Genomic DNA, 54,257 nt, shown 5'->3' with positions numbered 1-54,257 from the left:
CAGACGAAGGGCAGTCGGCCGGATTGCAACCGTCGCCCTGAAGATCGCAAGTGTCAGCTTGACCCTCGCGCACGGACATCTTGTCCGTGCGCCAAAGCTGGACGTACAGAACGACCGGCCAGGTTCACCATGTGGTGAACCTGGCCGACCTGCATCATCTCCACGACCGGGGGACCGACCGATGATCGTCACCTGCGAACTGTGCTCCGCCGAAGTCGCGGACCTGGCCAACGTCTGCTCACGCTGCGCCCACGGCCTGCGCCTCGACCTCGCCGCCATCCCAGAACTGGACCACGAACTCGACGTCACGGCGTACGGGCAGGCCCGCATGGTCTTCGGCAACGCGGGCGGCGGACGCAGCGCGGACGAGCCGCTGCCGCTCAACCTCGGAGCCGACGCCCGGGGCCGCGCACTCAAAGCCGTGCTCGCCTCCTGGTGCGCGCTCATCGCCGACCAGCGTGGCGTGCCCGCACCGCTCGACGGGTTGCCGACCATGAGCAGGTGGATGCTCGGGCACGTCGAATGGCTCCGCCACCACCAGGCCGGCGCAGACGCCGTAGTCGAGATCAGAGATGCCGTGAGAGATGTCCGCCGCGCGATCGACAGGCCAAGCGAGCGTGTGTTCGCCGGAACCTGCGGAACCTGCGGCGGCTCGCTGTACGCAAGCCAAAGCGCCAGAGACGCAGCGTGCCGCGTCTGCCTCGGACCCAAGGGCGAGCCCGTGTCCTACAACGTGTCAGCCCGCCGCAGCTCCATGCTCGCGTCCATGGCCGACATGCACATGGCCCCGCCCGAGGCGGCGTTCGCGTTGTCCACCCTCATCGGCCCGATCCGCGCCGACCTGATTCGGACATGGGCGGCCAGGGACAAGCTGTTCCCGGCCTCCGTGGATGAACAGGGCCGCAACCTGTACCGGCTCGGCGACATCGCCAAGCTCATGGTTCCGGCCAAGCAAGCCGTCTAGTTGCGGCTACAACAAACAGGTGACATGCTGTTACCGGATAGCGTCGCAAGAGTCGTCGAAAGGCCCCAGATCCCCCGAGCTGGGGCCTTTCGCATGTCCACCCCAACGACTCCGGGCGGATGGTCAGGACTGCACGCCGCCGTCCGCCCGGTCAGCTTGGGGGTGCTCGCTCATGGTGCGCAGCAGGCACAGAGTGGGCCGCCCCTACCGCACCGCACGCAAGCGGATGTTCGAGATCTACGGGGACATCTGCCACCTGTGCGGACACAACGGAGCAGGCGAGGCTGACCACCTGGTCCCCATCAGCCTCGACGCAGACCAGCCCATCGACCCGCACACGATGCGCCCAGCGCACGGAGCCAACGCACCCTGCCCCGTCTGCCTGCGCCTGTGCAACACAGAGCGCGGCAACCGGCCACTGGCCAAGCCCAAGACCAGCACATCACGTGATTGGTACGCAGGACCGCAGACATAACCGCAGGTCAGAGCGTCGGCGACGTTTCCGCAGGTCAGAGACTTTTAACCAGAGGGCTGGGTGACCCCTTGACATCGCTCCCTTTTTTTCTCCCCCCGGAGCGATCTCCAAGCGGATGATCTTGTGGAGGTGGGTGTGGGACCGGTCGAGAAGGCCGTCCGTGACGACGTCGAGGAGCTCGGCGACCTCGTGGGCGTGGAGCCGTCGCTGTCTGAGATGGCCTACAAGCTCGCTGAGCAGGTCGACGCCGGCGGAGGTGAGGACGGAAAGCTCCTGCCGCAACTGAGCCGGGAGCTTCGCGCGACGCTCGCGCAGTTGCTGGCGGCACGGGTGCCCGAGGAGGACGATGACGACCTCGGAGACCTGGACACCCCCGAGTGAGTTCGCTGAGCAGTGCCTGGAGTTGTACGGCCTGGCCTGTCCGCCGCTGTGGGGTACGCCGCGGCGGCCGGAGTACCCGAGCCTGGGCCCGAAGGCGTGGAAGGTCATGGAGCGGCTCGGCTATCCGCCGATGCCGTGGCAGAAGTACGTGCTCGACGTCGGTCTGGAGATCGACCCGGCGACGGGCCTGTTCGTGCACCGCGAGGTCGGGCTGTCGGTGCCGCGCCAGCAGGGCAAGACGCAGCAGATCCTCGGGCTGATGGTGCACCGGGTGGCCGCCTGGACACGGCAGAACGTCGTCTACGCGGCGCAGACGCGCGGCATGGCGCGGCAGCGCTGGGAGGACGAGTTCCTGGCCACGCTGGACGACTCCTCCCTCGCCGGGAAGTACAGAACCCGGAAGAGCAACGGCAACGAGGCCATCATCTGGTCCAAGACCCGATCCAAGCTCGGCATCACCGCGAACACGGAGAAAGCCGGTCACGGACCCCCCTTGGACCTGGGCGTGATCGATGAGGCGTTCGCGCACGAGGATGACCGGCTGGAGCAGGCGTTCTCCCCGGCGATGCTGACCCGCGACAAGGCGCAGCTCTGGTGGGCGAGCGCGGGCGGCACGGAAAAGAGCCTGTGGCTCAACAAGAAGCGCGAGAATGGCCGCGAGCTCATCATGGAGCTGTGGCGGCTCGGGATCCGGCGCCGCATCGCCTATTTTGAGTGGTTCGCGCCTGACGAGCTGCCACGTGACGCCCCGGCGACATGGCGCCTGTGCCTGCCGGCGCTGGGCTTCACCGTCAGCGAGGACACGGTCCGCGCGGAACTGGAGAAGCTCGACCCGGCGGAGTTCGACCGGGCCTACCTGAACCGCACCCGCAAGCAGGTGCCGCCGCCGGACCCGAACATCCCGGTGAAGGCGTGGCGGACCGTGGCCGACGCGAAGTCGAAGCCGGGCGCCAGCGTGGCGTTCGCGGTCGACGTCTCGCACGACAGGGAGTGGTCGTCCATATCGATCGCCTCTGTGCGGGGCGACGGGCGGGTGCACCTTGAGCTGGTGGATCGCCGATCGGGGACCGACTGGGTGGTGCCCGCCGTCGTGCAGCTTCGGAAGCTGTGGAAGCCGGTGGTGGTCGCCATCGCCTCGACGGGGTCGCCGGCCGGGTCCCTGATCGACGACTTGACTGCGGCCGGTGTGAAGGTGCCCGAGGACAAAGAGCGTCCCCAGCGCGGCGATCTGGCCATCCTGCGGACGAACGACATCGTCGAGGCGTGCGGCCAGATGGCGGACGCGATCAAGCAGGGTACGGCGGTGCACAGCGACCAGCCGGAGCTCACCGCGGCTGTCAACGGGGCACGTACGCGCCCCTCCGGGGATGCGTGGTCGCTGGACCGGCGCAAGTCGCTGACGGACGTGTCGCCGTTCTACGCGGCGACGCTGGCACGGTGGGCGCTGCTGGTCTGGGGCCCGCTGGTGGAAGGCGACTACGACGTGGCCGCGACATTCGGCTGATGAGGGTTCACGAGGGGAGGGTGATGGGCGTCTGGTCGAGACTGCGGGGCGTGTTCGCGCGCGAGGCGCAGATCACCTCCCCTGAAGAGCTGCTCGCCGCTCAACGCGGCCTGCGGACCGGCAACGGTGTCGCGGTCAACAACGAGTCGGCGTTGCGGCACAGCGCGGTGTGGGCGTGCCTGCGGCTCCGCGCCGACCTCGTCTCCACGATGCCGGTCGACTACTACCGCCGCATCGCCGGCGTCCAGGTCGAAGTTGCGAAGCCGCCGGTGCTGGTCAGCCCAGGCGGGCAGCGCGTGGGCATGCAGGAGTGGCTCTACAGCTCCCAGGTGGACCTGGACCGGGCCGGGAATGTGTTCGGCGTCATCTCCGAGCGCTCCGGCGTGCCTGGCCCTGACGGTCGCGGCCTGCCTGCCCGGATCGACCTGGTGGCGCTCTCGGATGTGACGGTCCGCGCGAAGGGCTCCGAGATCACCGAGGTCCGCATCGCCGGGAAGAAGTACGAGCCGTGGGAGATCTGGCATGAGCGTCAGTACACGGTCGCCGGCCTGCCGCTGGGGCTCTCCCCGGTGGCTTACGCGGCCTGGTCCATCCAGGAGTCGCTGAACGCGCAGCAGTTCGCCCGCGACTGGTTCGGCGGCGGCGCGATCCCGCTGGCTGAGCTGAGGAACACCGCCGTGGAGATCAACGGCGAAGAAGCGAAGATCGCCAAAGAGCGCTTCAAGGCGGCCATTGCCACGGGCGACCTGTTCGTCCACGGCAAGGACTGGGAGTACAAACCCATCCAGGCCGTGGCGCAGCAAACGTCGTTCATCGAGGCCCGCCAGTTCGGGCTGACCGACATCGCGAGGTTCTTCGGCTGCCCGTCCGACCTGATCGACGCCATCGTGTCGACCGGTCACATCACCTACGCCAGCATCACGCAGCGGAACCTGCAGTTCCTGACGCTGCATCTCGGGCCGGCCGTGTCCAGGCGCGAGGACGCGATCACCCGTGGCCTGGTGCCCGGCCCTCGGTACGTGAAGCTGAACAGGTCCGCGCTGCTCGCGATGGACCCCGAGGCTCGCGCTCGCACCATCCAGACGCGTATCGACGCGCGTACTCTCGCCCCGTCCGAGGCGCGAGAGCTGGAGGACCTGCCGCCGTTCACGCCGGGCCAGCTCGCCGAGTTCGACCGGCTGTTCGGCGTCCCTCGCACGCAACCCACCACCGCCACGGGAGCGACACCATGACCGCAACGTCTCGCGCCGCCGCAGCGGCGGCTCGTGGCCAGCATGTGCGGCAGCGCGCCGACCGGCCCTCGCAGCGGCGCTGCGCCGAGCATGCCGCCTCGCGCGCGGTCGCCCGGGTGTCGGCATCGATCGAACTGCGCGCGGCCGGTGACGGCTCCCTGATGGAGTTCGCCGGGTACGCCACGGTGTACGAGCGCGGTTATGAGATGTGGGACTACTACGGCCCGTACACGGAGATCGTGTCCGCCGGGGCCGGCGCGGACTCGCTCGCACGGACAGACCTGGATGTGCCTTTGGTGCTGGGGCACGACCAGCTTCGCAGGCTGGCCCGGACCACGACCGGGACTCTGGAGCTTGCGGAGGACGACAACGGCCTGTCCGTGCGAGCGCCCAGCCTCGACCCGGCTGACTATGACGTGGCCTACATCGCGCCCAAGCTGAGGGCGGGCCTCGTCGATGAGATGTCGTTCGCGTTCCGCATCACCGCTGGCCAATGGTCGCCGGACTACACCGAGTACCGGATCAGCCGCTACGACATCCACCGCGGCGACGTGGCGATCGTCGGCTACGGCGCCAACCCGGCGACCGAGGCGGCGCTTCGTGCGCCCGCCGCACCGTCGAACCGGGCACGCGCGCTGCTGGAAATCGCCCTCGCCCGCTGAGCCCGGGGACATCCTGTCCCTACCCCTTCGACTTCCCGCCCTCGCGGCGGGTCTTGCCCTGCGCTCTGCGCGCACGAGCCCGTCCGGCGCACCGCCTCGGATGGCCGTCCGACCTGGACCGGGGCGTCATGAATCCCATCACGAACAAGGAGATCGAGCACATGACGCTCGCTGATCTGATCGCGCAGGCGCGAGAGGCGCTGAACACCGCGATCACCGCCCGCCAGCAGGAGCAGGACGCGCTGGTCGCGCTGCGCTCCGACTCGGACCTGACCGAGGAGGCAGTAGCGGCCCGGGTCGCCACCCGCGACGCCGCCGACACCGAGGTCACCCGCCGCCAGACCGCCCTCGAAAGCCTCGAAGCCGAGCAGGCCCGCGAGGACGAGATCGCCGCCCTCTCCCAGCGGGTCACCCCGACCGGTGTCCGGGCGCCCGCCTACGACCGGGTCGGACGGGTCGGCGCCGAAGAGCGCACCTACCGGCCCGACCTGGACCAGCGCGGCGGGGCGTTCCAGCGCGACGTCGCCGCGGCGTTCCTGGGCGACTACGAGGCGCGTGACCGGCTGGCCCGGCACATGCAGGAGGAGCGCACCGAGCGCGGCGACCAGATGCGCGCGGTCGGCACCGGCGCGTTCGGCGGCTTGGTGATCCCGCAGTACTTGACCGACATGTACGCGCCGCTGGCTCGGGCCAACCGCCCGTTCGCCGACGCCTGCCGCCGGCACGTCCTGCCCGCGCAGGGCATGACGGTGGAAATCTCGCGGATCACGACCGGGTCGAGCGTCGACAACCAGTCGGCGGAGAACGCGGCTGTCGCCGAGCAGGACATGGACGACACCGCACTGTCGATCCCCGTGCGCACCGCCGCCGGTCAGCAGACCGCGTCCCGGCAGTCGATCGAGCGCGGGCAGGGCGTGGAGGACGTCATCCTCGACGACCTGTTCCGTGCCTACGGCTCTCGCCTGGACACCACCATGCTCAACGTCGCCACGGTCGGGCTGTCGGCGGTCGCCACCGCCGTCGCCTACACCGACGCCTCGCCGACCACCGCCGAGCTGTACCCGAAGGTGATCGAGGGCCTGGCCGGCGTCGAGGGGGCCCTGCTGGACCAGGCGTCCGGCGACAACCTGGCCGTCATGCATTCGCGCCGCTGGTACTGGATGCAGAACGCGATGGGCACCTCCTACCCGCTGATCACTCAGCCGGGTGTGGTGGCGCAGACGCTCGGCACGAACTACGCCGAAGCGTACGGCCGGGGGGTGCGAGGCATCCTGCCCAACGGCACGCCCGTCATCGTCGACAACAACATCGCGGTGAACGCCGGCGCAGGCACGAACGAGGACGAGATCTACCTGGTGGACCGGCAGGAATGCCACCTGTGGGAAGACCCGGACGCCCCCGTGTACATCCGCGCCGAGCAGCCCAAGGCCGCGAACTTGGGCGTCCTGCTGGTCGTGTACGGCTACTACGCCTTCACCTTCCAGCGGCAGCCGCACGTCCGCAAGATCGGCGGCACCGGCCTGATCACCCCGACCTTCACCGGCGCCTAACCCGCTCGTGCTGGGGGCCCGACTCGCGGCGGGCCCCCAGCGCCCTTTACGCAACGGAGGGGCACCCCCTATGTCCTGTGTGCAGTGCGCCCCTGTGGAGCCTTCCGGTTGCGACTGGTGCGACGACGGCGACAAGGCGGGGAGCGGCCTGTACCGGTGCGCCTGTCAGCGCCCCTGCTGGAACCCGGACTGCCGAGCGAACCGGCTGGCGAGAGAGGAACCCATGAACGAACCGCAGACCGAAGACCCGATGATCGCCGCCCTCCTGCGCGAGCGGGACGGCTATGTCCTGCGCGACATGGCCGACCGGGTCGCCCAGGTCGACGAGCAGCTCTCGCTGCGCGGCTACACGCCGCCCGACGACGCTCCCCGCCCGGGCGCAGCCCCGGAGCGTGCGACGCCACCTCGTGGCCGACGCTCGCCGCGCAAGGACACCACGTGAGAGAGCCATGCCCACGCTTCTCGGCTTCCAGCACATCCCCTCGGGCGGCGACAACACCAACACGCTGACCTCCAGCGCGTTCACGCCCTCGAACGGGGATGTGATCGTGACGGCGGCGACCACGTGGGACACCAGCTCGACGATGGCGGCCCCGACCGGCGGCGGCCAGACCTACACCCCGCAAAAGGTGATCAGCCCCGGGGGTTTTCGCCCCTGGTGCTCGCTCTACACGGCGGTCATCGCAGGCTCGCCCGGGTCGATGCAGATCAGCTCGGCGCACGTGGGCCCGGCCAGCCGCCACAACTTCGCGGTGTGGCGGTGGAGCGCGGCGCAACTGGCGGCCACGCCGGCGCTCAACAGCCCGGACAACAACTCGGGCCCATCGGCGCCGAGCTCGTCGCTGACGACGACCGCACCCGGCAGCGTCATCTGCGCGGTGTGCGTCGACTGGCAGGCCCGCAACCCGTCGACCCGGGTGTACCTGTCGGCGGCGGACGTGACCGAGGACGGGCTGTTCGACGGCTCCGGCAGCGCCTCGTCGGTGGCCTACTTCTGGCACCAGTCCGTAGCCTCCCCGGGCGCGACGGCGGTCGGGCTGAGCACGCCGAACAACATGAACTGGGCCTTGGGCGCCGTCGAGATCCAGGCGGCGGCAAGCGCCCCGGAGCGGGCGCCACTTCGCCTCAACCAGTACGGCGGATTCTTCTAGGAAGGATGATCAATGGCTCGATATGCCGCGCAGGTCGAATCGTCGGCCGCGCTCGCGGTGGACACCGGATTCGCCTGGCTGATGGCGTCTGCGTCTGCCGGCTACATGCTGCGCCGGGTGACGATCGGCTGTGTCGCGGGCGCGGGCGTGCCCACCTCGCAGCAGGTGGTCGTCGGCATCAACCGGGTGACCACGGCCGGCACGACGCCCACCGCGGGCATGACGCCGGGCAAGCTGAACCCGAACACCGCGGCGTCCAGTGCGGTCTGGAACACCGCCTACTCGGCGGCGCCGACGAACTCGGCAGCGGATCAGTGGCGGATCCCGTTCAACACGCAAAGCTCGGCGGACCTGCCGTGGGAGCTGCTGGAGGAGTGGTCGGTCACGCTCGGCACCGCGAACGGGCTGGCATTCATCAACCGGGACAACGCGCTCCCGGCCTCGCACAAGTACGTGCTGTCCGTCGAGTGGGAGGAGTAAGGCGTGGCGTTCGCTGATCAGGTCGCCCTGGCGGGAGACCCGGTGTTCCGGTCCAAGGTGCGGATGGCGACCGTCACGGCTGCCGTGCTGGTCGCCGGGGAAGCGCAGGAAGCGCTGTCCGTCGAGGCGTACCAAAAGCGGCAGGTCCTGGCCAACCGGGTGCTCACCGCCGCCGGATACGGCGAGCGCGGCGAAGTCCTGGACATGTTCGCGTGGGCGGTCGCCCAGAACGCCGCGATCACCGCCGCCAGCTCGGACTCCGACATCCAGTTCACCATCAACAGCGTGTGGTCGGACTGCGCTGGCGTGCACGTGCTCGACTGAGGGGGGCTGAATGGCGCGGCGCTGGCGCAACCCCCGGGCTCGTCGAGGCGGGTTCTTCGAGCCGCCCCGGCTCGCCCCCGTCCCTCAAGCTCCGCCGTTTCCGCCCCGCCTGGTCCGACTTCGGCCGCGCATGCGGTTGGCCGCGACCGGCCAGGGCCGGGTCTTCAGCCCTGCGTGGCGGGTGGACACCCCGGCGCCGTCGGCGTGGATCCCGTCGCCGGTAGCCGCCTCGCGCCCGACCCTGCTGCGACCGGTCAGGGGCAAGTTCACGCCCTGCCCGCCCACTCAGTCGAGTCCCGGATCGCCCTGGCGCCGCCGGCCGGCGCGCGGCCTGCCGAGACGGCGCGGCCGATTCGACTTCACCCCGGCCACCCAGCCGCCGCCGCCCCGTCCAGGCCGCCGCCGAGCGGCCCTGCCGGTCGTCCGACGCGGGACCCTGGTCGAGCCGACCTGGCCACCCGCTGCCCCGCCCCCACCTCCGGCGTACACGCCGCGCGTCGCCAAGGGCCGCCGCGGCGTTCCGGCGTTGCGGCTCCACGGGCGGATGATGCCCGGCTGGATGGACCTCACCGTGATGCCGGTCGTGGACGGCGCCGCCGTGCTGGCCTCCACGTCACATCCGATCGCCACCATGACCACAACCTCCAGCGCGCACGCCTGGCTGGCGAGCTCGGACACCCCTACAGCGAGCATCGGAGGTGACGAATGACCACGTACGCGTTCGGCGCGGCAGCGCGCCTTTCGACTCAGGTCCGGGTTTCCGGCGTACTGACGAGCCCGGCTTCGATCGCCCTGACGATCCTGCTGCCCGACGGGAGCACAGCGGGACCGATCACGCCCGACAACGACGGCACCGGCCTGTTCCACCACGACTTCACCTCGGCGCAGACAGGGCGGCACGTCGCCCGGTGGGTGACCGTCGCCCCAGACGGGGCCGACGAAGAGCCGTTCGACGTCGCCGCGCTGTGGGCAGAGGCCGGTGTCTTCTCGCTGACCGCAGCAAAGAAGCACCTCAACATCGACCTGGACGACCACGACGACGACGAGGAACTCCAGAGCTTCATCCGCGCTGTGACGGGGGTCTGCGAGCGGTACGTGGGCGCGCTGGTGCGAGCCGCGTACGTCGAGAAGCATGTCGGCGGGTACGCGCTGGTCCTGGCCCGCCCGCCCGTACTGTCCCTCACGTCCGTGACGGCGGTGGGCGCCGGAGGCGTTGACCAGAACGTCGCAGAACTGCACCTCGATGGGGAGTCGGGCATCGTCCGCCGATTGGACGGCGGACGGATGATCGGCCCCTTCCAGGTGGCCTACGTGGCCGGCCGGACGAGCATCCCGGCGAACGCCGACCTGGCAGGGAAGATCATCCTTCAACACATGTGGGAGACGCAGCGCGGCCAGATGAGCGGCGTGCGCGTCGGCGGCGCGGATGAGGTGTGGGACCCCCGGATGGGGTATTCGATTCCCCGCCGCGCGCTCGAACTGCTCGGACGCCAGTATCCGGGGTTCGCCTGATGACCGCGACGTCCCGCGTCCCTGCCGCCATCGACAACCTGATGGCCCTTCTCGCCGCGGCCCCGGCGCTGGCCGGCGTGAAGGTCATCGATGGTCCGCTCGTCACGAACGACCCGCTCAAGGAAGCGGTGTACGTCGGCTACGACGGAGCAGCCGACGGCGAGGGCCAGGCCGTCGAGTTCACCCAGACGTGGGCCGCGATCGGGCAGCGAGCCAAGGGCGAGACGTTCACCCTGACCTGCGCCGTAGCGGTATGGCGCGGTGGCACGAAGGTGCGGCCCGTTCGCGTGCGCGCGTTCGAGCTCCTGGCGGCGGTCGAGGACGCGGTCCGCGAGGACCCGTCGCTTGGGCTGCCGCCGCCGACCGTGGTGGCGTTCGCGTCCGGCTCCCTCATGCAATCGCAGCGCAACTCCGGCATGGAGTGCCGCATCCCGTTCCAAGTCGCAGTACAGACCCGCATCTAGAGAGGTGGCCGGTGGCCAGGTTCAAGAACATCAGTGGCGAGGACCGCCGAGTCGGCCGGGCCGACGGGCGCCTCGTGGAGGCCGGGAGCGTCACCGCCGCCGGCGACATGGCGGAAGAGACCGATGACGCCTACATCGTCGGCGAGGGCGACGAGGCGCGCTCGTGGCCCAAGTCCACGTGGGAGCTGGTCCCTGAAGCCAAGACCAGCGGAAAGGGTAACTGATCATGGCAACCGGAACGGGTCTCGACGCGCAACTCGGGTTCGCCGCCGAATCCACGGTGGGCACGCCGGTGACCGTCACGAAGTTCGTGGAGTTCAACAGCGAGAGCCTCGCGTGGAAGCCGTCGTTCGTCGAACCTGCGGGGCTGAAGACTGGCCGGAAGTTCAAGCGCGCCAGCCGCCTGGTCCAGTCCAGGAAGACCGTCGAGGGCGGCTTCGAGATGGAATGGCCGACGAAGGGCGCGGGCCTGCTGGTGGCGCACGCGCTCGGGTCGGCGGGCGTGCCGGTGCAGATCGCGGCGACGACGGCGTACAAGCAGATCCACACGCCGGGCGGCCTGGTCGGCAAGGGGCTGACCATCCAGGTGGGCAGGCCCGAACCGTCGGGCACCGTCCGCCCGCACACCTACACCGGGTGCAAGGTCAAGAGCTGGGAATTCAAGCTCTCCTCCGACGGCACGCTCGTGCTCTCCCTGGAGATGGACGGCTGGGACGAGGCCACCGCCACCGCCCTGGCCACCGCGAGCTTCCCGACCGGCGCGGAGGTGTTCTCCTTCCAGCAGGCGGTACTCAAGCTGGGCGGCACGGCGAGCACCGCGTCCGGTGAGATGAGCGTCTCGGGCGGCACTACGGTGACGACGGTCGTCACTGAGATGTCCGTCAAGGGCGAAAACCCATTAGCTACCGAGCGGTACGGCATCGGTCAGACGGGTGTGAAGCGCGAGCAGCTCGAAAACGACTTCCCGACGCTCACGGGCAGCCTGAGCGCGGAGTTCAACCGGACTGAGCTGTATGACCTGCTGAAGAACAACACCACGGTGGCGGTGGAGTTCACGTTGACCGGATCGCTGATCGCGTCCGGCAACAACTACCAGATCTCCTTCATCCTGCCCGCCTGCAAGATCAAGGAGGCGGCGCCGACAGTCGAGGGCCCGGACATCGTGAAGATGACCACCTCGTTCGAGGGCTACGACGACGACGTCAACGCCCCAATCCAGATCAAGATCGTGTCCACCGACACAACCCTGTGATGGACGTCCGGATCACCGGAGCCGAGCAGCTCGGCGGATTGGCCAAGCGGCTCAAAGACGCCGGCCCGGAGGGTAAGAAGCTGCGCAAGGAGCTGCTCAAGGCGATCAGGACCGGGGCGAAGCCCGCGCTGGCCGACACCCGCCGGGCGGTGCGGAGCATCCCGGTGACCGGGGCGCGCGGCGGTGGCCGCAAGCGACGCGAGCAAGAGGCGTTCAGCCGGGCGTTCGACCCGATCCACGACCGGGCCTCTGAAGACGAAATGGCCAGCGACGAGTTCGCCGACAAGGAAACGCGAGCGAAGAACAGGGCACGGAAGGGCGCTGGCCTGCGGGACACGGTCGCGCGGTCGCTGCGGCTGACGGTGAAGACCGGCAGCAAGAGCGCTCGCGTCCGCATCGAGGTCGACTCCAGCAAGATGCCGGAGGACCAGCGCACGCTGCCCAAGCACCTGGACAACCCGAAGGGCTGGCGGCATCCCACCTTCGGTAACGAGCCGTGGGTGACGCAGAAGGGTCAGCCCTGGTTCGAGGTCACCATCCGCAAGCATCTGCCCGCCGTACGGGCTCATGTCCTCAAGGCGATGGACGACATCGCGAAGAAAGTGGAGAGCTGAATGCTTCAGTTCACGCACGACGGTCAAACCATCGAGGTTGACCTGGAGAAACTGCCGCTGCACGAGGGCCTGGCCCTGCAGAAGGCGACCGGGATGCGCTTGCCGGAGTTCCTGGAGGCGGTCAAGAGCTTCGACATGGAGGCGCTGGCCGCGCTCGGCTGGATGCTGGTGAAGCACCGCTGCGGCAAGGCGGACGTGACGTTCGAGGACGTGTGCGAGGGCCGCGTCGCGGTGACGATCGCCGACTTCGTGGACACGGAGGCGGAAGCGCGGCAGGCCGCTGCGGATGCGGAGGGAAACGGCGAGTCCCCTCCGCGAAAGCGCGGAGGGGTGAAGACCCGCACGTAAGGCGCAACCGCTACCTCACCGCCCTCGCCTACCACTTCGGTATCCGCCCCTGGGAAGTCGACCTTCTGACGTGGGGCGAGTTCGAGCTGTTCTGCGCCGCCGCCGACGAACTGAATAAGCCACCACAGCAGTAAGCCCGCAGGGAGGTGCTCTTTTGGCCTCCTCGATGGCGTTCGACATCTTCGCCCGCGACCACGCCAGCAAGACCTTCGACAACGTCGGAGACGCAGCCAAGCGGCTGGAGCGGCGGCTGGACGGGGTCGGCAAGTCCGGCGGCAGCCTGCGCGGCGACCTCGACGGCGTCGGAAAGTCGATGTCCGGGTTCGGCGGCCACCTCGACGGGCTCGGCGATCGACTGTCGGGGCTGGGCGGCCACATCTCCGGGCTCGGCAGCAAGCTCTCGTCTCTGTCCGGGCCGCTGATGTCCGCCGGCAGCAGCTTGGCCGGCCTGGCGACGTCCGTGGTGTCTTCAGCCGTCAAGCTGGGCGCGTTCGCGGGCGCCGCGGCGTCTGCGGCGTCCTCGGTGAGCGGCCTGCTGGCTGCTCTGGCGCCTGCTGCGGGTGCAATGGCCGCGCTGCCCGGCATTGCCCTGCTCGGCGCGGGCGCGCTGGCCACGCTCAAGCTCGGCCTGTCCGGGGTGGCGGAGGGCTTCGCCGCCGCCATCTCCGGCGACTACGAGACCTTCATGGAAGGCATCAAGGACCTGCGGGGCGCCGCAGGCGAGGTCGCCTACGAGCTGTTCCAGATGGCGCCCGCCTTCCAAGGCATCAAAACCTCAGTCCAGAACGCGTTGTTCGAGCCGCTTGTCGGCCAGATGTGGTCGCTGCTGCCCGCCATCAACGCGCTCACCGACGGCATGACCCGCACAGCCGCCGCGTTCGGTGGCGCAGCGTTGGAGCTGGTCAAGTTCGCCCGCTCCGCCGACACCCTGTTCGCGATCCGTGAGACGTTCACGATCCTCCGTGACTCCGTCGACGGCCTTACCCCGGCGATCCGGCCGCTCTTGGCCGGGTTCACCGCGCTGGGCGTGCTCGGCGCGGGCTGGCTCAGCCAGTTCGTGCCCGCCATCGCGTCCGCCGCGAGCGAGTTCGGCCACTTCCTCACGCACGCCGTAGCGTCCGGCCAGGCCATCGGCTGGCTGGAGGGCGCCGCCACCGTCTTCCGGCAGCTCGGTGCGATCCTGGGCGACCTCGGCGGGGTCGTCAGCGCCGTCTTCCGTGCGATCGAGACCGCCGGCGGCGACGCGCTCGGCGTGCTCGGGCTGCTGCTCGACGGCCTGCACCGCTTCCTTGACAGCGCCCAGGGCCAGAGCGCGCTCGTCTCCGTCTTCACCGCGCTATCGCAGGTGGCGACCGCCTTCTTTCCCGTCCTGGAGGCCCTCGCCGGGGCGGTCGGTGACCTCGCGCCCGGGATCGCCGCGCTGGCCACCGCCGTCGGGCCGCTGCTCACCGCCGCGATCAACGCGGTTGCGCCCGCGCTGGCCGCACTCGTGCCCGGCATCGTCGCCGTCATCGGCGGCGTCCGGGCCGGAGTGGAGGCGCTCGGCCCGGCGCTGCTGCCCCTCGGGAAGGTGCTCGGTCAGGCGCTGGGGCTGCTCGCTCCGCTGTTCGCCTCCATCGGCAAGGCGATCGGCGCCGCGCTGCCCGGCATCCAGTCGTTCCTGGTCGTCTTGTCCGTCGGGCTCGCCTCGCTTGGGCCCGCCCTGGTGCCGCTGGCGAAGGCGGTAGGGGCCGCGATCGGTGCCGTCCGTCCTCTGCTGGCCGGGCTGCTGATCGGCATCGAGGCGCTGCTGCCGGGTGTGGCCGCGTTCGTCAAGGCGTTCGGCGCTGGTCTCGCGTCGGTCGCGCCCGCGCTGGTGTCGCTAGGTAAGGCGTTCGGCGCCATCCTGACCGCCGTCGCTCCGCTGCTGCCGGTGCTGGGCGAGCTCGTCGGCGTGGCCGGCCACCAACTCGGCGTGGCGCTGCGCTCGGTGGTGCCGGCGCTCATGTCGATCGTGCCGTCTGTGGGGCTGCTGGCCAACAGCATCGGTCAACTGCTGGTCGCTCTCGCTCCCGTTGTGCCGATGGTGTTCCAGCTCGCGGCGCAGATCGTCAACGCCTTGGTGCCTGCTTTGGCTCCGCTGCTGCCGCAGATCGGCGAGCTGGTCACGAAGCTGGTCGCCGGTCTGGTGCCTGCGCTGATGCCGCTGATCCCGATCATCGGCCAGATCGTCGGCGTGATCGGTCAGGCGCTCGTGGGCGTACTCGGCGCGCTCGTCGGCAAGGTCATCGAGATCCTGCCCGCGCTGTCGGAGATGGCGCAGATCCTCGGGATGGCGCTGCTGGACGCGCTACAGAAGATCGCGCCGCACATCCCGGCGCTGGTGTCCGCGATGCTGGCGTGGCTGCCCGCCATGGTGAACCTGCTGCCGTCGCTGACGTCCCTGGCCACCTCGCTCATGCCACGCTTCATCGACGCGCTGGTCGAGATCCTGCCGCTGGTGCCGGGCTTGGTCGAGTCCATGATCAGGCTGAACCAGGTGATGTATCCGCTGATCCCCGTGTTCGCGGACCTGCTGGAGCAGGTGGCGCCACACATTCCGCTGTTCATCGAGCTGGCGGCGGTGGTCGCGACGCAGTTGATCCCGCCGATTACCGAGTTCCTGATCGTGGTGACCCGGGTCGTCAGCGGTGTGATCACGAAGTTCACCGAGTTGTACAACCGGCTGGTCGGCCACAGCATCATCCCCGACTTGATCAATGGCATCGGGTCGTGGTTCGGCCGGCTTCCGGGCCTGCTCGGCGAGTGGGTCGGCAAGGCCAAGGACGCGGCGATCGCCAAGTTCGGTGACCTGGTGTCGGCGGTCGGTCAGATCCCGGGCCGGATCACGGGCGCCCTGGGCAACCTGGGCGGGCTGCTGTACGAGTCGGGACGGTCGATCATCCAGGGGTTGATCAACGGCCTGTACAGCATGCTCCAGTCCGCCTACAACGCAGCCAGCGACATCCTGGGCCAGATCAGGAACCTGTTCCCGTTCAGCCCGGCCAAGGAGGGCCCGTTCAGCGGTCGCGGGTGGACGTTGTTCTCCGGCAAGTCGATGGCCGAAGGGCTCGCGAAGGGCCTTGCCGGCGGCGAAGGCATGGTCGCCGCCGCGGCGGCCGGGCTGATGGGTGCCGCGTCGATGTCGCTCAACCCGTCGGTGTCACTCAGTGGCGGCTCGGTGCCGCTCACCCCTGCAGGCGGAGGAGGAGTCACCATCAACCTGTACTTCAACGGCCAGCCGCTGACCGGCCGGGATGAGATCACCCGCATGGTGGTGGCCGCGCTGAACGAGGCCAAGGGCAGAGGCTTCAACCTGGGGTTCGCATGACGATGCCGGACGTCTGGGCGGAGATCGCCTTCCGCAAGGACCCCCTCACCTCGGCGCCGCTGTGGCATGACGTGTCCGACGACGTCGAGTGGCAGGAAGGCGTGCGGGTGTCGCGGCGCCGCTCGCACGAGCTCGACGAGGTCCAGCCGGGCACGCTGTCGTTGACGCTGCTCAACGAGGACGGCCGGTACACGGCGGGCAAGACGTCGTCGCCGCACTACCCGTACGTGAAGATCAACCGCCCGGTCCGGATCCGTGCGCGCTGGCCGGTGTCGGCCAACATGCTGCTGGAAGAGCAGGCCAAGGGCAACAACGCCAGCCTGTTCTCCGCCACGTCCGGTGCCATCACGGTGGAGGCCAGCGTCGTCCCGGCGGGGCAGACGACGAGCATCCGGTGGGCGGCCGGCACCGTGGGCGTCGGGACGCTGTTCCGGCTGGGCTCGACGGCGACGACCACGGCCACCGACCGGGCGCTGCCGGTCACGCCGGGGGTGACGTACTCGGTGCGCTGCCAGGCCCGCAGGGACGCCTCCGTCACGGTGTCGTTCGCGATCCGGGCGCGCTACTACAGCAACGACGGCACCACCCTGCTGGACGTGACCGGGACCGGCGTCGCGCTGACGACGACGTTCCAGGCGCTCAGCCTGTCCACCACCGCCCCGGCGAACGCGGCGTTCGCCCGGGTGGGGATCGTGTGCACGGGCGCCTCAGCGTCTCCGGTGGTGGTGTACACCGGGGCCTGGCAGTTGGAGCGGGCGGCAGCGCCGACGGCGTGGGTGTCGCCCGGGGTGGAGTACATCCGCTACAGCGGCCTGATCGACCGGTGGCCGCACGCCTGGCAGAACGGCGTCGTCGGCCGCACCGACATCACCGCGACCGACCTGTTCAAGATCCTGTCCCGGCGGCAGACCCGCAACGAGGCACTCATCCAGGAAGTCCTCACAACCGGGCCGCGCTTCTACTACCCGTGCAACGAGGCGGCGGACGCCGACGCCGTGGGCAACCTGGCCGTCACGTCCCAGCCTGACCTGACGCCCAGGTCCATGGGCGACGGGGGCGGCAGCGTCACCCTGGGCGCCTCCGGCGGGCCGCTCGGCGGCACCATGGCCAACTTCGACCCTGTCGACGACAACGGCGGCACCGGCCTGGCCACGAGCGCCCTGCTGACCCCGATGGGCGGGACCACCAGCGCGACCTTGATGGCGTGGTTCGTCCCCGAGAATCCGCCGACGGATCCCGGCGCCCTGGTCTACGTCGGCAACGGAGACCTGGGCATCTTCCTCGGAACCATGGACAGCGTGCACTTCTACCTGAGCTACCGGGGTGGCGGCTCTGTGGAGGTGCGGGCGGCTCAGCGGATCGGCAGCGTCGTCGTGATCACTCAGGCGGTGACGCTCGACCTGGGCACGCTGCACATGGCGGTCGCGGTGACGGAGTGGAGCACCGGATCGCTCCGGGTGAAGATCTACCTCGACGGGGTCCTGATCAAAGACGAGACGAACCCTCTGGTCGAATCGACCTGGGATCCGGTGCTCGACCACCTATCCATCGGGGGCGTGGCTCACGCCTACCCGGCCCGCGTGGAGGCGTTCAACGGGCGCGTTTCGCACGCGGCCGGCTGGAACCGTGCGCTCAGCGCGGGCGAGATCACCGCGCTGTACGCGGCGGGCAGCGTCATCAACGAGGCGTCCGGCCAGCGCATCAGTACCCTGCTCACCTGGGCGGACCAGTCCACCGCGCTCATCGACCCGGGCCTGTCGGACCTGGACACCCGCCTGTACGGCGCCGACGATGGGCCGTTGCGGGCCGTCATGCAGGCCGCGGCAAGCGAGGCGGGGCTGTTCTTCATCGGGCGCGACGGCATCCCCGTCTTCCATGACCGGCAGTGGCGGCAGGACCCGGGCGGGGCGCCCCTGATCACGTTGGCCGCCCACGAATGCGGCCCCGATCTGGGGTTCCTCATCGACGATACGCTGCTGATCAACGATGTGACGGTCACGCGCGGGTCGCTGGAGAGCAGGGTCGTCGACGAGGTGAGCGTGGAGGAGTACGGGCAGTACGCGAAGTCCGTGCCGACGCAGCTTGCCTCCTCGTTTGACGCGATCAGCCGGGGCAGTCAGATGCTCGCCCGCTACGCCGAGCCTTCCCCTCGCGCTGGGCAGATCACGGTCGAGGGCAGGTCGCTGACCTCCCTGTGGCCGTCGCTGCTCGGCTCCGAGATCGACCAGCGGTTCCTGGTGACCGGCCTGCCGTCGAACGCGCCGGCCGCCAGCCTGAGTCTGTGGTGCGAAGGCGTCCAGGACGTGATCACGGATCAGACGTGGCGGTTCACCTTCGACACCTCGCCCATGGACGCGAGCGCCCTCGTCTTGGACGATCCGGCGTTCGGCCTGCTCGACTCCAACACCTTGGGATGGTGAGCGTGATCCGTTCTCCGCTGCGTACGGCAGGTAGTTTGTCGCCCAGCCGCCGGCCGATCCAGACCCTGGAGGATTACCTGGGGTGGCTGGACGGGGTCGCGGCGGCCAGGCAGTTGCCGCCTAAGCCGCGCCCGACCGGCCACAACCCCGACCTGGGCGCCGCGTACGCGCGGGTGGACGACGGCCGGTGGCTGGCCGACTGCCCGGCAGGGTGCGGCAGCGCCTGCGAGCTGGTCGCCGGTGAGGGCCGGTACTGGTGCACCGAGTGCGGCACCGGCGGCACCGGCCAGAGCGCGCCGCTGGTCTGGCCGGCCCGCATCGAGCAGCTCACCGCCAACCTCGAAAGCCTGCCAAGGACCCTGCAGTTCTGGCCGTGCCCGCCGTGCACGGCCAGTCAGCGCGCCGGGCGCGATCTGTGCGTCCCGTGCCGTCACATGCAAGGCCAGGAGGTGGTGTAGATGGCGACCGTGCCCGTCCCGCGCACGTGGACTGTCGCCGAGCTGCTCACGGCGGCGAAGATGAACACCGACGTCCGCGACGGCTTGAACTTCCTGCTCAGCCCGCCGCTGGCGATCCTGCGTAAGAACGCCAGCCAGGCCGCCACCAACTCGGCTCACACCATCGTCACGTGGGAGGTCGAGGACATCGACCGGGACGGGGGCCACTCCACCGTCACGAACACGAGCAGGTACACGAGTCAGACGGCCGGTTACTACCAACTGTCCGGGGAGATCACCTTCGCGGCGAACGGCTCCGGGTGGCGCGACATCATGTTCCAGAAGAACGGCACCACCTCGACGCGGCAGAGCCGTAACGGCACCCCCGCCATCCCGTCCGGGACGGCGGACAGCGCGTTGAACCTGACCGGCACCATGTTCTTGGGCGTGGGCGACTACGCCGAGATCCTCGCCTACCAGACGTCTGGCGGCGCGCTGAACATGAACGTCTCCAACCAGGACTGCCGCTTCGAGGCCCGCTGGGTGTCGAAGTGACGTCCAACCGGGCGGATCAGTAGCCGGGCGGTATCTGCGGCGGATACGGCTGCTGCACGTGCTGTACCGGCAGGTGCCGGGTCACCCGCCAGCCGATGAGCGTGACCGGGATGGCGACGAGCAGCCACAGCCCGAGCGTGAAGAGCGTGATCCACCAGTGGACGAATATCCACAGACAAATGTGGATGATCAGCGCGGCCGGGTTGAAGCCCCACTCCTTCACCGCCGTGTACTGCACCGGCCCGTACTGCGGCCCCGACATCGGCACCGGCATGTACGGCTGGCTGTAGGGCTGCGGCTGGTACGGCTGCGGGTGCTGCGGACCGGACTGGCCGTAAGGCTGCTGGCCGTACGGATCTTGCGGCTGGGGCGGGTAACCCATGCTGAGGCTCCTGAGGCGGGGGTTGGGCGACGTGGTGGGACGTTCCAAGCATGCGCTCGGTTGACAAAGATCACGTGTCCACATCCGGACATCCCCTGCCCGTGAGCCTGCGGGCGGCTCACTCACACGATGATCAAACCCTTGGAGGCAGTGAGTGGAGTGGGCGCAGATCCCCGTCGTACAACTTGGGGCGATAGGCGTCCTGCTCGCCGTCCTCTGGCTGGTGTTCCGAGGCAACCTCGCGCCCTCGACCCTCGTGCCGCGCACCACCTTGGACGACGTGAGGGCCGATCGGGACGCCCGCATCGCCCAGGTCATCGAAGACCGTGACGCCCGAGTCAAAGAGGCCAACAACGACGCCGCCGAGTGGCGGCAACTGTACGTACGCGAATGCGACGCCCACGAACTCACGCGCAAGGCCCATGCCGAGGAAGTCAGGGCAGCGCTGCTGGCCAGCACCGAAGGCGCGCAAGTAGCCGCCGCGCTGCTGGCGGAGATCCGCTCCCGGCAGATCGAGGCAGGGTCATGACCGAACGCGACGACGGAAGGCTGTCCGACATCGACGAGGCCCGACAGGCTGCCGAGGCATCCCAGCGGCAGGCCGAGGAGGACATGCGGCGGGCACGCGAGCAGGCACACAAATCGCTGACGCTGGCCGGGCGGCTGCGCCGGCTGCGGGAGGCGAACGGGTTCTCCTCGCTCCTGGATGACGCTTTCGGAGGTGGCCATGCTTGACGCAACCGCTTACCTGGCCGGGACCGTGCTCGTGGTGGTGTCGGCGGTGCTGGCCGTCGCGTGTGTGGCAGCTCAGATGCTGCTGGCCCGCTGGTGGCAGACGCCCGCCGGGCGGCACGTGATGGCGTTTCAGGCCGTCTTGGCTGTCTGTCTGGCGCTGTGGGCGCTTCGCCTCGCTGTCCCGGACGGCGGATGGTTCGTGGCGCTGCGGCTCGTGGCGTTCTCCGGCGTCCCCGTCGTCCTCGGCTGGCGGCTCCTCATCATCGTCAAGACCTGGCGCGGCAAGCGCCGCGAGCACAAGGAGGCGCAATGAAGGCCGTCAATGCCCGCTGGTTCGGCAAGGGTCGCATCTCGCCGATTCGCCTCGTGGTGATCCATTCCATGGAGTGGACGGAGACGGCGACCACCGCTGAGGACTGCGCCAAGATGTTCTCCACGATGAGCCGGCAGGCGTCGGCTCACGTGTGCGTGGACTCCAACTCCGCGGTCCGGTGCGTGGCCGACAAGGACACAGCGTGGGCGGCTCCGGGAGCAAACGCGGACGGACTCCAACTGGAGCTCGCCGGCTTCGCGAGGCAGAAGCGGGCGGAGTGGCTCGACGACTACGGCCAGGACCTGCTCGCGCAGGCCGCGGCCGTGGCGGCAGGCTGGTGCAAGCTGCACAAGATCCCCGTCAAGAAGCTGTCCCGCGAGGAGTTGAAGGCGGGCAAGAAGGGCTTCACCTCCCACGCCGACGTCAGCGTCGTCTACAAGCGGTCCGACCATAGCGACCCCGGCACCGGCTTCCCCTGGGACGTGTTCCTCGACCTCGTACGCGAGTACCTGGCCGGCGAGGACGACGGCGACGACGAGCTGGAGATCCCGAAGTGGACCAGGCCGTTGACGTGGCCGCCCACGACGAAGGGCGACGACGTCAAGGTGTGGCAGCGCCGCATGCGGTCCCGAGGCTGGAAGCTCGACGTGGACGGCTGGTACAGCCAGGCCGACGCGGACGTATGCAAGGCATTCCAGAAGGAGAAGGGCATCCCCGCCACGGGCGCCGTGGACGAGCGGACCTGGCGAGCCGCATGGACGGCACCCATCACGTGAGCGACGGCCTGTTCGCCCGCTGGTGGCCGATCCTCTACCCCCACACGCTTCCGCAGCATCCCGAGCCTGCGGAGGACACGCCTGAGCGCGTGCCCGGCCTCCTCGATGAGGCCAATTAAGAGCCCTGTTCCGGGCTCACCTGGAGCGTCTCGCCCGATGCGAGGCGCTTCTTCTGTATTCACCTCCTCAAGGAGTGCATCCTCATGCGCCTGAACAAGAGCGCTGTCCTGCTGTCCGCCTTCATCGTCGTCGCGAGCGTCGTCGGCTTCTCTGCGTCGGCCACCGCCTCTGCGGACGTGCCGGGCCTGACGATCACGCAGGTCGGCTACAACGCCTACGGTTCGGACACGGTCTGGAACAGGAACCAGGAGTTCGTGGACGTCAGGAACACGAGCAACCCGCCCGTGGCCATCGACGTCAAGAACCTGACGGTCGCGGACCAGTGGGCCAAGAGCCACGAGGACGACAACGACCGTGGCTGCAACACCAAGACCATCACCTCACTGCCAAACCTCGTTGAGAGCGGTGGCCAGATCCTGCTTCCCGCCGGCCACACCATCCGCGTCTACAGCGGTCGCGGTGCGGCGGTTCAGAAGGGCACCTTCTACGCCGTCTACATGGACTCCCGCTGCGGCTACCACGGCCACATCTGGGGCAACGGCGGCGACACCGCCTGGATCACCAAGGGAGCCGACTCGGAGTCGTTCGCGTTCGACTTCGACAACGGCTACACGGTCAAGCCGTAGGAGGCTGACATGAAGATCTTCGGCAGGGAACCTGCGGTCTGGCTGCACGCTCTACAGGCTGTCCTCGCGTTCCTGGTAACACTGCCCGCGCTGAACGCGCTCGGCTTCACCGCTGAGGTGTCCAACTGGGTGATGACCGTGGCTGCGGGAGTCGTGGCCGCGCTGGTGGCCATCGCGACGCGCCCGTTCGTTGTGTCGGCGCTCACGGGCGGCGTGCAGACGATCCTGACCGGGCTGGTGGCGTTCGGCCTGCCGTTGTCGGAGCAGTCCACGGGTGCGCTCGTGGCCGCGCTGAATGTGGCGCTGATGCTGCTGATGCCGCTCGGGCTCACCCCGACCGCCGACCCGGCGCCTGGGTTTGTCCGAGACAAGAACGTCAGCCCGGTTCGGCAGTAGGTGCGACAGGTGTCCTCATCGAGGACCGCCTGACGCCACGCTGCACCCTTGAACGACCTCTCAAGCCCTCGCCCCCGTCACGGGGCGAGGGCTTTTTGTCGTTGGTTCCTCGCCGGTTCCTTCACGGTTCCCGGCTGGTTCCCGGTCGGTTCCTCAGCGGTTCCTGCCGGTCGCGAAACCGGTCGCGAACTGGTCGCGAAACCGGTCGCGGTCGCGTCCACTTTGGCGTCCACTTTGGCGACCGGTCGCGGTCAACTCCGAGGTCACGAAGTCGGTCACGAACCTGGTCACATAGATTTCGCGTCCTCGCAGGTCAAGCCGGGGATTTCGGTTTCAAGTGGGGTTTCGAGTTGGACGCGTCCTGCGACCGGAACCGCGACCGGTTGTTGACCGGTTTCGTGACCTCGAATGTGACCCCGAGCGTGACACTTTCCAGACACTTCGCCGACGCGTCCACCGACCGCGACCGGTCGCGTCCACCCGCGAAAACCGCGTCCAAGTTGGCGGTGGTTTTGACGCTTCATCGAACCGTCACGGCACCATGCCGGACGGTGCCTCCGACGAGCCCGCCGCGATCACCGAGAACGCACCGCAACCTGCGGTGTGACGGTCAGCGCCGACGACGAGACGCACGCCCGTGACCGTCACAGCATCGCCTCCGAGGCTCGGGCTGAGGAGGCACAGCCGGCGTGCCCCCTGTGACGGTCTCCAACGAGCCACCGTGCCCACTTGGGACACCCCGGAACGCCCGATCCACCTGCGGAACCTGGATGTGTGAACCACGGTTCACATCCGAGGTGTGCCACTTCGCCGGGGTCCGGCCGGATACCTGGGCCACCCGTCCCGAGGTGGTCCAGGGCTGCCCCTGGCCCTGCTTTTCGCCGGCCGCGAAAAGCAGCCTGAGGGGCAACGCCAGGGGCACGCCGCCGCCCCGAGCGACACTCGCACCGACACCCGGAACGACACCTCGCAGCGAGTGTCGGCAGGGGTAGCGGTCGAGGTGTCGGTACACCCTCCGTACAGGCAGAAAAGTGCCCCCGCCTGGATGGCGGGGGCACTTTGATCATCTACTAGAGGGCGGGCTGGGTCGGAATGAGCCTGCCTGCGCAGCGCTCACCGGTGTTCTGGTTCTTGTGATCGACCTTCGACCCGACCGGCTTCTTGAACTTCACGCCGCAGATTGCGCACTCGCTCTCCGTGGTCTTGGGGTTCGGCATTGTCCCTCCTTTCTTGCCTGGTTGGGGACTCTCCCGGTTGGTTAGTCCGGGGAGTCGCGCTTCCTTCTGACACTGCAAACTATACCCCACTCATATCCCGAACGCTAGAACTTTCGGGATATGAGTGGGTGAAAGTTGTTGGCGTACTACCGCTGCGTTCTCTCTGCTTACGGGCCATGCGGGCATCCGCATTCGGGATATGAGCGTGGTATGGTTTCGCCATGATCCCGCACGGCAGAGGCGCAGTGGACAGTAGAGGTGCCGCCGAGATGCTCGGCGTCAGCTACAAGACCTGGCTCAACAACGGTGCCGCTGCGTACGGCTTGCGCCCCTTCGCGCCGGAACGCAAAACCTTGCTCTACGACCGCGCGCAAGTCGAGGCTGTGCGCGACGGGCGCGAGCTGCCCGCCAGCCCAGCCGACACCCACAAGCACCCGGGCGATCTCCTCGACGAGCGCGACGTCGCCGAGGAACTGGCGGTGACCTACGAGACGGTCCGCAAGGACCGCAAGATTGGCCGCCTGCCTGGATGGGTCGACGTCTGCGGCGTGCCGCATATCAAGCGCTCAACGCTCGCGAGCGTCATCGCTGCCCGCCCTGGCCGCGGGGTCGGCGGCGGCCGGCCGCGCAAGGCCCGCTAGAACCGTCGGCCGGCCGGTACGCAAAAGCCCCCATTGGCACAAGGCCAATGGGGGCTTCCGCCGCCCCGGATGTTCGGGTAACCAACCCGAAAGGACGGCTGCGATATCCCAACCAGGCAAGGTTTCAGGGACGTTCACATGTTACGTGGCGGCACGGGGAGCGATTTGAGAGATGCGCTGATGGGACAGGCCCAGAGCGCTCCCGATGTCGCGGACCGTCCAGCCCTGATCGGAGAGCAACCGGGCGGCGTGGCGTGCCGCGTCCCTCTCGGCCTGCTCGGCGAGAACCCGGGCGGTACGCGCCTCACTGAGAGCCTTCAGCGCGCCGGCCGCGTCCGGATCGGCGGGAACGAGGGACGCACCCACGTCGTCGCTGTCGAGCAGGTCGACGAGGCAGTCGAGGACGTTGCTCCCCAGCTCTTTCCACGTGGAGCCCTGCGCCCGTACGACGTGGCCGCCGGGCAGGTCCTTAACTGTGGCGGTCCAGTACCTGCCCGTGCGAGTGGCCGTGGCGAGGTAGCTGGTGACCTCGACTGCGTCGGTCTGGTCGAAGTCCTGGGGGGTGTCGTCTCGATCAAAGATCGCCTCGCGGAATGAACTCATGGCATGCAGTCTAGCGATGAGACCGATTTTCGGCTATCCCACCTAGACAATTTTGCTCTGTGTCACTGGCCAAGTGAGCGGGTATCCGGTCCCCGAGAAATGCGAGTACGGCGCAGACCGTACCCCCAGGCGGAGGCGGCAGGTACGCGGGTACGGCTCCGCCCCGGTTGATCTTCTTCTCCCAAGGGGGAAAAAGATCCGTCTCAGGCCACATTCCGGGGACGCGCGGTGTACCTGGCCTATACCGCAGACCAGTACAGCCTGTACCGGATGGCCGAAACGAGTTAAGTCCGGGTTAGGTCGGGGGTTAGCTGCCAGCTAACCGAGTTAGTGATCTAACTTTCGTGTTAGTTGGGCCAATATGCCCCTGCGACCTGCGGAAAGTTAGCTGGGTTAGGTGGGTTAGGTGGGTTAGTTCGAGCCCTCAAATCGCTCTCAGAGGCACGATTTCAGGTGTGCGAGGCGAGCTAACTCACCTCGCGCACGTGCGCATGTGCACGTGCGCGTCCGCGCGTAGGGAGGCTCAAGGGAGGGTCAAGGACGGGACCCTGAGGCTCAAGAGTGGACCCGAGAGACTCAAGAGTGGGGTACCTCAGGCTCAAGGACTTGAGGCACGGATCAGCCTGTCTTGAGCCTGTTCTTGACCCACCTCCGGCCTCGCGCGCGCGTAACGCGAGCGCCCGCGTTACGTAACCCGTCCGCGCGTTGGAAGCCGCCTCCCCGCCTCCCCATCGGGGGAGGTTCGCAGGTAAGGCCCACCGTTTCGGGCTGGGGAGGCAGTTGGGGAGTTCTCCCCGCCTCCCCGCGCGACTCCCCGCCCATATCCAGGCGTCCGGGCCTCCTCGTTTAACCCGTTTAACCCGGGCCGGCGTTTAACTCCCACCAGGTCAGCGCGGTGATCGCCGCATTTAACCCGAGGGTTAAAAATTTAACCCTCCTCCGGCTCGCTTAACCGTGGCGCGGTACTCGGGCCGACCCCTTCCCCGCCTCGGTTCCCAGCGCTAGGACGGCGCTTGGCCTAGCGGGAGAGGCGCTTGGCCTAGCGGCGCCGCTCGCTGCCCGATCGGGCTTCTACGTGCGTCCTAGCGGCCTAGCGGCGGTTGCCTCCCTGGCCTCCCTGCCTCCCTGAGAGGGAGGTTCGCAGGTCGGCGCGAGGGAGGCGGCCAGGGAGCCGCATAGGGAGAACTCCCTGACTCCCTGCTGCCTCCCTGAGGTCCGGACCGCCTAGCGACGCCCCTAGCCATAGGCGGCAAGCCCCTAGCGCTAGGCGCCGGCCCTGGAAAAGTAGGGGTCTACATCCTGGGACAACGCGATCCTAGGCGGACTAGACGGGCCACGGACCGTGACGATTCCTGGCGTCGGGAGGCGCCGCGTGGAAGTGTCCCAAGAGTGTCCCGTCAGACCTCGCATAGGGCTCCCCGGGGGAGGGGCTGGGACATTAACCCGAGAGGGGTCGTGGGACATTAATTCAGTCACTCTTGGTGACTGAGGGCGGTGCGCCGCGGAATGTTCCAGCGGAATCGTTCCAGCCTCTTCTCGTCTCTCATATACGGCACCCCGGGGGAGGGGTTGTCGATCTTCGTGGAACGATTACCGGACATTCTTCCGGGCACTCTTTTCGTCACCCTGCGTCGCCGTCTCTGCGGTCGTGACGATCCCTCTGGGTTGGTCCGGCCCGCTTCACGGAACGTAGCGGACGGCGTGCGGCGCCGGACACGGCGTGCGGCGCCCTCTTTTTCTTAAGGGGATTTCCAGTGTTCGTAAGGAGCACAAGAGCGCCGGACACCTTACGCACAAGATCATCGGACATGCCGGACATCGACGGGGAGTAACCGCACAAGATCAACGGACATGCGGACAGTCACGACATGTGCCCGCACAAGAACGGAGCGCGCCCGCACAAGATCAACGGACGCGCCGGACATCTACGGAGCGCGCCCGCACAGTCGCCCTCCGCGCCCGCACAAGATCAGTCAGCCAGATGCTTACGGAACTCCTCCGCTTCCGGCGTCGGAGCCGGCCGCCGGACGTTCACCGTGTGGTGCTTGATGAAGCCCTCGCGAGTCGTCATCGTGATGTGCTCCGCGCCCGGCGAGAGCTTCATCCGGAACAGGAGATCTCGCCATCCCGGCTCCGTGAGTTGGAGATCGTCCCTGGTGAACTTCCGCACCAGGACCGCGCCGATCGTCGGATACCTGACCGGCTGGTCGTCGCCGGCCAGATACTCCTGCATGCCCTGGTCGAACAGCTCCGCGACCTGCCAGTACACGCCCGAGCTGCCCGGTTTGCGGTAGAGCGGATTGATGGGGTCCTTGTCGAACATCTCGACTTCGTCGCCGAGACGCAGGTCCGCTGCAGGGATTCGGAACTCTGGCATGCCCGCCAGCGTAAGAGTCCGTCACTCTGGGTACAAGTCCCAATCCCCTAGGCGAGGAGGAGCGTCGAGATGCCCCCTGGATGCGGTAGTTGCAACTGCGACGACGTGATGTTCGAGGGAACTCCGTCGCACTGGACGGCACTGCACGTCGAGTGACAAGCCGATGGCGCCGCCCCCGGCAAAAGAAAGCCGCCCCCGCTCCGATCGGAGCGGGGGCGGTCGTTGTGCCGGGGGTCAGACTGCGCTGTGAGCGCGCAGGAGATCTCCGAGAATGGCATGCACCCTGACCGCCTCCTGCAGCGTCAGCGCCGCGTACGGCTCGTCCATCGCGTAGAGGCAGATCGTTACGGCGTCCTCGCGCTCTTCGTCCATGGTCACCTCGATGTGAGGCAAGCAGTAGTCGAGCGGGGCGAAGCTGTCCGGAGTGTCCCCCTCGCGGTACACGAGCGGCGTGGTCGGGCCCTCAAGAGAGAGGATCACGATCTCGTTCGACAGTGTCATGGCGCGACCCCGTTCGCGTCGAGGTCGAGCCGCAGCAGGGCCAGCGCGAGCCGCTTCGCGTCGTCCCGCGTCAGGTACATGCCGCCAGGGCCGGGCGGGTCCATGGCTACCATGAGCTGGCCGGTGCGCTCCATCTGCTCCAGGCTGACGGACAGCGTCGCCCGTTGGGTCGGCCGGCCGTCGTCGAGCGGGCTCACCACGACAACGAAGTCTTCGCCGTTGCCGTAGTGCAGGTCATCGCCCTCGATGTGCAGGCTCTTGCACCACGACACCGGGCAGCGCGCGGGCACCTGGCCAGGCGGGCAAATCGGCAGCATGCTGCCGATTTTGAAGGTCGGAGGTGGGGTCTGCTTCACGACGCATCCTTTCCGCGCGCCCTGGCGACCTGGCGCATGAGTTGCTTTGCCACGTTCTCCGCCTCGTCCACCGTCAGGGAGTCGGACCCGCCGGAGAGGGTGAGCTGAACGAGCGGCACTTCGCCGGGGAAGCGCGTCAGGCTGACGGAGCCGTGCCCGCCCATCTCACGCACGAACACCGGCAGGTCCGCCGCGTTGCAGAACGGCGTGTCGTCGTCGAGCACGGCGTGCTGCGTACACCACGGCGGGCAGTCGGGGCGACGGTCGACGACCATCGCCAGGTCCGAACCGTCCAGGAAGGTCATTCAGTTACCCCCAAGTCAGCAGCAGCCGCGCGGAACGCGGCTATCAGCTCATCGATCTCGCCGACCTCGATTGCCTCGAAGAGGTGCGCGTGGTCGAGCAACTGGTCAGGGTTCCTGTCCCAGATGCGCCACTGGTCGCCGACCAGGTAGCGGACCCGCAGGAACGCCAGGTCCGGGTCGTTGCCAGCCCGCACCGTCAAATGGCGGGTCACCTCGACGTTGGCGACTGTCAGCGTCGCCGAGTGGTGATGGTCAGGGGAGACGCCGAGTCGGCGGTGCTCGGCGATGCACCACTCCCAGCGGCAGGCGTACTGTCGGATCAGCTCCATGCCGGAGAACAGGGCCGCGCCGAACATGTGGGCCCCGCGGAAGTCGAGACGCCGGAGCGTGTCCCCCAGGACGCCCGCGTCGTACGCGGACAGGTGGACCTCGTAGTGCCCGAGCTCGCCATCCTCGTGGCGGCGGGTGAGCGCCCTGTCGTCGATCTGGACCCGCACGAACTCGCGCCCGTCAGCGCGGACCACGTCCACGTCGATGTCGTCGGGAGCGGCCGGCCCGAAGATGGACTCGATGCTGTGGCCGCAGTATTCGCCCTCTGTGGTGTGCTCCGACGTGCACCACGGGGCGCACGTCGGGAGCTTGGGGTACGTCATGCCGTGGCCGCCACGGTCTCGGTACGGCAGGCGCGGCAGGCCGGGCTACCGCACCGCCCGAGCGCGTCGAACGGCATCGGGACCGGCGTCCAGCCCGCCACCGTGACGCCCTTACGCGCGTCGAGCACGTCGTTCAACGCGGACGTGAGCTGCTGACGCTCGGCGAGGGTGAACACGCTGTCGTGGTCCTCGGTGAGCTGGTGCATCTCGCTGCCGGACAGGTCGAGGTCGTGGGCGATCTGCGCCGCCGCCAAACCGCCCCAGCGGAACGAGAGCAACAGGTAGTCCTGCGCCTCCTGCACCTTCGCGGCGGCCCCCTCGACGTCGGCGGCCATCTGGTCCATCTCCGCCCGGGTGGCCGTCATCTCGACCAGGAACGCGTCGAGGAAAGCACCGGTCGCGCCGACGTCGACACCGCTGGCGATGAGGTCCTTGAGGGCCTGCAGCGCGGTGTCGGTGTTGGCGCGGGCCTGGTCGACGGCGGGCTGGTCGGGCAGGCGCCGGGCGTAGGCGTTCTCGACGATCTCGGCGCACGGCGCACAGGCGAGCGTCTCGACGCCGACGACCAGACGCAGCAGCCCTTCAGCGGTCTTGCAGTAGACGCACGGGTCGATGACGTTGGCGGTCGCGAGGACGGTCTTGGACGTGATGGGATGCACGGTAGGTCTCTCCCTGCTTTGTACAGGTGATGGGACTAGGGCCCGGTCGGTGAGTACCAGTCATCGGCTGGGCCCGCTCTTTGCGCCCTCCCTGTGGTGTTCTCCATAGGGTGCGACGCCCTTCTAGAGTGGGCCTCCATATGGAGGTTGTCAACCCTCCCTGTTTACGATCACGGATCGTCGCTGTAGCCTCCCTAGGGAGACTTCCCTTGAGTACGATCCGTGGAGGTGGCTAAGCGCCGTGAAGGAACCGCTCTACCAGCGGATCGTGGAAGACTTCCGCGAAGCCATCGAGTCCGGGGGCATGCGTCCCGGCGAGATGCTGCCCTCCGAACCTGAGTTGATAGCGCGCTACCACCTCAGCAAGAGCACCGTCGGCAAGGCCATCGCCATCCTGAAGGCGGAAGGACTTGTCTACAGCCAGCGTGGTCGAGGGGTCTTCGCTCGCCGTATCCCGCCAAAACGGCGCATCAGTTCTGAGCGCTACGAGGCCGACGCCGGCCCGCAGGATGTGCCCCGAACCTCCTTCACTGTGGATCAGGGCATCTCGTGGGAGGAGTACCGACTTGACGTGGCGTACGAATGGGCTGAAGCGGATGAGCGTCTAGCGGAGCTGTTCGGCGTCGAGGTGGGGGCGCGCATCCTCGATAGGCGGTTCGTCTTCTACGCCAGGGGTGAGCCGCAGCAGATGTCCCGGCCGTACTTGCTTGCTTCCGACGTTGAGGGGACGCCGGTTGCGGACCCCGATAACGAGCCGTGGCCGGGCGGGTCGATCGCGCAGCTTCGCAGCGTCGGCCTGGAGACCGACGAGGTAACGGAGAGCGTCTCTTCTCGCATGCCGACGCCGGACGAAGTAGCCACCCTCAGCATCGGGTCGGGCATCCCGGTGTTCGCGATCACCCGCTGTCTGATCTCGCGCGGTCGTGTGATCGAGGTGGCAGACCCGATCGTGATCCCGGCAGACCGCGCCATTCTGGACTACCGGATCAGGCTCCAGGGGAGACCGTAGGGAGACCGGCAGTTCCGGACCCTTCCGATCCTGAGCGTTGTTTCCGAGACTGCCCGACAAGGGCACCGTCCGGCTAGCTGCGAAAACTCAGAATCGCGATACTTTCAGAAGTCTTCCAACACCATTCCTCTTGGACTGTCCCTCCGTGAGGAGCCTCATCGTAGGACGCCCCACCGACAATCCCCGTCCCCGCCACTCCGGCGTACACGCCGACGGCGGCCGCTGAGGGCGGCCGCTGAGGACGGCCTCGATCTGGCCGTGGTCTTCAGCGCGGGACCGTCACGCCGCCGACATCGTGAAACGGGCGCGGCCCGCGTGGGCCGGCCGGGCCGCCGGCCGGCGTCGCATGCGCAGGCTCAACCGCGAGCCACGACCGCTCTGCTCGACGTGGACCGCGTCGCACACCTGCTGGATCACCCACAACCCGAAGCCGTGCGAGGCGGTCGGGTCGACCCGGGCGGCCCTCAGGTGACCGGGCGTCAACCGGCCCGCGGTGTCCACGACCTCCACCGTGATCGTGTCACCGACGCTGCGGGCCACCACCTGACCGGTCGCGCCCGCGTGGTCCAGCACGTTGGTGACCGCCTCGTTGACGGCGAGCACCCAGCTGTCGAGCCGTGAGCCGTGTAACCCGGAATGGGTGCCGTGTATGCGGATCAGGTCTCGGATAAGAGCCAGATCTGCGCTGATCGGGCACTTCATCTCGAACTCCACAAGCATGATCGTCTCGCCTGCCGGATATCAGAGGGTTACGGCTGTCTCTCAACTTTCCAGGCGGGAGATCGTCAAACGCGTAGATCGCGGAGGGGGACCGGCGGCGCTGGCGTTCGATCCATTCGTCTTCGAGCGCCGAGTGCACGATCGAGTCCCGCCGGCCGTGCGGTGTGTGCACGTGGTGCCGGATCCGGCCCTCCTCGACCATCCCGGCCGTCAGCATCGCGAGCTGCCGACGAGGCCGGCGACCTCCTCGCGGCTGCGCGGCGCGAACGGCACGTGCTGGGTCACCGTCGGGTCGCCGTAGATGGCGAGCAGCGCCGCCACGTCGGCCTCCGTGACGTCACGGAGGCCGAGGCGTTCGCCCTCGCACACCACGCGCCGCATGCGCGGACGGTAACGCGGGACCGATGATCTTTACAACCGTGTCAAGTCGCGAGTTGACTGCCGTAAGCTCGCGCGACAAGTTCGGCGATGGCGCTGTGCGCGCCGAGCGGCTCCGCGTACCCGGCCTGGACGGCGGTGGCCGCCTGCTCCACGATCTCGCGCGGGGCCTCGTGGCCGATCAGGCAGGGGGCGACGGCCAGGCGGTTCGCGCCCGCCGCGCGCAGGCGCTGGGCCGCGACGGCGACGCCGGGCTCGCTGTCCAGCGAGGCGGCGACGACCGGCAGCGTCAGCCTGGAGGCCAGCAGCACGGCGGTGGCCTGCACGGCGTGCACCGCGCGCTCTCCGCCCACGGTGGCCAGGATGACGGCGTCCACGGGGCTGGAGACGGCGAGCACGCGGACGCGGTCGGCCCTGGCCAGGCCGCGCTCGGCCAGCCTGATGTGCAGCGCCTCGGCCAGCAGCGGGTGCGGGCCGAGCGCCTCGGTGACGACGGCTCCGGAGCCGGAGGCGGCGACGGCCTTGCCGATCTGCGCCAGGACGGTGGGATCGTCCCAGGTGAGCAGCGGCACGACGACGGCTTCGCGGCCGGCGGGCAGAGCGTCCGCCAGATCCGCGACGCTCGTCAGGAGCACCTCGATCTGCGGGTTGCCGAGGCGCACCACCGTCGCGATCTCGTCGGCCACGCCGGCGGCAGCGCCGGGGGTGGCGAGCACGAGCGCGGGGGCGTCCGGCGGCAAGGACGTGGGGACGGGACGGCGGTGTCGGCCGCCACCCGGCCGAGGGGAACGTTCACGTACAGGCAGGCTCACAGGCGCGGAGTTTATGCCCATTCGGAGGTGGTTGTTCTGGGAATCGATGGCGATTTCGTCACAACCGGTCTCCTGTGATCGAGATCACTTCGTGATCATCCAATACGTTGACCTATCCGTACAAAACGGACTAGAACACGTTCTAGAGTGAGTGTCGCAGGACCGGTCTCCGGAGGATGGGCATGAAGCCGTTCTACGTCCGCGAGCTGAGCGTTTATCCCGTGGGCCGCCGCCGCGTCCTCCTCCTGGCGATAGCCGTGCTGGCGAGCCTCGTGGCCAACTTCGAGACCACCCTCGCCACCATCCTGCCCCTGCTCATGGTGGACCTGGGCATGTCGCTCACCGTCTACGGGCAGATCGCCGCCCTGTCGGTGCTGGTCGGCGGGCTCTCCGCCGGGTTCGGCGGCATCCTGTCCGACCGGTGGGGGCGGGTCACGATCCTGGTGCCGACCCTGACCGTCACGGCCGGCTGCAACTTCCTGCTGGCCACCGTGGACAGTGTGGCCGAGCTGTTCTGGGTGCGGTGCCTGATGTTGTTCATCGAGGGCGCCGGGATCACGATCACCGCGTCGCTGGTCCGGGACTTCTCCCCCCGGATGGGGCGGGCGCAGGCGTTCGCGTTCTGGACGTGGGGGCCGGTGGGGGCCTCGTTCCTGGCCTCGTTCATCGCGGGGTTCACGCTGCCGCTGTTCGGCAACGCGTGGCAGTCGCAGGCGATCATCATGGGCGTGGTGTCGCTGGTGATGTGCGCGGTCATCGTCTGGCGCATCGCCGAGCCGTCGGCGGCGCTGCGCGCCCAGGTGCTCCAGGCCGAGCAGGCCGTGGAGGTCTCGGACGACGACGGCCGGGTCGGGCACGGCCGGGTCCGCGAGCTGCTGCGGCATCCGCACCTGTGGGCGCACGTCCTGGGCAATACCGGCTGGCAGGTGCTCTACTGGACGTTCGCCATCTTCGGCCAGACCATCCTGTCAGGCGCGTTCGGCCTCGACGCGGCCGCAGCCAACCGGGTGGTGGCGCTGGGCATCGTGCTCAACGCCCTCACCGTGGTCGTCGTGGGCCGCCTGTCCGACCGGCTGCAACTGCGCAAACCGTTCACGGCCGCGGGCACCGTGCTGACCGCCGGGGTGCTGGCGTACTTCATCGCGCTGATCGGTCCCGGCGCCGGCACCGGTCACGTCACGGTCGTGTACGCGGCGCTCTTCCTGGTCATGGGCATCGCGTACGTGCCGTGGATGGCCGGCTTCTCCGAGGACGCCGAGGACGTCGACCCCCGGCTGCAGGGCTCGGCGCTCGGCCTCTGGGGCATGGTCGTCCGCGTCATGATCGTGGTCCTGCTGGTGGTCTCCCCGATGGTGGTCGAGGCCGGGGGCTGGCAGACGTGGCTGACCGTGGCGCTCGCCGGCCAGGTCGTGTTCCTGGTGTCGATGGTGGCGTTCAAGGGCCGGTGGCGCACCCCGCGCGAGGAGAAGACGCCGGTCTAGCGCGACGGCACGACCACCGCCTGCGGGTTGCCCGGCGCGTACACCGTGATGCCCTGCGGCAGCGACTTGAGCTTCTCGATCTCGGCGCAGGCGGGGCACTTGTCGTAGCCGTCCTGCCTGGCCCGGTTGGCCTCCGCCTCCGCCTTGGCCTGGTCGACCTTGGCCTCGGCCTCGGCGACGGCGGCCGAGGCGGCCAGCGACCGGTCCACCGCCTGCTGCACCTCGCCCGGCAGCGTCACCTTGACCAGCGTGAAGCGCAGCCCGGTGAGGAACGCGCCGCCCAGCGTCACGGGCAGGTCGCGGGTCAGCGAGGCGTTGACCGCCTCCTGGACCTTGGCGATGCCGGCGTTGCCGCCCTGCGGCTTGAGGTCCGAAGCCGCCAGCAGCGCGCAGGAGGGCACCAGCTCCGCGCAGCGCATCGCGCCGATCTGGCCGCGCAGCGCGTTGTCGACCGCGGGCCGGACGGCCTGGCCGAAGAAGGCGGACCAGCCCTCGTCGCCGTCCCAGGGATACAGCGCGCGGTCGTCCTGGGCGCGGAAGGTGCGGGTGCCGTACTTGTCGTCGAACGTCCGCAGCGTCGCGTGGTCCAGGTTGAGCGTGAAGTAGAGGGTGCCTTCGATGCCGAGGTTCACGCCGTCGCTGCTCGGCACCGTCACCACGTCCACGCCGAGCGTGGTGGCCCGCTTGGCGTCGGCGGTGATCGTGTAGAAGCGTTGTTGCGCGGGATACAGGTGGGTGGACGACCACATGCCGGTCCAGGTCAGGCCGGAGCCGGGATCGATCACCTGGCGCACCTGGTTGTCGTCGAACAGGCCGCCGTCGCGGATCACGGCCACCTCGCCGCCGCTCGTGCGCTCCATGCCCCCCACGCCCCCGATGAGCAGGGGGATCGCGATCAACGCGGCGATGACGGCCAGGGCGATTCTCATCGGTACCCCTTCCGCGCGGGCGGCGGTGGCAGCCACCGCCCGCGGCTTCTCGCGGCAGTTCAGGTGTGACTTCTGGCTACTCAGGCGAAAGGTCCTACTTGGCCGGGGGTCTTGGCGGCCGCGGCCGGCGTCGGTGACGGCGTCTCCGCGGCGATGTCGACGTCGCGGGTCTCCGGAGCGATGGCCAGGCCCACGGCGGTGATCGCCAGGGCGACGACCACGTAGACGGACACCGCGACCGTGCTCTGGAAGCCGGCGAAGAGCTGGAGCGCGATGATCGGCGCGAGCGCGCCGCCGACGACGCCGGCGACCTGGTAGCCCATGGAGGCGCCGCTGTAGCGCAGGCGGGTGCTGAACAACTCGGCGATGAAGGCGGCCTGCGGGCCGTACATCGCCGCGTGGGTGATCAGCGCCACCACGGCGGCCAGCACGATCAGCGGGAACGACTTGGTGTCGAGCAGCGGGAAGAACACGAACGCCCACACCGCCGCGGCCACCACGCCCGCGAAGTAGACCGGCCGCCGCCCCACCCGGTCCGACAGCGCGCCGAACAGCGGGATCAGCACGAGCTGCAGGGCCGAGCCGATCAGCACCGCGTTCAGCGCCACCGAGCGGTCCAGCTTCAGCTCGGTGGTGATGTAGACGATGATGTACGCGGTGAACGTGTAGAACGCCACGTCCACCCCGATCCGCGCGGTGAAGGCCGACAGCAGCGCGCGCGGGTGCGTGCGCAGCACCTCCAGCAGCGGCATCTCCGCCTTGGCGCCCCGCTGCGCGACCTCGGCGAACAGCGGCGACTCGCTGACCTTGAGCCGCACCCACAGGCCCACGAACACCAGCACGCCCGACAGCAGGAACGGCACCCGCCAGCCCCACGACAGGAACGCCTCGTCGGACTGCGCGAACGACAGGATCGTCAGCAGGCCGGTGGCCAGCACGTAGCCGGCCGGCACGCCGACCTGCGGCCAGCTCGCGCTGAAGCCGCGCCGCCGGGGGTCCCCGTGCTCCAGCGACATGATCACCGCGCCGCCCCACTCGCCGCCCAGCCCCAGGCCCTGCGCGAACCTGAGCAGCGCCAGCAGGACGGGCGCGGCCACGCCGACGCTCGCGTAGCCGGGCAGCACGCCGATGAGGAACGTCGAGACGCCCATCACCAGGAGTGTCACCACCAGCACGGTCTTGCGGCCGGCCCGGTCGCCGAAGTGGCCGAAGACGATGCCGCCGAGCGGCCGGGCGACGAACGCCACGGCGTTGGTCGTCAGCGACGCCAGGATCGCGGTGACCGGGTCGAGAGAGGGGAAGAACAGCTTGGGGAAGACCAGGGTCGCCGCGGTGGTGTAGAGGAAGAAGTCGTACCACTCCAGCGACGTGCCGATCAGGCTGGCGAGGATCACCCGCCGGGTCTGTTGCGTGGAGCCTGACATCCGATCGCTCCTTGTGTTGAGGGGATGATTTCAAAGTAAGGATCGTTGAACAATTCGACAAGAGGTTTGCTCCATGATTCCCTCATGAATGTGGACAACGTGGTGGCTGATCTTGCCCAGGACCGGCCTCGGCTGGGCCGCAGCAGCACGGCCGAGCGGGTGGCCGACATCCTGCGCGAGCGCATCAGCGAGGGCTTCTTCCAGCCCGGGCAGCGGCTGTCGGAGGAGGCGATCTCCGAGGCGCTCGGCGTCTCGCGCAACACGCTGCGCGAGTCGTTCCGGCTGCTCGGACACGAGCGGCTGCTCGACCACAAGCTCAACCGGGGCGTGTTCGTGCGCCTGCCCTCCGTCGAGGACGTCGCCGACCTCTACCGCGTGCGCCGCGTGCTCGAAGGCGCGGCCGTGCGGCGCGGCGCGCCCAAGGAGGCGATCACCGTGATCGCGCAGGCCGTGCACGACGCCGAGCGGGCCGCCGAGCAGGACGACTGGCAGGGCGTCGGCACCGCCAACATCCGCTTCCACCAGGCGCTCGTGAGCCTCAACGACAGCCCGAGGATCGACGAGACCATGCGCCAGCTCCTGGCCGAGCTGCGGCTCGTCTTCCACGTGATGGAGAATCCGCGCGCCTTCCACGAGCCGTTCGTCGGCCGCAACCGCACCCTGCTCGGACTGATCGAATCGAGCGAGTGGGAGCGGGCCGCCGCCTATCTGGAGGACTACCTCGACCAGGCCGAGCGGCTGCTCGTCCACGCCTACGAGCCCAACCGCTAACGTTGCGGCATGCAGCGGCTCTTCACCATCGACGAGGCTCGCCGGATCATCCCCGGCATCATCGAGGACGCTCGCGTGGTGATCGCCGCCCGGGCCGACCTCGCCGAGATCGACTTCGACCGGCGCACCAGGGGTGGCTCCGACCTCGGCGGCCTCGCCGAGGTCAAGGGGCTGCAGGCGCACATCGAGGAGATGCTCGGCAGGTGGAGCGAGCGCGGGATCGAGGTCAAGGGGTTCGCGCCGGTGCTGATCGACTTCCCCGCCGTGCTCGGCGAGCTGTCGGTCCGGCTCTGCTGGATCGAGGGGGAGCGCGAGCTCGCCTGGTATCACCGCACGGAGCTGGGCTTCGCGGGCCGGCGCCCCCTGTAGCGGACCGACCGCCACCGTGGCCGATCTGTGACCAACCTCGCAGGTCACGGCTCTGTCTAAGCAGGTGAGCGAAAGGACCACAAGTCATGAGGCACACCTCGGCGGCCGCGGCGCTTCTGGCGTCGGCGGTCATCGGCGGGCTGGGGCTCACCCCCGCCGCCGCCCAGGCCACCACCGGGCCACCGGTGGCCCGCGCGGCCTGGATCAAGTCCTGCACCGGCCAGGGCGACATCGACGTCCCCTGCGGTCACTGGCGGTTGCTCCTGCGCGGCGGCGGCAGCGTCGCCGTGCGCGCCGCGGCCGCCACCACACCCGACGGCGGCGAGCCGAGCCGGTTCGCCCTCAGCGCGGACGGCCGCGTGATGGCCTACGAACGGGCCCGCGACCGCCGCCTGGTCGTCCAGCGGGTGGCCGGGGGCCGGGCCACCGAGCTGCCCAGGATCACCGGCGGCTTCGCCGTGCGGCTCTCTCCCAAGGGCGACAGGGTGCTGATCGACCGCGACGACGCCGCGACCAAGGTGATCACGGTCGCCACCGGCAGGACGACGACGCTGCACGCCAGTCTCCGGCCGCTCGGCTTCAGCGGCGACGGTGACGAGGTGCTGGCCACCCGTATCGCGAGCGACAACACCACGGTGATGTACGCCTACCGGCTCGGCGGCGGCTCCCTGCGCCAGACGCCGCCCCAGGTGGTCGCGGGCGCCCTGACCTATGCGCTGGCCCCCGACGGCCGGACGGTGGCGGTGTTCACCTCCGGCACCTACGGGACCGGCAAGCCGCTCCGGGTGCGGACCTACGACCTGCGGACGGGTGAGCTGTCCGAGGGCGCCGACCTGCCGCTCAAGACCGGCACGCCGCTGGAGCTGGCGTGGTGGGGCGCCGGGCGCCTCACCGCCACCGTGCGCGGCGGGGAGGACGGGAAGCCGGCGGTGGTACGGGTGCTCACCGTCGATCCCGGCTCCGGAGCCGTCACACAGGCCGACAGATACCCGATCGACAAGAGCCGCTACACCGCGATCCTGGCCGGGGAGTGAACCACATGACAACCAAGACGCTCACCATCCTCGTGGCCGGGCTGGTCGCTCTGACGCCGGCGGCGGCGTACGCGTCGGAGCACGCCTTGACGCCCGCGGCGGCGCACGCGGAGCCGCATCACGACGACACCGTCCGCTACGTCTCCATCAAGGGCTGCCCGATGAAGGGCGGCGGCACCAAGCCGTGCGGCCCCTGGCGGATCGGCACGCACGGCGGCGGGCGGAGCGTGCTCCACGACGCCCAGGGGGTGGCCCGCAAGGCCGACGGCACGTCCAGCCTCTACTACGCGGCGCCGGTCGCGGTCAGCGGGAACGGCCGGCGGCTGGCGTACTTCACGAAGCCGGGCCGCCTGGCGGTGCGCACGGTCGGAGGCGGGGTCAGGCTGCTGGCCAAGGACGCGCTGCCGCGGGTGGCGCAGTGGCGGGTGAGCCTGCGGCTCTCCGACGACGGGGGCCGGCTGGCCGCGCTCGTGGACGGGTCCCGCGCGCGGATCTTCGACACCGCCACCGGGGCGCGGCTCGGCACCCTGCCGGCCGGGGCGGACCTGCAGGGCTTCAGCGGCGACGGGGACGAGCTGCTCGCCTCCGCAGCCGGCGACGAGTCGGTCACCGACCTGGTCGTCTACAGCGACACCGGCGAGCGGCTGCTGCGGGTGACGCCGCCCCAGGTCATCGGGACCAACACGCCCCAGGCGCTGGCGGCCGACGGGCGCACGGTGGCGAGCGTGGTCACCGGCAAGCGGCCGGAGCTGGTCACCTACGACGTGGCGACCGATCAGGTCATCGGCCGCACGAAGGTCACGTTGCCGGCCGGGGGCGTCGAGATGGTCGACTGGACCGGCGAGACCCAGGTCACCGTGCACCTGGTCGGCGCGAACCGGATGACCATCGTCGAGATCGACACCGAGACGGGGACGACGAAGGTCAGGGACCGTTATCGGATGCCGGCGGACGCGTTCGTCTTCGCCGCCTGCGGTGGCTGACGTTAAGAGGGCGAGGCCGGGGGCAGGATGTGCCCTTGGCCGGAGTTGGCCCGGCCTGTACGGACTGCGTACCGCACAGGCCGGGCACCGGCTCAGACCGAGCTGGTGATGATCGCGAAGCGGGCGCCGAACGGATCGTCGAGGAAGGCCATCCGCCCCACGCCCCCCACCGTCGTCGCCGGCGCCCGCACCGTACCGCCCAGCACCTGAGCCCTGGCCACCGTGGCGTCGCAGCCGGCCACCTCGAAGTAGGGCAGCCAGTGGGCCGGGTCGCCCGGCTCCGACGGCACGAGCCCGGCCATCGCCGACCTCTCGTCGCCGTCGGCGGGGGAGATCACGGGATAGGGCGTCTCGCCCATCGGCATGTCCTCGACCCGCCAGCCGAAGACGGACTCGTAGAAGGCCCGGAGACGTGCGGGGTCGGGCGCGTACAGCTCCGCCCAGCCGAGCGAGCCGGCCTCGGTGACGAGGCCGAGCCCGGCGGTCCCGCCCGGCTGCCACACGGCGAAGGAGGCCCCGGCCGGGTCGGTGAACACCGCCGTCCGTCCCTGCGCGCCGACGTCGCGCGGCGCCGCCAGGATGGTGCCGCCCGCCTGGTCGATCGTCTTGGCCACGGCGTCGGCGTCGTCCGTCTGGAAGTAGATCAGCCACTGCGGCGTCGCGGTGGGCGTCGCGGCCCGGCGGATCGCCGCGACCGTCCTGCCCTCGACCTGGCAAAGCAGCTCGGGTCCCAGGGAGACGGTCCGCCAGTCGAGCAGGCCGGTGTAGAAGGCGGCGGACGCCGCCACGTCGGGGGTGCTGACGTCGAGCCAGCACGGGGCGCCAGGAAGGAAATCGGTGCTCAGCATGCGCACTCCTTCGTGCGACGAAGTGGTGGGGGTGGCCTCTTCACCTCACGCTGCGGTCGGAGGGCCGACGCCACTCGTTTCCGGCGACTGCCAGCCTGACACGGCCCGTCGAGAGAAGCGACCCCTACGTCAGTCGAATATGTGTTTGAACCAAGAGATATCATCAAGGCCATGACAGCCGCGTTCCAAGCATCTCTGCTCGGTCTCGACGAGGTCCTCGGAGCCGGGCCGCTCGGCGCCACGGTCCGCAGGACCCACCTCGGCCACGGCGCGTGGATCGACGTCCGGCCCGGCTGGTTGTCCGGCGCCGACACGCTGTTCGAGCGGCTGGCGGAGGCGGTGCCGTGGCAGGCCGAGCGACGGCGCATGTATGACCGGGTCGTGGACGTGCCGCGGCTGCTGAAGTTCTACGACGAGGACGAGACGCTGCCCGACCCGGTGCTCGCCGACGCCAGGCGCCTGCTCGACGCGCACTACGCGGCGGAGCTGGGGGAGCCGTTCCGCACGGCCGGGCTCTGCTTCTACCGCGACGGGCGTGACAGCGTGGCCTGGCACGGCGACACGATCGGCCGGGGTGGCACCGAGGACACGATGGTCGCCATCATCTCGGTCGGCAGCCCCCGCCCGCTCCTGCTCCGCCCCCGCGGCGGCGGCCCCTCGGTCCGGCGCGACCTCGGGCACGGGGATCTGATCGTGATGGGCGGCAGTTGCCAGCGGACGTGGGAGCACGCCATCCCCAAGACCGCCCGCCTCACGGGGCCGCGGATCAGCATCCAGTTCCGTCCGCGCGGAGTCCGCTGACGGCATCGCGGCACCAAGGCGACGTTCGGCTCCTTGCCAGGTAATCACCAGGAACGGTGGGTAGTCTGCCTCGGCATGAACTGGCAGCGTAAAATGAACAAAGCGCTGGTCAGGGCCACCGGATTCCAGATTGAACGGGTAGGAAAAGTGGCCTCAGGGCCTGCCGCGCCCACCGGCCCGGCCGCGCCACCCGATCCCGAGATCAGACCGCCCGCGGATCCGCTGACCGACCGGTTGCTCGAAGCTCCCGTGTTCCTCCTGTCGCCCGTGCGGTCCGGCTCGACGCTGCTGCGTTCGATACTGAACGCCCATTCGGCCCTGCACGCGCCGCACGAGCTGCACGTACGGCGGCTGCGCGTGCAGTTCGACACCGCGCTCTCCACCAAGGCGATGGCGGCGCTCGGCCACAACCAGGCGGACCTGGAGCACCTGCTGTGGGACCGCGTCCTGCACCGGGAACTGGTCCGCAGCGGCAAGCGCTACATCGTGGACAAGACCCCCGCCAACGCCTTCGCCTACGAGCGCCTGGCCACCTGCTGGCCGGACGCGCGCTTCGTCTTCCTCCTGCGCCATCCCGCCGCGATCGCCGCCTCCTGGCACGAGGCGAGCGCCGGCAAGCGCACCGCCGAGGAGGCCGCACTGGACGCGCTGCGCTACATGAAGGCCGTCCAGCGGGCCAGGACGGCGCTGCCCGGCCTGACCGTGCGTTACGAGGAGCTCAGCGCCGAGCCCGAGCGGGTCACCCGCGAGATCTGCCGGTCCCTGGGCCTGGCGTGGGAGCCGCAGATGCTCGCGTACGGCACGCAGCAGGTCATCGAGAAGGGTCTCGGCGACTGGCGCGACAAGATCCGCTCCGGCACGGTGCAACCGGCCCGCGAGCTGCCGGACGAGGTCCCGGACGCGCTCTTGCCCATCTGCCGGACCTGGGGGTACGTCAAGTGAAGATCCGCTATCTCATGCTGCACGCCTTCGGCATGGGCGGCACGATCCGCACGGTCGTCAACCAGGCCAACGCGATGGCCGCCGCGGGGCACGACGTCACGCTGGTCAGCGCGGTACGACGGCGCGACACCCCGCAGTTCTCCCTGGACCCGCGGATCTCCATCACCACGCTGGTGGACCAGCGCGAAGGCCGCCGGCCCGACTCGATCGGCCGTAAGGCCTGGCGCCGGGTACGCGGGAAGATCGTGCCGCGCGGCGAGTTCGCCGCCGACTACTTCACCGAGCGGGTGGAGTGGGCCACGATGGAGTACGTCGCCAAGCTGCGCGAGGGCATCCTCGTGACCACCCGCCCCGCGCTGAACCTGATCTCCGCCCGCCGCACGTCCAAGGGCGTCATCCGGGTCGCCCAGGAGCACATGAACCTGTCGGCCTACCCCGAGAGCATCCGCAGGGAGATCGCCCGCTACTACGACCGGTTCGACGCGATCACCGTGCTGACCCGCACCAACCGGCTCGAATACCAGCGGCTGCTGCCCAGCACCCCCATCGTGCAGATCCCGAACGCGGTGCACCGGGCCGAGCAGGAACGTTCCCGGCAGGTGAACCCCGTCGTGATCGCGGCCGGGCGGCTGGTGCCGCAGAAAGGGTTCGACCTGCTGATCGAGGCCTTCGCGCAGGTGGTGCCGGACCATCCCGAGTGGCGGTTGCGCATCTTCGGCACCGGGCCGCGCAAGGGCCAGCTCAAGGGGCTCGTCGACCAGTACGGGCTGAGCGAGCACGTGTCGATGCCCGGGCGTACCGATCGGCTGGAGCAGGAGCTCACCGACGCCTCGGTGTACGCGCTGAGCTCCCGGTTCGAGGGCCTGCCCATGGTGATGATCGAGGCGATGACGCACGCGCTGCCCGTGGTGGCCTTCGACTGCCCGACCGGTCCGAGCGACGTGCTGACCGACGGGGTGGACGGCGTGCTGGTGCCGCCGAGGGACGTGGACGCGCTGGCCGCCGCGTTGAAGCGGGTCGTCGCCGATCGTGAGCTGCGGGTGCGGATGGGCAGGGCGGCGCACGTGACGTCGCGGGCGTACGCGCCGGACCAGATCATGCCGTTGTGGGAGGACCTGTTCTCGGAGCTCACGCAGGGCGAGCGGGTGGTCGACAACTTCTGGCACAGCCGCTGACCAGCCCTTTTCCCGGGCTGTCGCGGAAAAATCTACCTTTCCGTTTCCTCCGACACCATCGGGCCTGCCGGGCGCTTTGTCACGAAATTTCGCTTATTTCGTCAAAAGCAGTCCAAGTCCGGCGGCAGCCTGTCCCCATGCGTAACCGGATAGCTCGCCTGACCACCATGGCAGGCGCCCTCGCCCTGGTCACGGGGCTCGCCGTGCCCGCGCAGGCCCTTCGCCCGGCAGCGGCCGCCGTCCAGACCGCCGCCTCCGCGGTGCACGGCCGGGCCGCCGCTCCTGCCGTCTACGGGCGCGCCGCCGTGCTCCTCGACGCCTCCTCCGGCGAGGTCCTGTTCGGCAAGCACGCCGCCGAACGCAGGCCGATCGCCAGCCTCACCAAGACGATGACCGCGTACGTGGTGCTGAAGAGCGCCAAGCCCACGGACGTGGTCCGGATCAAAGCCCGGGACGTCGCGTACGCGGAGAACGGCGGCGGCACCACCGCGGACCTGCGGCCCGGCGACCGCCTCACGGTCGGCGAGCTGCTCTACGGCCTGATGTTGCCCTCGGGCGCCGACGCCGCGCACGCGCTGGCCCGCACGTACGGCCCCGGCGTCGGAGACTTCGTCGCCAAGATGAACGCCACCGCCCGCGAACTCGGCATGAACGACACCCACTACGTCAACGCCGACGGCCTGCCCACGCGCCGCGGGGACGGCTACTCCACCGCCAAGGACCAGGCCAAGCTGGCCGCCGTGGCGCTGCGGGTCCCGCTGATCAGGAAGGTCGCCGGCACCTCGCGCCACTTCCTGCGGGCCGGCGCCGAGCACCGCTCCTACGTCTGGCGCAACACCAACCGGCTGCTCGGCACACCGGGTGCGATCGGGCTGAAAACCGGTTTCACCCGCGCGGCCGGATACTGCCTGGCCTTCGCGGGCGAGCGGAAGGGGCGGCTGCTCGTGGGCGTGCTGCTCGACGAGTCGGTCTCCAGCCGGCGCTTCACCACGGCCGCCGAGCTGCTGTCCTGGGGCAGGGGCAGGCAAGCCGTCTGACAGTCATTACAGTCATGACTGCAATAACTGTATGATCGAATCATGGTCGCACCCACGGATGCCGAGCTGGACTTCGTCGACGACGTCGCCGTCTTCTTCGAGCGGGAGGGCATGCCGCTGATCGCCGGGCGCGTGATCGGCTGGCTGCTCATCAGCGATCCGCCGGAGCAGAGCGCCGCCGAGCTGGCCGAGGTGCTCCAGGTCAGCCGGAGCTCGATCAGCAGCGCGACGCGCCTGCTCACCCCCAGCGGGCTCGTCGAGGGGGTGCGCCGGCGCGGTGAGCGCCAGGAGTTCTTCCGCATGTCCGCCGACGGGTGGAGCCGGATGCTGGCCGGCCGCTATGCCAAGACGGCCGCGTTCCGGGAGATCACGGAGGCCGGGCTCCGGGTCCTCGCCGGCAGCGCGCCGGGGCGCAGGGAGCGGCTGAGCAACGTGCACGAGCTGTACCGGTTTCTGGAGGCGGAGCTGCCGGCGCTGTGGCAACGATGGGAGGCCCACGCGGCCTCCCACGAGCCGAGCGAATCGGCGAGCTCCCGCGAACCGGGCGAGCCGAGCGAACCGGCGGACTCCCGCGAACCGGGCGAATCGGCAGGCTCCCGCGAACCGGGCGGACCGCGATGAGTCTCGAAGAGTCCGGCCTGCGGAGCACCTTTCTGACCTGCCCCGAAGGCCGGCTCCACGTCTACGACACCGGCGGCCCCGGCTCGCCCGTCCTGCTCCTCAGCGGTGCCGGCATCGACAACGCGCTGCTGAGCTGGCGGCATCTCATCCCCGTCCTGGCCCCGCGACACCGGGTGCTCGCGCTCGACTGGCCGAAACAGGGCCGCAGCCGCCCATGGAACGGCCAGGCCACCCACGAACGCATGCTCGGCTGCCTCACCCAGGTCCTCGACCACTTCGAGCTGGGCTCGGCCGCCCTGGTCGGGCTCTCCCAGGGCGGCGCCCTCGCGCTCGCCTACGCCATCGACCATCCCGCCCGCGCCGACCGGCTGGTGGCGCTCGCACCGGCCGGCATCCTGTCGTTCCCGCCCGTCGTCCACCAGGCGCTCTGGCTGACCGCCAAGCTGCCGCTGCTCCACCGGACGCTGCCGGGGGCGATGTTCAAGAGCCGGGCACGGATCGCCCGCTTCGTCAGACACGCGCTGTTCGCCGGACCGGCACCCGACTTCGAGGACGTCGTGGACGAGATCGCCGAGGAGGTACGGGCCGGCGGCGCGGGCGCCTCCGACTGGCAGAACGCCTCCATCGGCCCGCTGCGCATGCGCGTCGACCTCCGCCCGCGCCTGCCCGAGATCACCAGCCCTGCCCTGCTCATCCAGGGAGACCGGGACATCGGGGTCCCCCCGGCGCGCACCAGGGCCGCCGCCGCACTCATCCCCGGCAGCCGCTTCGAGCTGATCGAGGGAGCAGGACACTGGTCCAACCGCCAGGTCCCCGACCGCGTCAACCCGCTCATCGCCGCGTTCCTGGCCGACATGGACGATGCTGATTCTCTGGGCTGATGAGCTCGACCAGCTTCATGAGCAACCCCTCGACGTCCGAGGTGACTTATCCCAGGCGCCAGGAGCATGGAGATGGCAGAACGTGACCATGCGGCCACCCCGAGCGAAATACTTCAACACCACCGGCCCGTGCGACCCGCAGCGCCACTACATGCTGCCCGCCACGCAGCGGCTCCCGCAGGCCCGCGTGCTCGTCGAGATGGATCGCTATTTCGTGCTGCACGCGCCCCGGCAGACCGGCAAGACGACCACACTGGATGCCCTGGCCTCCGAGCTGAACGCTCAGGGCGACATCGCCGCCCTGATGTTCTCCTGTGAGCGCGCCAAGTCGGCCGGCGACGACGTCGGCTGGGCGGAGTCGCTTCTGCTGGATTCCCTCCGCGAGGCCGCCGAAGGGTCGGGATGGCCAGAGGAGTTGCTGCCGCCGGATCCCTGGCCGCAGGTCACGCCGGGCAGCCGGTTCGGCAGGGCGCTGAGCGAGTGGTGTCGCCGCTGCCCGCGCCGGGTGGTGCTGCTCCTCGACGAGATCGACGCCCTGCAGGGCAACAGCATGGTCAGCATCCTCAGCCAGCTCCGCGACGGTCACAACGCGCGGCCGAAGGGGCGTCCGTTCCCCGCGTCCGTGGTGCTGTGCGGGTTGCGCGACGTGCGTGACTACAAGGTCGCCTCAGGCGGCAAGCCCGATGGATCGAACCCGGCCAGCCCGTTCAACATCATTACCGAGTCGCTGCGCCTGGGCGACTTCACCACCGATGAGATCGCCGAGCTGTACGGCCAGCACACCCAGGCGACCGGCCAGGAGTTCACCAAGGACGCGGTGGATCAGGTCTTCGAGCTGACCCAAGGACAGCCGTGGCTGGTCAACGCCCTCGCTGATGAACTCATCTCCGAGATGGGAGTGACTGGCGCCATCACCAGTGGGCGGGTGGAGGAGGCCAAGGAGCGGCTGATCCGGGCACGCGCCACCCACTTGGACGCCCTCGTGGCCCGGCTGCACGAGCCTCGGGTCAAGCGGGTGATCGAGCCGATCGTGGCCGGCACGTCTCCAGGCCTGGACGCCGCCTTCGACGACGACGCCTCCTACGTCCACGATCTGGGCCTCATCCGCGGGACCAGGGATCTGGAGATCGCCAACCCCATCTATCGGGAAGTCCTGACCCGCGGCTCGGGTTCGCCTGGCCGATGAGATCAGCCGGACCCGGGCGGGGCTGGAGCGCTGGGTGGTCGTCCAGGTGGGCTAGCACCCGGCCGTCGGCTGGGGACTGAAAGTTTCAGGGTCCATTGACAGTCGAAACGTGAGCGTTAACATCCCACCGGAACAGAGAAAGCAGCGCTGGAAACCGCGAGGAAATGTTAACGCTATCAAGGAGTCCGCAACGATGATCCTTCGAAGAACGTTGGCCGCACTGGCGCTCCTGCTCTTAGCCATGGCCCTCGGCATCGCACCCGCCTCGGCCGCCACCTCCTACACCAACCCGCTCAAGTCCCAGAAGGGCGCCGACCCCTGGCTGCAGTACTACGACGGCAACTACTACCTGATCACCACAAGCTTCACCAACACCCTGGTGATGCGGAAGTCGCCCACCCTCGGCGGCCTGCCCACCGCTCCCAGCATCCAGATCTGGCAGGACACCACCACCTCGCGGGGCACCAACTTCTGGGCCCCCGAGCTGCACCAGTTCAACGGCCGCTGGTACATCTACTACTCCGCCGGCCAGGTCGGCGCCGCCTGCTGTGACAGCCAGCGCACCCACGTGCTGGAGAGCGCGGGCAGCGACCCGCTCGGCCCGTACACGTACCGGAACATCCTCACCGGCAGCAACCTGAGCCCGGGCGGCTGGCTGATCGACGCCAGCCCCATGTCCCTGAACGGGTCCCTCTACCTGCTCGGCAGCGGCTCCATCGGCGGCAGCACGCAGAGCCTGGTGATCGCGCCGATGAGCAACCCGTACACGGTCAGCGGCAGCACCTTCACCCGCATCTCCAGCCCGACCTACAGTTGGGAGACCCAGGGCGGCACGGTCAACGAGGGGCCGGTGGCGCTGCAGCGCAACGGGCAGACGTTCGTGATCTACTCGGCCAGTGCCTGCTGGGGACCTGACTACAAGCTGGGCCAGCTCACCTACAACGGCGGCAGCCCGCTGAGCATCTCCTCGTGGGTCAAGAAGTCGACGCCCGTCTTCCAGCGGGCGGGCAGCGTGTACGGCCCCGCCCACAACGGCTTCTTCACCTCGCCGAACGGCGCCGAGAACTGGATCGTCTACCACGCCAACAGCTCCTCCAGCGGTGGTTGCGACAACAACCGCACGACCCGCGCGCAGAAGTTCACCTGGAACTCCGACGGCACGCCCAACTTCGGCACCCCCGTCGCGACCGGCACCGCGCTGGCCGCGCCGGCGGGGGAGAGCGCCGCGACGCCGACGGCGTACACACTGGTCAACCGCAACAGCGGCAAGTGCCTGGAGGTCGCGGGCGGCGGGACCGCCGACGGCGCGAACATCCAGCAGTGGACCTGCAACGGCGGCGCCAACCAGCGCTGGCGCGTCGAGGACCAGGCCGACGACACCAGCAGGCTGGTCAACGTGGCCACCGGGAAGGTCGCCGACGTGGCCAACTGCGCCTCCGCCGACGGCGCCGACATCCGGCAGTGGAGCTGGCTCAACAACACCTGCCAGCGCTTCCGGCTCGTCTACACCGCCACCGGCGGCTGGGTCAGGATCGTCAACGCCGCCACCGGGAAGGTCGCCGACGTGGCCGACTGCGGCACCGCCGACGGCGCCGACGTGCGCCAGTGGGCCTGGCTCGGCAACAACTGCCAGCAGTGGTCCGTGCGGCCGGTCTAGAAGGGACCGCAAGCGCCGGAGCTGATCCACCGGTGGCGAAGTGACGGCAGTCGGCGGAGCTGAGCCGTCGGTGGAGGAGTGACCACGGTCGCCGGAGCTGATCCGCTGATGAGAAGTGACCATAGTTCGCTGGAGCTGATTCGCCGGTGGAGACGGCACTTCAGCCGCCGAAACCGATCCGCGCGTTCATCCCCTTGGCCTGTTAGCGTTACCGCCAAGGGGGTGAACCGGGGTGAAATCCAAGAGTGACAGACCTGCGGTTCTCATGGACGTCGCCGTGCTCGCCGGGGTGTCGGCCATGACGGTCTCGCGCGTGCTCAACGCGCCCGACATGGTGCGCGCGGAGACCCGGGCCCGGGTGCTGGCCGCCGTGCGGGAGCTGGACTACCGCCCCAACCAGGCGGCCCGCCAGTTGGTCACCGGCCGCTCCGGGGTGCTCGGCGTGGTCAGCATCGACACCACGCTCTACGGCCCGGCCACCACGCTCTACTGGATCGAGCAGGCCGCCAGGCACGCGGGCTTCAACGTCAGCATCGCCAGCCTCAGCTCGCTCAACCGCAGGTCGCTGGAGGAAGGCGTCCGGCGGCTGCGCGCCCAGGCGGTGGCCGGTGTGATCATCGTGGCGCCGCACGAGTCCGCCGCCGACGGGCTGCGCCACCTGCCGCCCGAGATGCCGGTCGTCGCGGTCGACGCCGGTGACGGCATCCCCGTGCCCGTGGCCAAGGTGGACCAGCGGGCCGGTGCCGCCCGGGCGACCAGGCACCTGCTCAGCCTCGGCCACCTGACCGTCCATCACGTGGCGGGCCCCGCCGACTGGCTCGACGCCAACGACCGCATCATCGGCTGGCGCGGCGTGCTGGAGGCGGCCGGCCGGCCGGTGCCCGAGGTGCTGCGCGGCGACTGGAGCTCGCGCTCCGGCTACGAGCTCGGCCGCCGGGTGGCGGCCGATCCCGAGGTCACCGCCGTGTTCGTGGGCAACGACCAGATGGCGCTCGGCGTGTTGCGGGCGCTGCGCGAGGCCGGGCGGCGGGTGCCCGAGGACGTGAGCGTGGCCGGGTTCGACGACATCCCCGAGTCGGCCTACTTCTGGCCGCCGCTGACCACCGTGCGCCAGGACTTCGGTGAGGTCGGCCGGCTGGCCTTCCGCCTGCTCCTGGACCGGATGGCGGGCGCCGAGCCGCACGCACGGCGGCTGGTGGAGCCCGAGCTCGTCGTCAGGGAGAGCACCGGCGCGGCCCCCTCACCAGTCAGCGGGGACAACACCGCCGCCGCCCCGGCCCCCCTCAGCCCAGCCTGATCACGTTCCAGGAGACCGGGGGCAGCAGGACGCGCGCCGGGTCGTGGTCGACGTGCGTGTTGGGCCTGGGCGCGATCCGGTCCGGGTCGTCCGCCGAGTTGCGCGCGTAGACGTCGGCGTCCGTCAGCGTGGTGGCCTCGACGATCCGCGCGCCGCCCAGGGCCCGGGTGTCGATCTCCAGCGACAGCGGGGTGTCGGCCGAGCGGTTGACGGCGAACACCGTCGTGCCCGTCTCCCCGTGCGTGGCCACCGCGTCCAGCAGCGGCACCTCGCCGTACTGCGCCGTCTCGTACGAGGGCGAGACCGGCTCCACGCGCAGCACGTCCCCGGCCGCGAGCCTGGAGGCCTGCGCGAACGGATGGAACGTGCTCTGCCGCCACGCCCGCCCGCCGGGCTCCGTCATGATCGGCGCGATGACGTTGACGAGCTGGGCCAGCGACGCGGCGGTCACCCGGTCGCTGTTGCGCAGCAGCGTGATCAGCAGGCCGCCGAACGCCACCGCGTCCGCCAGGTGGTAATGGTCCTCCAGCAGCGGCGGCGCGATCGGCCACTCGTGCGGGTCGCGGGCCGGGCGGAAACGCGACATGTACCAGATGTTCCACTCGTCGAAGGAGATGTTGATCTTCTTGCGGGACTTCAGCCGGGCCCCGACGCCGTCGGCGGTGGAGACGACCGACTTGATGAAGTACTCCATGTCGGTCGAGCTGGCCAGGAAGCTGCCCAGGTCGCCGTCCTTCTCCTCGTAGTAGGCGTGGCAGGAGATGTAGTCCACCACGTCGTACGTCTCCTCCAGCACCGTCGCCTCCCACGCTCCGAAGGTGGGCATGCTGGAGCCCGAGCTGCCGCAGGCGACCAGCTCCAGGGACGGGTCCATCGTGCGCATGGCGCGGGCGGTCTCGGCGGCCAGCCGGCCGTACTCGGTGGCGGTCTTGTGCCCGGTCTGCCAGGGGCCGTCCATCTCGTTGCCCAGGCACCACATCCTGATGTCGTGCGGCTCCTTCGCGCCGCCCGCGGCGCGCCGGTCGGACAGGGCGGTGCCGGAGGGGTGGTTGCAGTACTCCAGCAGATCCAGGGCCGCCTCGATGCCCCGGGTGCCGAGGTTGAGCGCCATCATCGGCTCGACGCCGGCCTTGCGGCACCAGCGGACGAACTCGTCGACGCCCACCTCGTTCGTCTCGGTGCTGTGCCAGGCCAGGTCGAGCCGGCGCGGGCGCTCGGCGACCGGGCCGACGCCGTCCTCCCAGCGGTAGCCGGAGACGAAGTTGCCGCCCGGGTAGCGGACCGTGGAGATCCCCAGCTCCCTGGTCAGGTCGAGCACGTCGCGGCGGAACCCATCAGCGTCGGCCGACGGGTGGCCCGGCTCGTAGATGCCGGTGTAGACGCAGCGCCCCAGGTGTTCGACGAAGGTGCCGAAGGTGCGCCGACTGACGGGTGCGACCTTGAACGCCGGATCGAGGGTGAGTCTGGCCTGATGCACGGAGATGGCTCCTGGTTTCGGGGGCGTTACGTGCACCAGATTGTTAGCGATAACAAGCATCGGGTCAAGAGGCTCCCGGCCAGCCCCGGATCGCTGCAAGCGGTTGCGGCGTGGGCCTTGACAGGCTCTGTGTTACCGCTAACACTCGGGTAACCCCAATGAGACAGCGGGGTTACAGCAGCGGGCGCCCGCGATCCGGGCGGCTCGCTCCACCGCCTCCGCGCACGTGGCGAGAGGCTCTGTTCACGGCTGCCCTGAACCTTCTGATGTTAGCGAGAACATGGCCAAGCGATAGTTCGGTAGGAAGAGGCCACCGTGCACGTCGTGCGAACTCCCCCCGACATCTCCCGCCGGCATCTCCTCGGGGGCGGCCTCGCCCTCGTCGGCACCGCCGCCACGGGCTGCGCGATCCCCGTGGGGTTCGGCTCCGCCCAGACCCGCGTCCAGTACTGGCACTTCCTCGGCGCGAGCGACGGGATCATCATGAACAAGATGGTCAAGGCGTTCGCCGAGGCCAATCCCGGCGTCTTCGTCGAGGAGAACGTGCTCGCCTGGGGCGAGCCCTACTACACCAAGGTGGCGATGGCCGGCGCCGGCGGGCGCTCGCCCGACCTGGCCACCTTCCACCTGGCCCGGCTGGCCGGGATCGGCGCGGGCAAGATCCTTGACCCCATCGACGTCAAGCTGCTGGAGGAGGCCGGCCTGCGGGCCGCCGATTTCAGCCCGCCGATCTGGGAGCGGGCCCACCTCGACGGTGTGCTCTACGCGATCCCGTTCGACGCCCACCCCATGGTGCAGTACTACAACACCGACATCTGCGGGAAGGCCGGGCTGCTCGGCCCCGACGGCAAGCTGCTGCCCACCAAGGGCGTGGACGAACTGGTGGCCGCGCTGGTCAAGGCCAAGGCCATCATGGGCGGCAAGCCGCCGCTGGCCTTCGACGCGCTCGGCCTCGGCACGGTCGGCCCGTGGCGGGTGTGGTGGTCGCTCTACCCGCAGAGCGGCGGCACCCTGCTGTCGGACGACGGCGGCAAGATCACGATCGACGACGCCAAGGCGCTGGAGGCGCTGCGCTTCATGCGCCGGCTCGGGCAGGAAGGGTTGTGCGACACCCGTTCGGACTACGGCGCCTCCGTCGCCGCTTTCACCAACGGCCAGGCGGCCTTCCTGTGGAACGGCGACTGGGAGACCACCGGCCTCAAGGAACGCAAGACGCCGTTCAGCATGACCCGCTTCCCGAGCGTCTTCGGCGGCTGGTCCGCGCAGGCCGACTGCCACGCGTTCGTCCTGCCGCACCAGCGCGACCGCGACCCGGAGGTGGAGCGGGCCACGTACCGGTTCATCGCCTACCTGGTCAAGAACAGCGCCGACTGGGCGGTCGCCGGGCACGTGCCCGCCTACCTGCCCGCACTGGAGGAGCCGGACTACCTGGCTCTGCAGCCGCAGTCGGAATACCGCTCGGTCATCACCGAGGTCGCCCTCGATCCCCAGGTCTGGTACGCCGGCTCGGCCTCACGGCTCTGGATCGAGTTCGGCCAGGCGTTCTCGCCGGTCATCGGGGGCGAGAAGACGCCGGAGGAGGGCCTGTCCGCCGCCAAGGCCGCGCTCAGCCGCCTGATGTCCGCCCCGAACCCCTTCCCCGACGAGGAGCGATGATGACGACCACCGTCGCGGCCCGCCCGGCCGCCGCCCCCGTCGCCACGGTCAAGGTCCGGCGCAACTGGACGCAGCACGGGCTGCTGTTCGTGGCGCCGTTCCTCCTGGTCTACGTGCTCTTCCTGGTCTGGCCGACGCTGCTCGGCTTCCGGATGAGCCTGTCCAGCGTGAACATCGCCGGCGGCAACGACCACCTCGTCGGCTTCGCCAACTACGCCGAGGCGTTCGGCGACCCCCGTATGTGGCACTCGTTGTGGAACACGGTCGTCTTCACCGTGCTGAGCACGATCCCGCTGGTGCTGCTCGGCCTGGTGTTCGCCCTGCTGGTGCACCACCTGCGGTTCGTGCAGTGGTTGTGGCGGTTGTCGTTCTTCGGGCCGTTCCTGCTGCCCTCGGCCGTGGTCTCGCTCCTGTGGCTGCAGATGATCTACCCGC

Annotated in this window: 62 protein-coding genes (1 of these 62 running past the window's edge); 46 read left to right on the top strand and 16 right to left on the bottom strand. The window is 69.4% G+C overall.

Annotated elements, in window-relative coordinates; all coding sequences use genetic code 11:
• Positions 1-181: 181 nt before the first annotated feature.
• The 21 genes from ACWD0F_RS23220 to ACWD0F_RS23120 all read left to right on the top strand — a co-directional run bounded on the left by ACWD0F_RS23220 (position 182) and on the right by ACWD0F_RS23120 (position 19,674).
• Positions 182-964: a hypothetical protein gene (locus ACWD0F_RS23220; protein WP_449878635.1), complete on the top strand. Its 783-nt coding sequence runs from the start codon at positions 182-184 to the stop codon at positions 962-964.
• A 610-nt stretch (positions 965-1,574) separates the two neighbouring features.
• The gene (locus ACWD0F_RS23215) at positions 1,575-1,820 is read left to right on the top strand and encodes a hypothetical protein (RefSeq protein WP_449878634.1); all 246 of its coding nucleotides are present in this window, start codon (positions 1,575-1,577) and stop codon (positions 1,818-1,820) included.
• On the top strand, positions 1,786-3,324 hold the full coding sequence (locus tag ACWD0F_RS23210; protein WP_449878632.1) for a terminase large subunit domain-containing protein: 1,539 nt from the start codon (positions 1,786-1,788) through the stop codon (positions 3,322-3,324). Before ACWD0F_RS23215 ends, ACWD0F_RS23210 begins: the two co-directional genes overlap by 35 nt.
• Positions 3,324-4,556: a phage portal protein gene (locus tag ACWD0F_RS23205; protein WP_449878630.1), complete on the top strand. Its 1,233-nt coding sequence runs from the start codon at positions 3,324-3,326 to the stop codon at positions 4,554-4,556. Before ACWD0F_RS23210 ends, ACWD0F_RS23205 begins: the two co-directional genes overlap by 1 nt.
• Positions 4,553-5,218 carry an HK97 family phage prohead protease gene (locus tag ACWD0F_RS23200; RefSeq protein WP_449878628.1) on the top strand — a complete coding sequence of 222 codons (666 nt, stop codon included), beginning with the start codon at positions 4,553-4,555 and terminating at the stop codon, positions 5,216-5,218. Before ACWD0F_RS23205 ends, ACWD0F_RS23200 begins: the two co-directional genes overlap by 4 nt.
• Positions 5,219-5,346: 128 nt before the next feature.
• Positions 5,347-6,768, top strand: a complete 1,422-nt coding sequence (locus tag ACWD0F_RS23195; protein ID WP_449878626.1) for a phage major capsid protein — start codon at positions 5,347-5,349, stop codon at positions 6,766-6,768.
• 223 nt (positions 6,769-6,991) lie between these two features.
• Positions 6,992-7,210: a hypothetical protein gene (locus ACWD0F_RS23190; protein ID WP_449878624.1), complete on the top strand. Its 219-nt coding sequence runs from the start codon at positions 6,992-6,994 to the stop codon at positions 7,208-7,210.
• Positions 7,211-7,217: 7 nt separating this feature from the next.
• Entirely contained in the window at positions 7,218-7,919 is a 702-nt protein-coding gene (locus ACWD0F_RS23185) for a hypothetical protein (RefSeq protein ID WP_449878622.1), read from the top strand.
• 12 nt (positions 7,920-7,931) lie between these two features.
• A complete protein-coding gene (locus ACWD0F_RS23180; RefSeq protein ID WP_449878620.1) occupies positions 7,932-8,399 on the top strand; it encodes a hypothetical protein in 468 nt (155 codons plus the stop codon).
• 3 nt (positions 8,400-8,402) lie between these two features.
• Complete coding sequence (locus ACWD0F_RS23175) at positions 8,403-8,723, top strand: hypothetical protein (RefSeq protein ID WP_449878619.1); 321 nt, start codon at positions 8,403-8,405, stop codon at positions 8,721-8,723.
• A 130-nt stretch (positions 8,724-8,853) separates the two neighbouring features.
• Positions 8,854-9,432, top strand: coding sequence for a hypothetical protein (locus ACWD0F_RS23170; RefSeq protein ID WP_449878618.1), 579 nt, complete (start codon positions 8,854-8,856; stop codon positions 9,430-9,432).
• Positions 9,429-10,235, top strand: coding sequence for a hypothetical protein (locus ACWD0F_RS23165; RefSeq protein WP_449878616.1), 807 nt, complete (start codon positions 9,429-9,431; stop codon positions 10,233-10,235). The genes ACWD0F_RS23170 and ACWD0F_RS23165 overlap by 4 nt, the downstream gene beginning before the upstream one ends.
• Positions 10,235-10,699 carry a hypothetical protein gene (locus tag ACWD0F_RS23160; RefSeq protein WP_449878614.1) on the top strand — a complete coding sequence of 155 codons (465 nt, stop codon included), beginning with the start codon at positions 10,235-10,237 and terminating at the stop codon, positions 10,697-10,699. Before ACWD0F_RS23165 ends, ACWD0F_RS23160 begins: the two co-directional genes overlap by 1 nt.
• 11 nt (positions 10,700-10,710) lie before the next feature.
• On the top strand, positions 10,711-10,923 hold the full coding sequence (locus ACWD0F_RS23155) for a hypothetical protein (RefSeq protein ID WP_449878612.1): 213 nt from the start codon (positions 10,711-10,713) through the stop codon (positions 10,921-10,923).
• A 2-nt stretch (positions 10,924-10,925) separates the two neighbouring features.
• On the top strand, positions 10,926-11,951 hold the full coding sequence (locus ACWD0F_RS23150) for a phage tail tube protein (RefSeq protein WP_449878610.1): 1,026 nt from the start codon (positions 10,926-10,928) through the stop codon (positions 11,949-11,951).
• Entirely contained in the window at positions 11,951-12,565 is a 615-nt protein-coding gene (locus ACWD0F_RS23145; protein ID WP_449878608.1) for a hypothetical protein, read from the top strand. The genes ACWD0F_RS23150 and ACWD0F_RS23145 overlap by 1 nt, the downstream gene beginning before the upstream one ends.
• Positions 12,566-12,913: a hypothetical protein gene (locus ACWD0F_RS23140; protein ID WP_449878606.1), complete on the top strand. Its 348-nt coding sequence runs from the start codon at positions 12,566-12,568 to the stop codon at positions 12,911-12,913.
• Between the two features lie 154 nt (positions 12,914-13,067).
• Positions 13,068-16,262 carry a phage tail protein gene (locus tag ACWD0F_RS23135; RefSeq protein ID WP_449878604.1) on the top strand — a complete coding sequence of 1,065 codons (3,195 nt, stop codon included), beginning with the start codon at positions 13,068-13,070 and terminating at the stop codon, positions 16,260-16,262.
• The gene (locus ACWD0F_RS23130) at positions 16,259-18,682 is read left to right on the top strand and encodes a LamG-like jellyroll fold domain-containing protein (protein WP_449878602.1); all 2,424 of its coding nucleotides are present in this window, start codon (positions 16,259-16,261) and stop codon (positions 18,680-18,682) included. Before ACWD0F_RS23135 ends, ACWD0F_RS23130 begins: the two co-directional genes overlap by 4 nt.
• A gap of 2 nt (positions 18,683-18,684) precedes the next feature.
• Positions 18,685-19,140 (top strand): hypothetical protein, encoded by a 456-nt coding sequence (locus tag ACWD0F_RS23125; protein WP_449878600.1) that lies wholly within the window; start codon positions 18,685-18,687, stop codon positions 19,138-19,140.
• A complete protein-coding gene (locus ACWD0F_RS23120) occupies positions 19,141-19,674 on the top strand; it encodes a hypothetical protein (protein ID WP_449878598.1) in 534 nt (177 codons plus the stop codon).
• Positions 19,675-19,690: 16 nt separating this feature from the next.
• On the opposite strand, the gene ACWD0F_RS23115 is transcribed toward ACWD0F_RS23120, so the two are convergent.
• Entirely contained in the window at positions 19,691-20,056 is a 366-nt protein-coding gene (locus ACWD0F_RS23115) for a hypothetical protein (RefSeq protein WP_449878596.1), read from the bottom strand.
• Positions 20,057-20,210: 154 nt separating this feature from the next.
• On the opposite strand from ACWD0F_RS23115, the gene ACWD0F_RS23110 reads away from it, so the two are divergent.
• The 7 genes from ACWD0F_RS23110 to ACWD0F_RS23080 all read left to right on the top strand — a co-directional run bounded on the left by ACWD0F_RS23110 (position 20,211) and on the right by ACWD0F_RS23080 (position 23,022).
• On the top strand, positions 20,211-20,585 hold the full coding sequence (locus ACWD0F_RS23110) for a hypothetical protein (protein WP_449878594.1): 375 nt from the start codon (positions 20,211-20,213) through the stop codon (positions 20,583-20,585).
• Positions 20,582-20,791, top strand: a complete 210-nt coding sequence (locus ACWD0F_RS23105; RefSeq protein ID WP_449878592.1) for a DUF7620 family protein — start codon at positions 20,582-20,584, stop codon at positions 20,789-20,791. The genes ACWD0F_RS23110 and ACWD0F_RS23105 overlap by 4 nt, the downstream gene beginning before the upstream one ends.
• Complete coding sequence (locus tag ACWD0F_RS23100) at positions 20,784-21,104, top strand: putative phage holin (protein ID WP_449878590.1); 321 nt, start codon at positions 20,784-20,786, stop codon at positions 21,102-21,104. Before ACWD0F_RS23105 ends, ACWD0F_RS23100 begins: the two co-directional genes overlap by 8 nt.
• The gene (locus ACWD0F_RS23095; protein WP_449878588.1) at positions 21,101-21,880 is read left to right on the top strand and encodes a peptidoglycan recognition protein family protein; all 780 of its coding nucleotides are present in this window, start codon (positions 21,101-21,103) and stop codon (positions 21,878-21,880) included. The genes ACWD0F_RS23100 and ACWD0F_RS23095 overlap by 4 nt, the downstream gene beginning before the upstream one ends.
• Positions 21,859-21,999, top strand: a complete 141-nt coding sequence (locus ACWD0F_RS23090) for a hypothetical protein (protein WP_449878587.1) — start codon at positions 21,859-21,861, stop codon at positions 21,997-21,999. The genes ACWD0F_RS23095 and ACWD0F_RS23090 overlap by 22 nt, the downstream gene beginning before the upstream one ends.
• 84 nt (positions 22,000-22,083) lie before the next feature.
• Positions 22,084-22,626 carry a hypothetical protein gene (locus ACWD0F_RS23085; protein ID WP_449878585.1) on the top strand — a complete coding sequence of 181 codons (543 nt, stop codon included), beginning with the start codon at positions 22,084-22,086 and terminating at the stop codon, positions 22,624-22,626.
• A 9-nt stretch (positions 22,627-22,635) separates the two neighbouring features.
• Positions 22,636-23,022: a hypothetical protein gene (locus ACWD0F_RS23080; protein ID WP_449878583.1), complete on the top strand. Its 387-nt coding sequence runs from the start codon at positions 22,636-22,638 to the stop codon at positions 23,020-23,022.
• 1,070 nt (positions 23,023-24,092) lie between these two features.
• Here ACWD0F_RS23080 and ACWD0F_RS23075 read toward each other — a convergent pair.
• Positions 24,093-24,239, bottom strand: coding sequence for a hypothetical protein (locus tag ACWD0F_RS23075; RefSeq protein ID WP_449878581.1), 147 nt, complete (start codon positions 24,237-24,239; stop codon positions 24,093-24,095).
• Between the two features lie 221 nt (positions 24,240-24,460).
• Between ACWD0F_RS23075 and ACWD0F_RS23070 the strand changes: the two genes are divergently transcribed.
• Positions 24,461-24,880, top strand: coding sequence for a hypothetical protein (locus tag ACWD0F_RS23070; RefSeq protein WP_449878579.1), 420 nt, complete (start codon positions 24,461-24,463; stop codon positions 24,878-24,880).
• Between the two features lie 141 nt (positions 24,881-25,021).
• Here the strand turns inward: ACWD0F_RS23070 and ACWD0F_RS23065 are convergent, their stop codons facing one another.
• The 7 genes from ACWD0F_RS23065 to ACWD0F_RS23035 form a co-directional block, all read right to left on the bottom strand.
• Entirely contained in the window at positions 25,022-25,483 is a 462-nt protein-coding gene (locus ACWD0F_RS23065) for a type II toxin-antitoxin system HicB family antitoxin (protein WP_449878577.1), read from the bottom strand.
• Positions 25,484-27,452: 1,969 nt separating this feature from the next.
• Complete coding sequence (locus tag ACWD0F_RS23060) at positions 27,453-27,860, bottom strand: hypothetical protein (protein ID WP_449878576.1); 408 nt, start codon at positions 27,858-27,860, stop codon at positions 27,453-27,455.
• Positions 27,861-28,094: 234 nt separating this feature from the next.
• Positions 28,095-28,361: a hypothetical protein gene (locus tag ACWD0F_RS23055; RefSeq protein WP_449878574.1), complete on the bottom strand. Its 267-nt coding sequence runs from the start codon at positions 28,359-28,361 to the stop codon at positions 28,095-28,097.
• Positions 28,358-28,717, bottom strand: coding sequence for a hypothetical protein (locus ACWD0F_RS23050; RefSeq protein WP_449878572.1), 360 nt, complete (start codon positions 28,715-28,717; stop codon positions 28,358-28,360). Before ACWD0F_RS23050 ends, ACWD0F_RS23055 begins: the two co-directional genes overlap by 4 nt.
• Entirely contained in the window at positions 28,714-29,022 is a 309-nt protein-coding gene (locus ACWD0F_RS23045; protein ID WP_449878570.1) for a hypothetical protein, read from the bottom strand. The genes ACWD0F_RS23050 and ACWD0F_RS23045 overlap by 4 nt, the downstream gene beginning before the upstream one ends.
• Positions 29,019-29,675 (bottom strand): hypothetical protein, encoded by a 657-nt coding sequence (locus ACWD0F_RS23040; RefSeq protein ID WP_449878568.1) that lies wholly within the window; start codon positions 29,673-29,675, stop codon positions 29,019-29,021. The genes ACWD0F_RS23045 and ACWD0F_RS23040 overlap by 4 nt, the downstream gene beginning before the upstream one ends.
• The gene (locus ACWD0F_RS23035; RefSeq protein ID WP_449878566.1) at positions 29,672-30,334 is read right to left on the bottom strand and encodes a hypothetical protein; all 663 of its coding nucleotides are present in this window, start codon (positions 30,332-30,334) and stop codon (positions 29,672-29,674) included. The genes ACWD0F_RS23040 and ACWD0F_RS23035 overlap by 4 nt, the downstream gene beginning before the upstream one ends.
• A 241-nt stretch (positions 30,335-30,575) precedes the next feature.
• Here ACWD0F_RS23035 and ACWD0F_RS23030 point away from each other — a divergent pair, with 241 nt between their 5' ends.
• Entirely contained in the window at positions 30,576-31,343 is a 768-nt protein-coding gene (locus ACWD0F_RS23030) for a GntR family transcriptional regulator (RefSeq protein ID WP_449878563.1), read from the top strand.
• Between the two features lie 279 nt (positions 31,344-31,622).
• Here ACWD0F_RS23030 and ACWD0F_RS23025 read toward each other — a convergent pair whose 3' ends face one another.
• The 3 genes from ACWD0F_RS23025 to ACWD0F_RS23015 form a co-directional block, all read right to left on the bottom strand.
• On the bottom strand, positions 31,623-32,057 hold the full coding sequence (locus ACWD0F_RS23025) for an ATP-binding protein (protein ID WP_449878561.1): 435 nt from the start codon (positions 32,055-32,057) through the stop codon (positions 31,623-31,625).
• Positions 32,058-32,273: 216 nt separating this feature from the next.
• Positions 32,274-32,444 carry a GNAT family N-acetyltransferase gene (locus ACWD0F_RS23020; RefSeq protein ID WP_449878559.1) on the bottom strand — a complete coding sequence of 57 codons (171 nt, stop codon included), beginning with the start codon at positions 32,442-32,444 and terminating at the stop codon, positions 32,274-32,276.
• Positions 32,445-32,485: 41 nt separating this feature from the next.
• Positions 32,486-33,181 (bottom strand): sirohydrochlorin chelatase, encoded by a 696-nt coding sequence (locus ACWD0F_RS23015; protein WP_449878557.1) that lies wholly within the window; start codon positions 33,179-33,181, stop codon positions 32,486-32,488.
• 254 nt (positions 33,182-33,435) lie between these two features.
• Here ACWD0F_RS23015 and ACWD0F_RS23010 point away from each other — a divergent pair, with 254 nt between their 5' ends.
• On the top strand, positions 33,436-34,734 hold the full coding sequence (locus ACWD0F_RS23010; protein WP_449878555.1) for an MFS transporter: 1,299 nt from the start codon (positions 33,436-33,438) through the stop codon (positions 34,732-34,734).
• On the opposite strand, the gene ACWD0F_RS23005 is transcribed toward ACWD0F_RS23010, so the two are convergent.
• Positions 34,731-35,663 carry an SPFH domain-containing protein gene (locus ACWD0F_RS23005; RefSeq protein ID WP_449878553.1) on the bottom strand — a complete coding sequence of 311 codons (933 nt, stop codon included), beginning with the start codon at positions 35,661-35,663 and terminating at the stop codon, positions 34,731-34,733. The genes ACWD0F_RS23010 and ACWD0F_RS23005 overlap by 4 nt on opposite strands.
• Before the next feature lie 80 nt (positions 35,664-35,743).
• On the bottom strand, positions 35,744-37,087 hold the full coding sequence (locus ACWD0F_RS23000; RefSeq protein ID WP_449878551.1) for an MFS transporter: 1,344 nt from the start codon (positions 37,085-37,087) through the stop codon (positions 35,744-35,746).
• An 84-nt stretch (positions 37,088-37,171) separates the two neighbouring features.
• Between ACWD0F_RS23000 and ACWD0F_RS22995 the strand changes: the two genes are divergently transcribed.
• From ACWD0F_RS22995 to ACWD0F_RS22980, 4 genes are all read left to right on the top strand, one after another.
• Complete coding sequence (locus ACWD0F_RS22995; RefSeq protein WP_449878549.1) at positions 37,172-37,858, top strand: GntR family transcriptional regulator; 687 nt, start codon at positions 37,172-37,174, stop codon at positions 37,856-37,858.
• 9 nt (positions 37,859-37,867) lie between these two features.
• Positions 37,868-38,227: a DUF2203 family protein gene (locus tag ACWD0F_RS22990; protein WP_449878547.1), complete on the top strand. Its 360-nt coding sequence runs from the start codon at positions 37,868-37,870 to the stop codon at positions 38,225-38,227.
• 86 nt (positions 38,228-38,313) lie between these two features.
• Positions 38,314-39,261, top strand: coding sequence for a hypothetical protein (locus ACWD0F_RS22985; protein ID WP_449878545.1), 948 nt, complete (start codon positions 38,314-38,316; stop codon positions 39,259-39,261).
• A 5-nt stretch (positions 39,262-39,266) separates the two neighbouring features.
• Positions 39,267-40,244, top strand: coding sequence for a hypothetical protein (locus ACWD0F_RS22980; protein WP_449878543.1), 978 nt, complete (start codon positions 39,267-39,269; stop codon positions 40,242-40,244).
• Positions 40,245-40,336: 92 nt separating this feature from the next.
• On the opposite strand, the gene ACWD0F_RS22975 is transcribed toward ACWD0F_RS22980, so the two are convergent.
• A complete protein-coding gene (locus tag ACWD0F_RS22975) occupies positions 40,337-41,092 on the bottom strand; it encodes a VOC family protein (protein ID WP_449878541.1) in 756 nt (251 codons plus the stop codon).
• Positions 41,093-41,263: 171 nt separating this feature from the next.
• Between ACWD0F_RS22975 and ACWD0F_RS22970 the strand changes: the two genes are divergently transcribed.
• From ACWD0F_RS22970 to ACWD0F_RS22930, 9 genes are all read left to right on the top strand, one after another.
• Positions 41,264-41,893: an alpha-ketoglutarate-dependent dioxygenase AlkB gene (locus tag ACWD0F_RS22970; protein WP_449878539.1), complete on the top strand. Its 630-nt coding sequence runs from the start codon at positions 41,264-41,266 to the stop codon at positions 41,891-41,893.
• Positions 41,894-42,040: 147 nt separating this feature from the next.
• Complete coding sequence (locus ACWD0F_RS22965; RefSeq protein ID WP_449878537.1) at positions 42,041-42,835, top strand: sulfotransferase family protein; 795 nt, start codon at positions 42,041-42,043, stop codon at positions 42,833-42,835.
• On the top strand, positions 42,832-44,010 hold the full coding sequence (locus ACWD0F_RS22960) for a glycosyltransferase family 4 protein (RefSeq protein ID WP_449878536.1): 1,179 nt from the start codon (positions 42,832-42,834) through the stop codon (positions 44,008-44,010). The genes ACWD0F_RS22965 and ACWD0F_RS22960 overlap by 4 nt, the downstream gene beginning before the upstream one ends.
• A 137-nt stretch (positions 44,011-44,147) precedes the next feature.
• Positions 44,148-45,047, top strand: coding sequence for a D-alanyl-D-alanine carboxypeptidase family protein (locus ACWD0F_RS22955; RefSeq protein ID WP_449878534.1), 900 nt, complete (start codon positions 44,148-44,150; stop codon positions 45,045-45,047).
• Positions 45,048-45,089: 42 nt separating this feature from the next.
• Positions 45,090-45,668 (top strand): GbsR/MarR family transcriptional regulator, encoded by a 579-nt coding sequence (locus ACWD0F_RS22950; RefSeq protein WP_449878532.1) that lies wholly within the window; start codon positions 45,090-45,092, stop codon positions 45,666-45,668.
• Complete coding sequence (locus ACWD0F_RS22945; protein ID WP_449878530.1) at positions 45,665-46,549, top strand: alpha/beta fold hydrolase; 885 nt, start codon at positions 45,665-45,667, stop codon at positions 46,547-46,549. The genes ACWD0F_RS22950 and ACWD0F_RS22945 overlap by 4 nt, the downstream gene beginning before the upstream one ends.
• 88 nt (positions 46,550-46,637) lie before the next feature.
• Positions 46,638-47,735: an ATP-binding protein gene (locus ACWD0F_RS22940; protein WP_449878528.1), complete on the top strand. Its 1,098-nt coding sequence runs from the start codon at positions 46,638-46,640 to the stop codon at positions 47,733-47,735.
• A gap of 193 nt (positions 47,736-47,928) precedes the next feature.
• Positions 47,929-49,392, top strand: coding sequence for a family 43 glycosylhydrolase (locus ACWD0F_RS22935; protein ID WP_449878526.1), 1,464 nt, complete (start codon positions 47,929-47,931; stop codon positions 49,390-49,392).
• Between the two features lie 232 nt (positions 49,393-49,624).
• Positions 49,625-50,689: a LacI family DNA-binding transcriptional regulator gene (locus ACWD0F_RS22930; RefSeq protein ID WP_449878524.1), complete on the top strand. Its 1,065-nt coding sequence runs from the start codon at positions 49,625-49,627 to the stop codon at positions 50,687-50,689.
• On the opposite strand, the gene arfA is transcribed toward ACWD0F_RS22930, so the two are convergent.
• Positions 50,676-52,166 (bottom strand): arabinosylfuranosidase ArfA, encoded by a 1,491-nt coding sequence (arfA, locus tag ACWD0F_RS22925; protein WP_449878523.1) that lies wholly within the window; start codon positions 52,164-52,166, stop codon positions 50,676-50,678. The genes ACWD0F_RS22930 and arfA overlap by 14 nt on opposite strands.
• A gap of 324 nt (positions 52,167-52,490) precedes the next feature.
• Here arfA and ACWD0F_RS22920 point away from each other — a divergent pair, with 324 nt between their 5' ends.
• Both ACWD0F_RS22920 and ACWD0F_RS22915 read left to right on the top strand, forming a co-directional pair.
• Positions 52,491-53,822, top strand: coding sequence for an extracellular solute-binding protein (locus tag ACWD0F_RS22920; RefSeq protein ID WP_449878521.1), 1,332 nt, complete (start codon positions 52,491-52,493; stop codon positions 53,820-53,822).
• On the top strand, positions 53,819-54,257 hold the beginning of the coding sequence (locus ACWD0F_RS22915; protein WP_449878519.1) for a carbohydrate ABC transporter permease. 485 nt of this gene lie beyond the right edge of the window; only the first 439 of its 924 coding nucleotides appear in the window; the start codon lies at positions 53,819-53,821; its stop codon lies beyond the right edge, outside the window. The genes ACWD0F_RS22920 and ACWD0F_RS22915 overlap by 4 nt, the downstream gene beginning before the upstream one ends.

It is taken from the genome of Nonomuraea sp. NPDC002799 (genome assembly GCF_053592075.1).
Note: the sequence above shows the minus strand (reverse complement) of the source record. Positions and strands in the feature narration are given on the sequence as shown.

What these genes read in the sequence shown, in the direction of transcription:
- ACWD0F_RS23000 (WP_449878551.1), bottom strand. Translation starts at nt 37,087, where the DNA reads ATGTCAGGCTCCACGCAACAGACCCGGCGGGTGATCCTCGCCAGCCTG.
- ACWD0F_RS23115 (WP_449878596.1), bottom strand. Translation starts at nt 20,056, where the DNA reads ATGGGTTACCCGCCCCAGCCGCAAGATCCGTACGGCCAGCAGCCTTAC.
- ACWD0F_RS23070 (WP_449878579.1), top strand. Translation starts at nt 24,461, where the DNA reads ATGATCCCGCACGGCAGAGGCGCAGTGGACAGTAGAGGTGCCGCCGAG.
- ACWD0F_RS23180 (WP_449878620.1), top strand. Translation starts at nt 7,932, where the DNA reads ATGGCTCGATATGCCGCGCAGGTCGAATCGTCGGCCGCGCTCGCGGTG.
- ACWD0F_RS23220 (WP_449878635.1), top strand. Translation starts at nt 182, where the DNA reads ATGATCGTCACCTGCGAACTGTGCTCCGCCGAAGTCGCGGACCTGGCC.
- ACWD0F_RS23040 (WP_449878568.1), bottom strand. Translation starts at nt 29,675, where the DNA reads ATGACGTACCCCAAGCTCCCGACGTGCGCCCCGTGGTGCACGTCGGAG.
- ACWD0F_RS23130 (WP_449878602.1), top strand. Translation starts at nt 16,259, where the DNA reads ATGACGATGCCGGACGTCTGGGCGGAGATCGCCTTCCGCAAGGACCCC.
- ACWD0F_RS23185 (WP_449878622.1), top strand. Translation starts at nt 7,218, where the DNA reads ATGCCCACGCTTCTCGGCTTCCAGCACATCCCCTCGGGCGGCGACAAC.
- ACWD0F_RS23210 (WP_449878632.1), top strand. Translation starts at nt 1,786, where the DNA reads ATGACGACCTCGGAGACCTGGACACCCCCGAGTGAGTTCGCTGAGCAG.
- ACWD0F_RS23075 (WP_449878581.1), bottom strand. Translation starts at nt 24,239, where the DNA reads ATGCCGAACCCCAAGACCACGGAGAGCGAGTGCGCAATCTGCGGCGTG.
- ACWD0F_RS23090 (WP_449878587.1), top strand. Translation starts at nt 21,859, where the DNA reads ATGGACGGCACCCATCACGTGAGCGACGGCCTGTTCGCCCGCTGGTGG.
- ACWD0F_RS22990 (WP_449878547.1), top strand. Translation starts at nt 37,868, where the DNA reads ATGCAGCGGCTCTTCACCATCGACGAGGCTCGCCGGATCATCCCCGGC.
- ACWD0F_RS22935 (WP_449878526.1), top strand. Translation starts at nt 47,929, where the DNA reads ATGATCCTTCGAAGAACGTTGGCCGCACTGGCGCTCCTGCTCTTAGCC.
- ACWD0F_RS23195 (WP_449878626.1), top strand. Translation starts at nt 5,347, where the DNA reads ATGAATCCCATCACGAACAAGGAGATCGAGCACATGACGCTCGCTGAT.
- ACWD0F_RS23190 (WP_449878624.1), top strand. Translation starts at nt 6,992, where the DNA reads ATGAACGAACCGCAGACCGAAGACCCGATGATCGCCGCCCTCCTGCGC.
- ACWD0F_RS23105 (WP_449878592.1), top strand. Translation starts at nt 20,582, where the DNA reads ATGACCGAACGCGACGACGGAAGGCTGTCCGACATCGACGAGGCCCGA.
- ACWD0F_RS23005 (WP_449878553.1), bottom strand. Translation starts at nt 35,663, where the DNA reads ATGAGAATCGCCCTGGCCGTCATCGCCGCGTTGATCGCGATCCCCCTG.
- ACWD0F_RS22995 (WP_449878549.1), top strand. Translation starts at nt 37,172, where the DNA reads ATGAATGTGGACAACGTGGTGGCTGATCTTGCCCAGGACCGGCCTCGG.
- ACWD0F_RS23160 (WP_449878614.1), top strand. Translation starts at nt 10,235, where the DNA reads ATGACCGCGACGTCCCGCGTCCCTGCCGCCATCGACAACCTGATGGCC.
- ACWD0F_RS23165 (WP_449878616.1), top strand. Translation starts at nt 9,429, where the DNA reads ATGACCACGTACGCGTTCGGCGCGGCAGCGCGCCTTTCGACTCAGGTC.
- ACWD0F_RS22945 (WP_449878530.1), top strand. Translation starts at nt 45,665, where the DNA reads ATGAGTCTCGAAGAGTCCGGCCTGCGGAGCACCTTTCTGACCTGCCCC.
- ACWD0F_RS23140 (WP_449878606.1), top strand. Translation starts at nt 12,566, where the DNA reads ATGCTTCAGTTCACGCACGACGGTCAAACCATCGAGGTTGACCTGGAG.
- ACWD0F_RS23100 (WP_449878590.1), top strand. Translation starts at nt 20,784, where the DNA reads ATGCTTGACGCAACCGCTTACCTGGCCGGGACCGTGCTCGTGGTGGTG.
- ACWD0F_RS22980 (WP_449878543.1), top strand. Translation starts at nt 39,267, where the DNA reads ATGACAACCAAGACGCTCACCATCCTCGTGGCCGGGCTGGTCGCTCTG.
- ACWD0F_RS22940 (WP_449878528.1), top strand. Translation starts at nt 46,638, where the DNA reads ATGCGGCCACCCCGAGCGAAATACTTCAACACCACCGGCCCGTGCGAC.
- ACWD0F_RS22985 (WP_449878545.1), top strand. Translation starts at nt 38,314, where the DNA reads ATGAGGCACACCTCGGCGGCCGCGGCGCTTCTGGCGTCGGCGGTCATC.
- ACWD0F_RS23010 (WP_449878555.1), top strand. Translation starts at nt 33,436, where the DNA reads ATGAAGCCGTTCTACGTCCGCGAGCTGAGCGTTTATCCCGTGGGCCGC.
- ACWD0F_RS23205 (WP_449878630.1), top strand. Translation starts at nt 3,324, where the DNA reads ATGAGGGTTCACGAGGGGAGGGTGATGGGCGTCTGGTCGAGACTGCGG.
- ACWD0F_RS23080 (WP_449878583.1), top strand. Translation starts at nt 22,636, where the DNA reads ATGAAGATCTTCGGCAGGGAACCTGCGGTCTGGCTGCACGCTCTACAG.
- ACWD0F_RS23120 (WP_449878598.1), top strand. Translation starts at nt 19,141, where the DNA reads ATGGCGACCGTGCCCGTCCCGCGCACGTGGACTGTCGCCGAGCTGCTC.
- ACWD0F_RS23170 (WP_449878618.1), top strand. Translation starts at nt 8,854, where the DNA reads ATGCGGTTGGCCGCGACCGGCCAGGGCCGGGTCTTCAGCCCTGCGTGG.
- ACWD0F_RS23150 (WP_449878610.1), top strand. Translation starts at nt 10,926, where the DNA reads ATGGCAACCGGAACGGGTCTCGACGCGCAACTCGGGTTCGCCGCCGAA.
- ACWD0F_RS23085 (WP_449878585.1), top strand. Translation starts at nt 22,084, where the DNA reads ATGCGCCTGAACAAGAGCGCTGTCCTGCTGTCCGCCTTCATCGTCGTC.
- ACWD0F_RS23045 (WP_449878570.1), bottom strand. Translation starts at nt 29,022, where the DNA reads ATGACCTTCCTGGACGGTTCGGACCTGGCGATGGTCGTCGACCGTCGC.
- ACWD0F_RS23095 (WP_449878588.1), top strand. Translation starts at nt 21,101, where the DNA reads ATGAAGGCCGTCAATGCCCGCTGGTTCGGCAAGGGTCGCATCTCGCCG.
- ACWD0F_RS23065 (WP_449878577.1), bottom strand. Translation starts at nt 25,483, where the DNA reads ATGAGTTCATTCCGCGAGGCGATCTTTGATCGAGACGACACCCCCCAG.
- ACWD0F_RS23200 (WP_449878628.1), top strand. Translation starts at nt 4,553, where the DNA reads ATGACCGCAACGTCTCGCGCCGCCGCAGCGGCGGCTCGTGGCCAGCAT.
- ACWD0F_RS22950 (WP_449878532.1), top strand. Translation starts at nt 45,090, where the DNA reads ATGGTCGCACCCACGGATGCCGAGCTGGACTTCGTCGACGACGTCGCC.
- ACWD0F_RS23020 (WP_449878559.1), bottom strand. Translation starts at nt 32,444, where the DNA reads ATGCGGCGCGTGGTGTGCGAGGGCGAACGCCTCGGCCTCCGTGACGTC.
- ACWD0F_RS23055 (WP_449878574.1), bottom strand. Translation starts at nt 28,361, where the DNA reads ATGACACTGTCGAACGAGATCGTGATCCTCTCTCTTGAGGGCCCGACC.
- ACWD0F_RS22970 (WP_449878539.1), top strand. Translation starts at nt 41,264, where the DNA reads ATGACAGCCGCGTTCCAAGCATCTCTGCTCGGTCTCGACGAGGTCCTC.
- ACWD0F_RS23145 (WP_449878608.1), top strand. Translation starts at nt 11,951, where the DNA reads ATGGACGTCCGGATCACCGGAGCCGAGCAGCTCGGCGGATTGGCCAAG.
- ACWD0F_RS22975 (WP_449878541.1), bottom strand. Translation starts at nt 41,092, where the DNA reads ATGCTGAGCACCGATTTCCTTCCTGGCGCCCCGTGCTGGCTCGACGTC.
- ACWD0F_RS23060 (WP_449878576.1), bottom strand. Translation starts at nt 27,860, where the DNA reads ATGCCAGAGTTCCGAATCCCTGCAGCGGACCTGCGTCTCGGCGACGAA.
- ACWD0F_RS22955 (WP_449878534.1), top strand. Translation starts at nt 44,148, where the DNA reads ATGCGTAACCGGATAGCTCGCCTGACCACCATGGCAGGCGCCCTCGCC.